The following is a 49,075-nucleotide window of genomic DNA, read 5'->3' on the forward strand; positions in this document are numbered from 1 at the left end:
GGGGGTCTTTCTCCACGCGCTTCCCGTTGTTGTTTGTGTCGGGCGTTGCCCCCACGTCGCGCCACCGGACGGGGGTGTGGGGTTGGGTGGCGCGGGCTTTTGAGAGTTCAGAGAGCCTTGAGTTCCTCGGTGACCGCACCGACGGACTTCTTGGCGTCGCCGAACAGCATGGAGGTGGTGTCGGCGTAGAACAGCGGGTTGTCGATGCCGGCGAAGCCGGAGTTCATCGACCGCTTCAGCACGATGACCGACTTGGCGCGGTCGACATCGAGGACGGGCATGCCGTAGATCGGAGAGCTCGTGTCCTCGCGGGCGGCGGGGTTGGTGACGTCGTTGGCGCCGATGACCAGAGCCACGTCCGTGCGGGCGAATTCGCCGTTGATGTCGTCCATTTCCTTCATGGCGTCGTAGGAGACCTCGGCCTCGGCCAGCAGCACGTTCATGTGGCCGGGCATGCGACCGGCGACCGGGTGGATGGCGTACTTGACCTCGACGCCCTTGGCCTCGAGCAGGGCCGCCATTTCCTTGACCGCGTGCTGGGCCTGGGCGACGGCCATGCCGTAGCCGGGGACCACGATGACCTGGTTGGCGTAGGCCATCTGGATGGCGGCGTCGGCGGCCGAGGTCGCCTTGGCCTGCTTCTGCTCACCGCTGCCCGAAGCGCCGGGAGCCGTTGAACCCCCGCCGAATCCGCCCGCGACGATGGCGGGGATGGAGCGGTTCATGGCCTTGGCCATGAGGTTGGTGAGGATGGTGCCGGACGCGCCGACGATCATGCCCGCCACGATCATGGCGGTGTTGTCCAGCGCCAAACCCGCTGCGGCAGCGGACAAACCGGTGAGGGCGTTGAGCAGCGAGATGACGACGGGCATGTCCGCGCCACCGATCGGCAGCACGACCATCAGGCCCAGAACGGCAGCAAGCAGCAGCAGCCCGACCATCCACCACTGAGATGCACCCGAGGTGGTCGCACCGATACCGATTACGACCGCAGCCGTGATGGCCCCTGCCAGGAGAACAATGTTCAGCGGCTGTTGAAGTTTGCCTACGCCGATCGGTTTGCCGGGCAGGATCTCCTGCAGCTTGCCGAAGGCTACGATCGAGCCCCAGAACGACACGGAGCCGATCAGAGCCGCGAACAACGACGCGATCACGATATGCACCGTTGGAGATTCACCGTGTTCGAACTGGGTGAAGCCCTTCGTTTCAATGAACTCGGCCCACGCGATGAGGGCAACCGTGCCTCCGCCGACGCCGTTGAACGCGGCGACCAGCTGCGGCATGGCAGTCATCTTGGTGAACCGCGCGGGCGGAACACCCAGGGCCACACCAACTATCAGCCCGCCGATAATCAACGGCCAGTTCGCTGTTTCTCGGATCGAGATCAGCGTTGCCACCACCGCAAGGGCCATGCCGGTCGCTGCGAGCCAGTTGCCGTGCACCGCGGTCTTGGGACCGGTCAGCCCCATCAGACCGTAGATGAACAGCGCGAACGCGACGACGTATAGAACGTTGACCAGGTTGTCCATCGGCTACTTGCCTGCTTCCACTGTGATCTTTTCTTGCGCAGGCTTCTTGGCCTTGAACATGCCCAGCATGCGGTCGGTCACCACGAAACCACCGATGACGTTCAGGGTTCCGAACACGACGGCGACGAACAGGATGATCTGCATCAGCACCGACGGGTGCGCGATCTTGCCGAACACCACCAGCGCGCCCAGCACCACGATGCCGTGAATGGCGTTGGTGCCCGACATCAGTGGCGTGTGCAGGGTGTTGGGGACCTTGGAGATGACGGCGAAGCCGACGAACCCGGACAGCACCAGGATCGCGATATTCGCCAGCAATTGGGTGTACATCAGGCTTCCACCTCACGCGTGACGCAGGAATCCGCCAGCACCTGATCACTGAAATCGGGTGCCAGCGCACCGTCTTTCAGCATGAGCTCGAGCAGTGCGGCAACGTTCTTGGAGTACAGCTCGCTGGCGTGCTCCGGCATGGTGGCCGGCAGGTTCAGCGGCGAGGCGATGGTGACGCCATGGCGCACAACGGTTTTCCCGGGTTCGGTCAACTCGCAGTTGCCGCCGGTCTCACCGGCCATATCCACGATCACGCTGCCGGGCTTCATGCCCTCGACAGCGGCGGCGGTGACCAGGCGCGGGGCCGGACGGCCGGGCACCAGCGCGGTGGTGATGACCACGTCGAAGCCCTTGATGGCGTTCTCCAGCGCGGTCTGCTGCTGGGCCCGCTCGTCGTCGGAAAGCTCACGGGCGTAGCCGCCTTCACCGGCGGCGTCGATGCCGAGGTCGAGCCACTGCGCGCCGACGGAACGCACCTGGTCGGCGACCTCCGGGCGGACGTCGTAACCGGTGGTGCGCCCACCGAGTCGCTTGGCGGTGGCCAGCGACTGCAGTCCCGCGACACCGACGCCGAGGACCAGCACGGTGGCCGGTTTCACGGTTCCGGCGGCGGTGGTGAGCATGGGGAAGAATCGGGTGGATTCGGAGGCGGCGAGCAGCACGGCCTTGTAACCGGCGACATTCGCCTGCGACGACAGCGCGTCCATCACCTGGGCGCGCGAGATACGCGGAATCGCTTCCACCGCAAAGGCTTGCACGCCCGCGGCCTTCAAAGCACCGATCTTGGTGTCGGCGTTGCGGGGTGCGAGGAACCCGATCAGTGTCTGACCGGAGTGCAGCTTGGCGATTTCGGCGTCATTCGGGGGAGCGACCTTGACGACCACATCGGCGGCGTACGGATCTCCCAGCGTGGCACCGGCTTCGGTGTACGCCTCGTCGGGAATCAATGCGCCCAGACCGGCACCGGCCTCGACGATCACTTCCACACCCTGCTTCAACAGGGCCGGAATGATCTTCGGCACCAAGGCAACTCGGCGTTCTTCCGCATCGGTCTCACGAACGACGCCGACTCTCGCCCGGCTCGGAGTGCCGTCTCCAGCACTCTTCACTGTCTCCACTCGTTCAGGTCCTCACTGGTAATCATTTGCCAGGCACCGCCCGGTCCGCCCAGATACTTCAGGACGCTGCGCGGCCTCGGATGTACCGAAATGAAACAGCCAGCACAACGGCCTGCTTACGCCTGGTGGAGCGGAGGTCAGCAAGTTATTGTATTGAATACTCACTCTATTAATTGAGAGACGACATCGCCACTCGAACCCCTAGGAGGAACTGATGCCGGAGCGGGTCACCGTCGACATCGCCGGCGGCGTCGCAGACGTGCGGTTGAACCGACCGGACAAGCGAAACGCCCTGGATCTGGGCATGTTCGACGGACTATTGCGCGTCGGCGACGACCTCAAGCAACAGCCTGGCCTACGTGCGGTCGTGCTCTCCGGCGAGGGGCCGGACTTCTGCGCCGGTTTGGACTTCCGAATCTTCGAGGCTATGCGTGACGACCATGGATGGGCGGGGGCGATCGCGCTTCCTCCCGGACAGGGGCCAGCTCAGGCGGCTGGCCAGCGAGCGGCCCACATCTGGACCGAGTTGGCGGTGCCTGTTATCGCTGCGATCAGCGGTCATGCGCTCGGCGGCGGATTGCAGATCGCCCTCGGTGCCGACATTCGCTTCGTGGCACCCGACGCGAAGCTATCGGTCAGAGAGATCAAGTGGGGACTCGTACCAGATATGACAGGCACGCAGATGTTGCCCGAATTGGTCGGTCGCGACGTGGCGAAGGAATTAACGTTTTCCGGGCGAGTACTCAGTGGCACCGAAGCCTTCGAGCTTGGCCTCGCCACGCGGGTGTGCACCGACCCTCGGACATCGGCGCTCGAGCTCGCGCGCTCGATCGCCAATCAAAATCCCGACGCGATCGCCGCCGCAAAACACCTTCTGGACCTGGCGGGCCGGGTTGATCTCGAAACCGGTTTCGCCGCGGAACAAGTTGCGATCGGCGCATTGGTCGGCAGCGTGAACCAGATCGAGGCAGTCAACGCCGCGTTCGAAGCACGCCGTCCCCGCTTTGCGGATCGGAAAGCGCACAACAGCAGGTAGGACCAAGCCGCGACGGATTCTCTGCAGCGGCTCGAGGCAATGAGAGGCAGTCGAAATGACCGCAGAACTTGTCGAATACGAGCGGTCACCGATGGGCTCCGGCGCGCTCGCTGGCCGCAACTTCAGAGCCCGCCGTGACTTCCGTCGACGATGCGCCCTTGCCGCGGCCACCGAGGTGTTCGTCGCGAGGGGATACCACTCGGCCACGATGTCGGAGATCGCCGAACGCGCAGGCTTCAGCAAACCCGTTCTGTACAAGCAGTTTTCGAGCAAGCTCGAGTTGTACTTGGCTGTATTGCAAGAGCATATCGACGCTCTCACCGAGAACGTGCGCCACGCTGTCCGATCCGCCGCGCCGAGCAGGGATCGCGTCCACACCGCAGTGCGGGCCTACTTCGACTTTTTCGACAGCGAGACACAAGGCTTCCGGCTGGTTTTCGACTCGGACGCTCTCGCGGAACCCTCGGTTCAGTGGCGGTTAGGACGGGCCGCCGACGCCTGCGTGGATGCGATCACCCTAGCCATCGCGCAGGATGCTGCAATGACCACCCACCAGGCGCGACTGCTGGCCGCGGGGCTGGTGGGTGCCAGCCAGTTCGCGGCTCGATACTGGCTCGACACCGGCCGCACCAATTCGAAGGACGATGCCATCGACGCTGTGGTCACACTATGTTGGGGTGGCCTGTCGCGAGTTCCGCTGAGCCGGACCGAAGCGACCAAAGTCCTCTCAGAAAGGGACTGACGCGTTGGTTACCGCTGGACGATTCGGCGCTATCGTTGATCGACGGGTCGGGTCGTGCATGCTGTTGCGGAGGTGATCGCATGGGCCCGGCAGCCGCGCCACGAGCCCGCGGAACCGATTCGTTCATTCCGGATCCGGTCGCGGACCCCGAGCTGATGGGGCCCTGGCATGGCCGAACTGGATGAATACTCGACACAGCGGGAAATGACGACCGGGATCGCCAGCGAGCTGGCGATCGCAGGGTTCGGCGAAGCTGCTGAGATCGGCCGCGGTGGGTTCGGTGTCGTCTACCGCTGCCATGAGTACGCGTTGAAGCGATCGGTCGCGATCAAGGTGCTCATGTCCGAGGTTCATGGCGATGAGCGCCGACGTTTCGTCGACGAACAGCAGGCCCTCGGCCGTCTGTCCGGGCACCCGCACATCGTCCAAATCCTGCAGGTGGATGTAACCGCAACCGGACGACCATATCTCGTGATGCCCTTCCACTCCCGCGGTTCATTGGAGCTGCTCCTGCACAACTCGGGTCCGTTGCGGTGGCCCAGAGTCCTATCAATCGGAGTCAGGGTGGCGGGGGCACTGGCAGCCTCGCATGCCGTGGGCATCGTGCATCGCGACGTCAAGCCCGGCAATATCCTGCTTACCGACTACGGCGAGCCGCAGCTGGCCGATTTCGGCATCGCGCACTTCGGAGAACCCACGACGAACTCTGCGCACATGATCCACGGCACGCCGGCCTTCACAGCCCCCGAGGTTTTGGGCGGTGCCGTCCCGGGAGTCGCCGCTGACGTTTACAGCCTCGGTGCAACCCTCTACAGCCTGCTCAGTGGGCACGCCGCTTTTGCTCGGCACACCGGCGAGCCACTCGAAGCGCAACTGGCCCGCATCGCCACCGCCCCGATCCCGAATCTGCGCGAGTACGGAATCCCAGATGCCGTCTGCACGGCTATCGAGAATGCGATGGCGACCAAGCCCGAAGACCGCCCCGAATCAGCGCAGAGCTTCGGTGAATTGTTGCAGGAAATTCAGCGCGCGCAAGGACATCCAGTGGACGCCATGGCGGTCCCGCTCGCCGACGACGAGACTTCCTCCCCAACAACGCCATCGGCTATGTTCCGTCGGCTCGAACGTTCGCGGACGCCAACACCGCCCCCGATCGCGGCCACAAAATTCCGGCCACCGTCCCCACCTCGATCACTGGTCGATCGCGAACGATTGCTGGACCTTCTCCGCCAGGGCGGAGAGAGGCGGCTGACCCTCATCCACGGCCCTGCGGGATTCGGCAAGACCACATTGGCCGCGCAGTGGGCGCATCACCTGGAAGACGAAGGACTGGCCGTCGCATGGATGACCGCCGACCCCGACGACAACAACGCTGTCTGGCTGCTTGCGCACCTGGTCGACGCGATCAGAAGAGTCCGGCCGGAGCTGGCAGGCGAGCTCGGAACACTTCTCGAAGAGCGATCGTCCGACACGGTCCGGTATGTCCTGTCCACGTTGATCGATGAGATCCACAGCAGCGCAAAGACCATGGTGCTTGTGGTCGACGATTGGCACCAGGTCACGAGCCGATCGGCGATCGCGGCGCTGGATTTCCTGCTCGAGCACGGATGTCATCACCTGCGCCTCGTGGTCGCTAGCCGGATGCGCACAGGCCTGCCGTTGGCCCGCTTGCTCGTCCAGGACGAACTGGTCGAAATCGATGTCACAGCACTGCGATTCGATCGCGAAGAGGCCAGTTCATTCCTCGTCGACACCAACGCACTAAGTTTGACCGACAGCGATGTCCGCCGACTCCAAGAATCCACCGAAGGCTGGCCGGCCGCGCTGCAGTTGGTCTCCCTGTCGCTGCGCGGACGCACCGATCCGGGCGACTTCATCGACAAACTCACCGGGCGCCACCACGCCATCGCGGAATATCTGGCCGAGAATGTCCTCGACGCTCTCGCGCCGGACCTGCTCGATTTCCTTTTGGCGACCTCGGTCACGGAGCGTACATGCGCCGACCTCGCAGTAGTGCTCACCGGTCGCTCCGACAGCCATGAGTTACTCGACCAGGTCGCCGACCGGAATCTGTTCCTGGAACGGATGGATGACGACTCCGAATGGTTTCGCTACCACCGATTGTTCGCCGACTATCTGCGGCGGCGGCTCATCCGCCAGGACCCGGCCCGGCTGACCGATCTGCATCGCTTGGCCAGCGACTGGTTCGCCGAGCACCAAATGCTCGGGGACGCCATCGATAGTGCGCTGGCCAGTGGCGATCCACAGCGTGCGGTGGACCTCTTGGAGGTCCGCGCCACGGACTTGATCGAGAATTCGCGCATGGCGACGTTCCTTGGCCTGGTCGCCAAACTCCCCGGCAACCTGACCGATGTCCGCCCTCGCCTGCAGCTCTGTGTGGCCTGGGCAAACATCGGACTCCAGCGCCGTTCGGCCACAAAAACCGCTGTGCAAAAAGCTGTTACCACGCTCGATGCCAATCACCTCGCGGAGTCTGAGGCGACGAGCCTTCGAGTGGAAACGGCTATTGTGACGTCCATCCAGGACTATCTCGACGACCGTTTCACTGGGCTTTCTGACCTTGTGACCGGCCATCTCGAAGACGCCACGGGCTCATTCGGAGCGATCAGCCGCGCGAACCTGGCAGCAATCGACGCCTCGCACCGGTTCGATTTCGACGCGGCGGACCTCTGGTTCTCGGCCGCGGTGCGGCACGGTCGTCACCATGGCCCGTTTACTCTGATGTTCAGTCATGCGCTGGCCGGGTTGGCTGCTTGGGAGCGGCTCGATATCGGTGCAGCCGAGGAGTACCTCGGTGCGGCAGTGACAGTGTCACTGCGGGCAGGGAAATCGACGTACTCATCAATACTGTCCGGCGCGCTCCTGGGCGGGCTTCGCTACGAACAAGGCCACTGGGCCGAGGCGCAAGAATTACTGGACGCCTCAGCACACCTCGAGCTTCAAGGTGGGCCGGTCGACTTCCTACTCGAAACCTACTGCACCGGAGCACGATTACTTGGACTGCGTGGCGACCTCGAGTCGGCAGAAGCTCGACTCACGGCCGGCGAGCGGTTGGCGATCGATCGATCACTCCCCCGGCTTTCGGCACGGATTTTCAACGAACGAATTCGACTGGGACTCCCCATCTCCGCCGCCGTCCGCGAGAGGCTGCTGTATCTGCCGCTGTATCACCAATGGGGCAATCGGATCGACGACCAGATCGCCGAGCTCGATCAGGACTCCGCCATTCGGCTACTGCTCGGTGAGAACACCCGTGGCGCGGCCGAGAAGGCATGCGCGCGCTCAGCCAGCCTGGTCCAGGGAATCACACCCCCGCAACGTCCGCACGCACTGATCCGACGGCAGTTGCTGCATGCCTGCTGTTTGTGGGCCACCAATCAACCAGATGAGGCCATAGCGTCAGCAGCGGGTCCGCTGACGCTGTGCAACGAAAACGGGCTCTCACAGCTTATTGCCGATGCCGGACCGCAGATGGCCATCGTCGTCCAGGCGGTCAGAAGCCGTTAGCTCGCAACGTAGTTTTCGATGTCGAATGACCGTAGGGCCCGAACCATTTGGCTGGGACGACCCGGCCAGGCTGCTACGTTCACGCCCTTGTCGTTGAGGTAGTAGGAGTTACACCCACCGACGTTGAAGATCCAACCAGCCAGCTCCGAATCCTTGCGGCGCACCCACGTTTCCTCCGCATCGTGTCGGGGCTCGACGGTCTCGAAGCCCCGCGCCCGCATCGTACGAACCGCGGAGGCCACGTACTCGGCCTGGGCCTCGACACCGATCGGTACGGAGGCGGTACCGGCATTGTGGCCGGCGATTGCAAACAGGTTGGGACACCCCACGACCGTTGTGCCGCGGTAGGTACGCGGCGTGCCCGCGAACCGCTCCGCCAGCGTGCGCCCGTCACGGCCACGGACCCGCTCGAAAACCCGCATACCGAAATCGAATCCTGTGCCCCAGATGATGGTGTCGACCTCGAATTCGCGTCCGTCCGTTGCCACCACCGTGTTCTCGCGGATCTCACGCAGCGCGGACGGTACATAGTCGACGTTGGAACTCACGATCGCGGGATAGTAGTCGCTGGAAAGGAGGAGACGCTTACATCCAGCCTTGTAGTCGGGTGTGAGGGCCTTCCGAAGTTCCGGATCCGATACCTGCTTGTTCAGGTGATTTTGCGCTGCCCACTGAGGCAATGCGGCCAACCGTGGATATTTGACCGTGTAGACCACCATCTCGAGGATCGAGTAGATGAACGCGCGCAGTATCCGCTGCCGCAGTTGCGCCCGGCGACGGCTCACCGGCTTGTTCTCGGGATTCGGCTTCGGGACGATCCACGGAGGTGTGCGTTGCAGCACGACGAGTCGCTCAACCTGGGGCTGAATCTGCGGAACAAACTGGATCGCGGACGCACCGGTTCCCACGACCGCGATTCTCCGACCAGCCGGATCGAAGTCCGTCGGCCAATCCATCGAGTGGAACGACTGACCGGTGAATTTTTCGGCACCAGGGATCTTCGGCACGGACTCTCGGCTGAATACTCCCGATGCCAGGATGAGGAACTGAGCCCGGAAATGTCCTTTGTTCGTCTGGCACAGCCACTTTTTCGCGCTGTCGTCCCATGCCGCGTCGATGAGCTCGGTTCCGAACCGCACGTGCCGGACGACGTCGTTCTCGATCGCGATACGTTCGAAGTAGTCTCGGATCTCTGCGCCCGGCGGGTAGAGGCGACTCCAGTCGTTGAGAGCGAATCCGAAGCAGTACGTCGGCGAAGGCACATCGCAGGCGACTCCTGGATAGCGATTGTGGTTCCAGACTCCGCCGAGATGCTCCCCCTTCTCCAGAAGCGCAATGCGATGGAGTCCCTGCTTCTTCAGGGCGATCGTGAGCCGGATCCCCGACATGCCGCCACCGACGACTACCGCGTCGACCTCGTGCGCCCCGACGGGGCCTTTCTGTTCGTGCTGCACTGATTTCCTTCCTTCGGCCAGGCGTGCCGACAGGTCACCCGAACAGCGATCGGCGGCCAGCACCCAACCAGCAAATATGACCTAGGTCACAGGGAAAGTGTACTGACATATAGACAGTTACTCAACGGTCGACACCCGGGGATCACACGCCCCTATGACCACAGGTTCCACCACGCCACAGCACGCCACCCCATCTCCAGGCATCAACGTCACCCCGCAACGACCACCATCCTCGGCGGCGAAACATTGATCCACCAAAGCCCTTCCCCTACAGCAGAGTTCGAGCACGCCGCAACGCAAGACCCAACTGCGCGTCGCCCCAGGATCCGACCACACTACTGACTTCTGGACAATAGTGCCGCCTCGATGCAGACCCGCCGCACCCTCTATTATATTGATTGCTCACTCTATTAATTGAATGAAGCGAGAGCTGAGGGCAGCCGTGAGTACGTCATCCACCCCAAATCAAGGCCCACTCCAGGGCATCCGGGTTGTTGAACTGGCCGGCATCGGGCCTGCGCCACACGCCGCGTTGCTGCTGGCCGATCTGGGCGCGGACGTGGTGCGGGTGCAGCGGCCGGGACAGTTCCCCGGATTCATGGAACGCCCGCAGTGGCGCGGCCGCACCATCGTCGAGGCCAATCTGAAGGATCCGGCCGATATCGAGAAGGTGCTCGGACTCATCGAGAAGGCCGACGTGCTCATCGAGGGCTTCCGGCCCGGCGTCACCGAGCGCATGGGACTGGGTCCCGACACGGCGCTGGAACGCAATCCGCGCCTGGTCTACGGCCGCATGACCGGCTGGGGCCAGTACGGCCCAATGGCCGACCGCGCCGGGCACGACATCAACTACATCTCGCTGACCGGCGTGCTGAATGCCATCGGCCGCAAGGGCGAACGCCCGGTGCCGCCGCTGAACATGGTCGGCGACTTCGGTGGCGGCTCCATGTTCCTGGTCTTCGGCATTCTCGCCGCGCTGGTGGAACGGCAGAACTCGGGCAAGGGGCAGGTGATCGACGCCGCGATGATCGATGGAGCACTCGCTCTCTCGCACATCATCTGGGGCATGAAGGGCATGGGCGGGTGGTCGGATGAGCGGGGCACCAACCTGCTCGACACCGGCATGGCCTTCTACGACACTTACGAGACCTCCGACGGCAAGTACATGGCGATCGGCGCGATCGAACCGCAGTTCTACGCAGAGTTGTTGCGGGGCCTGCAGATCGACGCCGATAGCCTGCCCCCACAGACCGAACCGGGGAGCCAGAACGAGCTGCGCAAGCAGTTCACCGAGACGTTCAAGACCAAGACCCGCGACGAATGGGCTGCGATCTTCGACGGCACCGACGCCTGCTGTACCCCGGTTCTCACGCTGACCGAAGCCGAGCAGAACGCCCACATCGTTGCCCGTGACGGCTTGATCGAGATAGACGGCGTCGTTCAGCACGCCCCAGCCCCCAGGTTCTCACGTACCCCTGGCGGGATCCCGACACCTCCGCCGACCACTGCAACAGCTATCGACTCCCTTTGGACCGAATAACCTGACGAGATCGGGGTTCAGGCCCGGGATGTTCTTCTGGACCCCGTACTCGAACTCGCCAGGCTCGGCGGGCACCAAGGATTATGGTGCGCAGGAACTTTGAACCTGAGCCCGAAGCTGGTTCTTGAGGACCTTGCCGCTGGCGTTGCGCGGCAGCGAACCGACCACCGATGTCCGTCTCGGAACCTTGTAGCCGGCCAGGCGGTCGCGGCACCACTGCTCGATCTCCGCAGCGGTGGGCGGCGCGTCCGGTTCACGCGCCACGACGACGGCGAGAGGGACCTCTCCCCACTTCTCGTCCGGCACGCCGATCACGGCGACTTCAGCGACCTTCGGATGTTCGGCGATCGCGTTCTCGACTTCGGCGGAATAGATGTTCTCCCCGCCCGAAATGATCATGTCCTTAAGCCTGTCGACCACGTAGATATAGCCGTCCGCATCCTGGCGCACCAGGTCTCCTGAGTGGAACCAGCCGCCTTCGAATGCCGCCAGTGTCGCCTCGGGATTGTTCCAGTACTCCTTCATCACGGTCGGTCCGCGGTAGACGATTTCCCCGACCTCGCCGACCGCTACATCCCGCATATCCGGATCAACAACACGCACTTCGACATTGAGCATGGGGGTCCCCACGGATCCGATCTTCACCACCGCGTCCTCCCCCATCAGCACCGTGGTCGTCCCTGTAGTCTCCGTCATCCCGAAAGCGCTGTACAGCAATGCATCCGGGAAGGCATCCATGATCCTTCGCAACAATGCCGGGGTGGCAGGACCGGCTCCCCACGCCATCACTCGAAGTGCTGACAGGTCCCGGTTCGCGATATCGGAGGCGTCGCAGATCTGCTGCCACTGGGCCGGAACGAAGAAGCACACGTTGATAGCTTCCCGTTCGAGCACCTCGACGGTGCCCACAGCATCGAACGCACTCATCGGTGCCAGGACGAGCCGATCACCACGCAGAATGGACGGCAGGATGCCGGCCACGGCCGCAATATGAAACAGGGGCAAGGCAACCAGCCACACGCGCGCGTCGGTCGGCACTCCCAGATGGATCAGCAAGCCGGTCGCGATGACGAATAAGCCTTGGTGCGTGAGTACAGCCCCCTTCGGCCGACCAGTAGTACCAGAGGTATAGATGATGAACGCTGGAGAATGTTCCTCCACATCGATCCGCACCTCGTTCGATGGCGCGGCATCAAGCACGTCCCCGTAAGCCTCCCAACCAGTTTCAGCACTCGGTGTGCCCACCACGAGACAATGGCGCAGTGACGGGATTCTGCCGTACACCTTGGCGACGACTGGCGCGAGCGATTCATCGACGACAACCACCGAGGCACCGCTGTCTTCGAGGATGTACGCCACCTCGTCAGCCACCAACCGGAAGTTGACTGTGACGATGACGGCCCCGACACGGGCGGACGCGAAGTACGCCTCGAGCGCCTCGATGTTGTTGAGTGTCAGGACCGCAACTCGATCGCCCGGCTGAACCCCACGCTCCAGCAATGCATTCGCCAGCCTGCCGACCCGCTCGTCAAGTTCGGCGTAGGTGCGATCACGCGTGCCGCCCGGAGCCAGAAACCGCACAGCCACCCGATCGGGGATCTTTCCCGCGTGACGCGCCAGTTGATCACTGATGGTCATTCGCTCTGTATGAACGACGTTCATGGTTCGACTTTCCTCTCGCCCAAGGGAATTCAGTACTTGCCGGCACCTGCGAAGCCGAACAGGTAGCCCGCGACCTTCCGCATCTGGATCTCCTCGGAGCCCTCGGTGATGCGATATCGACGATGGTGTCGGTAGATGTGCTCGAACGGCAGGTGGCGGCTGTAGCCGATGCCACCGTGCACCTGCATCGCCCGGTCGGCGGCCTCGCAGCAGAAGCGGTTGGCTCGGTAGTTGCACATCGCCACCCGGTCGCTGATCTCGAGGTGGTCACGAGTATCGAGTTCACCCGCGGTCTTTCGGATCAGCGCGCGCAGCATTTCCGCTTCGGTGGCCAGTTCGACCAGGGGCCACTGGACCGCCTGGCGGCGGGCCAGTGGTTCGCCGAAAGTCACACGTGCTCGCGCATATTCGACCGACAGGTCGATGCAGTGCTCGCCGGCACCGAGGCTCGAGGCAGCCTGGCGAATACGGTTTTCGTGGACGAACTGCTGCGCGATCACCAGCCCTTCGCCCTCCACACCAAGGATCGCCGAGTTACTGACGACGACGTTCTCGAAGGTCACATCGGCGTGATCGGTGGGCATGTTGAACGTCCAGCGGTAGCCGTCGATCCGGAACCCTGGAGTGTTCACCGGAACGATGAACGCGGTGATCCCCCGCGCGTTGCCATCCGCTCCCGAGGTGCGCGCGAACACCAGATCGTGTGAGGCGGCGTGCAGGCCGGAGTTCCAGCGCTTGCCCCCGTTGATGACCCAGTCGCCGCCGCGCTGCTCTGCTCGGGTTTCCATCCATGTCGCATCACTACCGTGTCCCGGCTCGGTCAGCCCGAATGCGAGACCTCCGTTACCGACGATGCCCGACTCGCAGAGTTCGTCCTTCTGCTCGTCAGTACCGAAAGTCCAGACCAGGCGCACCGTAGGGTGGTTGCCAACGATCGACGACTCGTCCTGTAGGTCGTTGTGAAGTCCTAGACCGCGCCGCGCCAAATGCTCGCGGATGATGGACATTTCGAGGCTCGTCGCGTCATTGCCCCCGAGTTCGATGGGCAGGTCATGGCGGTAGAACCCGGCCTTGTCTGCGCGGCGCTTCATCTCACGCAACAGGTCCTGCCAGTCCTGGCGCGGCAAACCGCCGTGGTCGAAGTCCGTGCGCGCCCATTCCCGGCGGTGATCGAAGAACCGAACGTTGTCGTCCTGCCGCTGCAGGGGCTCGATCTCGCCTTCGATGAACTCGTCGAGGCTGCGTAGCAGGGACTTCGTCGCTTCGCTGATCGAAGGATCGGTGTGGGTTGTGGACACAAGCTCTCCTTGCTCTGAACAATCGTTCAGAGCGAGAGAACCACCGCAGAGTCACGAAATCAAGAGGTAAGGGCAGTTGATTGCCCATTGCCGCGCTACTCCAACCTTGCTAGCGTGAACGAATGTTCAGAGCTTCGGTCGAGTATCAGCCTGTCCAGGTGGACGACGACCCCACCGCGGCACGAATCCTGGAAACTGCCATCGAGGTGATCGCGACACGCGGCTACCACGGCACGTCCGTTCGCGATATCGCGCAGGCGGCGAGCGTCAGCGCCGGTTCGATCTATAACCACTTCGAGTCCAAGCAGGGCTTGCTGGAGGTGATCATCAACCGCGGGATGGATGGCCTGCTCACCGTGAGCGAGCAGGCCCTCTACGACGCACCTGCCGACCCTGTCTCCCGGCTGGACGCGCTGGTTGCCGCGCATGTGCGAGCCCATACCGGGTATGGACCGTGGAGCTATATCGGCAACACCGAACTCCGCAGCCTGGAACCCGCGCGGTTGGCGGTCGTCGTCGCCAAGCGTGACACGCAACAGCGAATGTTCGAGCGCGTCATCGCCGATGGCCTGAAGAACGGCCTGTTCGTCACACCGGACCCAGCAGTGACGGCGAAGTACGTTGTCACAGCTTGCACTTCGGTCGCCAGCTGGTTCCGCGCCGGCGGTCGACTCGATGCCGATGAACTGATAGTCCAGTACCAGGTAATCTCCCGGAACGCGGTGGGATACCGAGGTGGACAGGTCGAGCAGCCATGAGCCACGAAGCCGACGAGTTGACGCTCAGCCTGCGGTCACGCCTTTCCACGATCTGGGGCAGGCCCAGTATCGTTCACGGGTTGAATCGATTGTCCGGCGGCGCCAGTCGACACACGTGGTCGCTGGATGCGACTCCGGCAGGAGAACAGTCCAGGCCCCTCGTGCTGCGCTGCGACTCGCCTGGACGGCCCGATCCCGAACAAATGGCACGCGAAGCTCGGGTGCTTGCCGCCGCGGCAGCCGCTGGCGTACCAGTCCCCCGTGTAATCGACCATGGAGACGGCCGAGGCAGCGATGCCGCTGTACCTCGGGCATACATCCTCATGGAACGCGTCGACGGCGAAACCCTTCCACGTCGCCTCCTCCGTGACGACCAGTACGCGGCAGTGCGTCCCGCCCTGCCCGCACAACTCGGACAAATACTGGGCCGAATCCATTCGATCCCACCAGATTCAGTTCCTGAGCTATCCACCGAGGATCCGCTCCGGCAACTGGTGACGATCTACCGCGGCTTCGACGAGCCACGCCCCGCTATCGAACTGGGCCTGCAATGGCTGGAACAGCACCGCCCTCCGGAGCGTGCCGCCGCCGTCGTGCACGGCGATTTCCGTAACGGCAACCTGATCGTCGGCCCGGAAGGCGTACGCGCAGTGCTCGATTGGGAACTTGTGCACCTCGGCAACCCGATCGAAGATCTGGGCTGGTTGTGTGTCAAGGCTTGGCGCTTCGGCAGCGCCCATCCCGTGGGCGGGTTCGGCTCACGACAGGACCTGCTCGCGGCATACGCCGAAGCATCAGGGATCCTGCCGGACGACGACGAGCTTCACTGGTGGGAGGTCTTCGGCACCGTCCGATGGGCGGTATTATGCCGACTCCAGGCTGAGCGATTCTTCTCCGGCGACGACCGGTCGATCGAATACGCGGTGCTCGGACGCCGGGTCTGTGAGCAGGAACACGACGTCCTGCTGGCTCTGCGTTTGACCGAGCCGGCCACCACGCTCGACATCCTGACGACCCCACGGGACGGCGAGTTCGATGTGGACGGTGACCGCCCGGATGCGGACGAACTGCTCGAGGCCGTCCACGACTTCCTCACCAATCAGGTCGCACCCAATAGCGAAGCCCGCCTGCGGTTTCTGGCGAAGGTCGCCGCGAACGCGGTCACCATCGTTCGTCGCGAAATTCGGGATATACCTACGAAAGCGCCGTGGCAGAAGCAGCTTTCATTGCTGGGCTGCGCGAACGACAGGGAACTCGCCGAGGCGCTCCGACAGGGTTCGATCGATAGCCACGACCCCGAGGTCGTCAACGCAATCCACCTGGGCGTGATCGCCCGGCTGGCGGTCGCCAATCCCGCCTATTTGCAGCAATCCGCAGGTTGATCAGCAAGCGACACGGATTTCCCGGTCGCGTTTCCCGACGGCCGGACAGTACGGAAAGAGAACCGCATGGCCAGACTCGGCTTAACCATTCCGCTTGACGCAATCCCTCTCGCTCAGCAACGAGACCATCTCGGCGAAATCGCAGCCAGTGGATTCACCGACCTATGGTCGTCCGAAGCATCCGGGGCCGACGCGTTCACACCCCTCGTCGGCGCCGCAGTCAGCCACCCCTCGTTCCGGCTCGGCACCGCGATCATCCCGGCCTACACCCGCAGTCCGGCACTAATGGCAATGTCCGCGGCGGCGCTGGCCGACATCGCACAGGGTGAGGTCGTACTCGGCATCGGCACCAGTTCCGACGTGATCGTCGAGAAATGGAACGGTGTGCGCTTCGAAGCACCCTTCCAACGCGTCCGGGATGTCGCGACCTTCGTACGCCGGGCACTGACCGGCGAGCGGATAGACATGTCGTGTGACAGCTTCAGCATCAGCGGATTTCGCTTGGATCGCCCGCCACTACGGCAGCCGAAGATCATGGTGGCAGCACTCCGGCCGGGCATGCTCCGCCTGGCAGCCACGGTCGGAGACGGGGCGATCGTCAATTGGCTCTCGCCCACTGACGTCCAGCGTGTAGCACCGCATGTGCATGCGGTGAACCCGGATGCGGAGATCGTCGCACGACTGTTCGTCATCCCGAGTGAAGACATCACCACTGTGCGTGCTGCCGCGCGCCGGGCCATCGCCGCCTATTTGAATGTGCCGGTCTATGCAGAATTTCACCGCTGGCTGGGGCGAGGCGAACAATTGGCACCGATGTGGCAAGCCTGGCAGACCGGCGACCGCACGGCCGCTCTGGCAGCCATCCCCGATGAACTTATCGATGAGCTGTTCCTCTACGGGAATGCAAACCAGATCGCTTCCCGCGTCAAGGATTACGTCGATGCAGGTGTCACGACACCAGTACTCGCCGCGATTCCGGCGGCCACCGCAAGCGATGGCTCCACCGTCTCCATCACCGCGATAGGGCGCGCATACGTCGAACGCAGCGAAGCCACCTCTACAGCAATTGACTCACTGTCAATATCGGCCTGAGAATTACCTAATTACGCCCCCGTTCATTATTGATTAACTGTCTTTTGGTCAGTAGACTCCTATGTGACTCAAGTCATTCTTGCCACGCAATGTGTGGGCCGACACAAAGCAACTGGCTTCCCACCGCCGTGGCATCCGCAAGGAGTTGATCGGATGAACCCGAATATCGAACCCGTAGCCACATCCGGCTCCGGCCCCAGCCTCTCGGAATTGCTTCGACCTTTGGTCGGATCGAACAGCACCGTCGAACGGCCGGACGGCACCACATTGCATGTCATCGAAGAAGGAACCGGACCGGATGTCCTACTCGTCCATGGATTCGGCGTTTCGGCCGACTCCTGGTCGCTGGTGCAGCCGGACTTGGTCGATCTGGGCAGAAGGGTCGTCGCCTACGACCAGCGCGCTCACGGCCAATCATCCTGCGGCAGTTCGGGAATCGGATCTCGCCAACTATTCGACGACCTACACGCGGTCGCCGCTGCCACCAACATCACCGATGGAACGCTCGTCTGCCATTCGATGGGGAATTTCGTTGGACTTGGAGCGCTGGCCGACGAAGGATTCAGTCGCCGGTTCAAACGGGCGGTTCTCGTCGCCCCGGTCACCGGCCATTCGAGCAAGGGCGCACCGGTCGCCCGATTCCAGGGTCCGCTGATCGAGTACGGCGTCGCCCAGGCCCTCGCGCGCAGGCCCCGAATCGGCCGTTCCCTCGCCGCAGCGAGCCTCGGACCCGGCGTGTCAGCCGATGTCCTCGAGGCGACACGGCAAGTGCTGACAGAGGTACCGATGTCGGCCAGCCCCTACTTGGGACTGCTGCGACGGGAATCGGTCGAGGACATCCTGGCGAAAATCACAGTGCCCCTCCATATCCTGACTGGAACCGCCGATCGAACGACCCCAGCCTGGCATGCCGAGCTCATCGCAGCCCGAGCTGCCCACGCACATATCGAGACGGTTCCCGACGCTGCACACATGCTCAACTGGGAAGCTCCCGAACGCGTCGTGCGTGCGATCATCGCCGACTGAAAAATCTTCGCGCACCGTCACGTACACGAACTCACAAGGCTGTCGAATTCACGCCTTGCCCTTCACAATTCACAACCCAGCTGTCGACGCACATCTGCGGCAGCCGGAATCGCTCAACCATGGAGTAGTCGCATGTCCACGCCCCTCACCACTGTTCCCGCCGATGGAGACGCGTTGCGTCACAAGTACGCCGAAGAACGTTCGAAGCGTTTGCGCGCCGACGGCAACGCCCAGTTCCATCACCTCGGCGACGAACGCCTCAAGGACCCCTTCACACCAGTGGTCGAACGAGAACCTATCACCGACCATGTCACCTTCACCTTCATCGGCGGCGGCTTCGCCGGCCTGCTCGCGGGTGCCCGCGTTCACGAGGCCGGCGTCACCGATGTTCGAATTATCGATACCGCAGGCGATTTCGGTGGAACGTGGTACTGGAACCGGTATCCCGGCGTGATGTGCGATACCCCTGCGCTGGTATACCTGCCGCTGCTCGAGGAGACCGGCTACATGCCCACCCAGAAATGGGTTCAAGGACCGGAGATCTTCGAGCATTGTCGTCGAATCGGGCGACAGTTCGGCCTCTACGACAACGCGTTGTTCCATACGAAGGTCGAGCAGGTCATCTGGGAAGAGGAACACTCCCGCTGGCTCGTGATCACCAATCGCGGAGACCGCTTCACCACCTCGTTCCTCGGTATGGGTCTGGGGCCGCTCTGTGTGCCGAAATTGCCCGGCGTTCCGGGTATCGAGGACTTCGCCGGGGCATCCTTCCACACCAGCAGGTGGAACTACGACTACACCGGCGGCGCCCCCGACGGAGCACCGCTGCACAATCTTGCCGACAAGCGTGTCGCCGTCATCGGAACCGGCGCGACCGGTGTCCAGGTCGTCCCGAAACTCGCCCGAGATGCGGGGGAGCTCTTCGTCTTTCAGCGCACACCCTCGGGTATCGGCGTACGAGACAACGCGCCCATCGATCCCGAGTGGTTCCAGTCGATCGCGACTCCAGGGTGGCAGCAGCGGCTTCAGGACAACTACGTCGCGAGCTGGGAGGGCATCTTCGGACGCCCGGGACCCGACATCGAGGTCGAAAATCTGGTGGGTGACACCGGTTTCTATCCCATCGCGCAGCGCATTCGGTCCGCGATCCATTCCGTGCCTCCGGAGGAATTCTCCTTGGAGCGCATGATGGACGCGGTCGGTTCGGTGGACGACGCGGCAATGGAAGAGATCCGGGCCCGGGTCGGCCGGATCGTCGAAGATGGCGAGACCGCTGCCCGACTGCAGCCGTGGTACCGCCAGCTGTGCAAGCGCCCCTGCTTCCATGACGAATACCTTCCCTCGTTCAACCGTCCGAATACCCACCTCATCGACACCAATGGCAAAGGCGTGGAACGGATCACCCCCCGAGGCGTCGTTGCCAACGGGATCGAATACGACGTCGACTGCATCATCTACGCGTCAGGATTCGAACACGCGTTGACAACCCTCCGGAGCCTGACCTTCGAGGTGATCGGGCGGGACAAGGTGTCACTGGCACACGAATGGGCCGACGGCACGAAAACGCTCCACGGCATGCATGTCCACAGCTTCCCGAATCTCTTCATCGTGCAGCTCGCCCAGGCAGCGTTCTTCGGCCTCAATGCCACGAGCGGCTGGAACGACACCGCGATCACCATCGGGACGATCGTCGATCATGCGGTGCGCAACGGCTACACCGAGGTCGAAAACACCCAGGAAGCTCAGGACGCGTGGGTCGAAATGCACCTGACCCAGGGTGCTTCGTGGGGCGCGGACGAATGCACGCCCGGCTACTACAACATGGAGGGACAGCAAGCTGATCCGTCCATCGTGGGGTATCCGGCGGGCACTGCGGCGTTCTTCGCCTACATCGATCAATGGCGCAGCTCGGGCGAGTTCGAGAACCTCAAGTTCAGCTGATCCGAGAACAGCGCGGACCATGCGAGGCGGCGCTCCGGCCACCTCGCATGGTCCCGGTTACGGCACAAGCACGGCTCTGCCGACAACGGAGCCGCGGGCCAAATCATCGAATGCTGTTTGCGCGTCGTCGAGATGGTAGGCCCGGGTCTCGATCCTGATCTTCTCCTGCCGAGCCAGTTCGATGACGTTCCGGAGATCGGCGCGTGTTCCGGCGTACGAGCGCTTGACGTTGACACCCCAGGGAACCGTCACACCGGCGGTCTCATACGAGACCGTGCCGCCGGCCAACCCGATCAGCCGGATCGCGCCCCCCGGCGCGACGACACGGCACGCCAGATCCACGGTCGCCTGCAGACCCACGAAATCGAAGACTGCGTCAGCGCCGTACCCATCGGTGAGTTCGAGAACGGCACGGGCAATATCACCCGAATTGTTCAGCGCCGCATCGGCTCCCAGCGCACGGGCCAGGTCCAACTGAGGCTCGGAGTTGTCCACAGCGATTATCCGCGCCTCGGTCACGGCTCGAAGAATCTGGAGCCCCACATGCCCCAATCCCCCGACCCCGATAACCACCACACTCGAACCCGAGGTGAGCAGAGGCCGGACATCGTCGATCGCGTGGTAGGAGGTGAGGCCGGCGTCTGCGAGGGGTGCCGCCAAGAGCGGCGATACGCCTCCGAGCCGTTCAAGGAAGCGAACATCAACCCTGATGTACTCGGCCATGCCACCGTCAGGTCCTAATCCCGGAGCGGGCGGCACAGCACCCCGCTTCTGGGCGGCACAGACATTCTCCCGGCCCGCCAGACAAGGTCGGCAGGTCCCGCACGACCAGACGAGGTATACCAGCACGTCCTCGCCTCGGACGAATTCACTGACATCTGGTCCAGTGGACTCGACGTAACCGGCGACCTCGTGCCCCAAGGTCATCGGTAGCGCGTACCGCGGATGCTGGAGTACATGCAGGTCAGAATGACAGAGACCAGCTCCGGCGACCCGGACAAGCACGTCCCGCGGTCCGAGATCCGGGATTGGAACCTGCTGGATAGCGATGCGACCGGGCGCTGTCAGCTGCACTGCGCGCATGAAACGGCTCCTCTGAGTATGGGGAATCCACGATGAGCTCCGCCGAACCCGGTGGCCGCTCATCAACACACATGTTACATATATTGACATTGAGTCAGTAACGGCTCACTCTCATCCTGAGATGAGAGGGCAAGCAGACACGGAGTTGTGCCATGGTCCTGAAAATCAAAGCCTCACCGGACACGATCGGCGGCGACGTCGACGAGGGCTACGGGAAGGTCGCCGACGTCTTCCGCCGCAACCTGACGGGCGGTCAAGAAGTCGGCGCGGCCATCGCCGTCTACCGCGACGGCAAGAAGATCGTCGACCTATGGGGTGGCTATCAGGACGGACGGAAAAAACTTCCGTGGAAGCGCGACACGGTCGTGCCCGTCTTCTCCACCACGAAGGGCATCTCCTCGCTAACGATCGCGGTCGCTGCTTCACGCGGTCTAATCGACTATGACGCGAAGGTCGCCGACTACTGGCCGGAATTCGCCCAAGCAGGGAAGGCATCGATCACCGTCCGGCAACTGCTTTCGCACCAGGCGGGGCTGGCCGCGATAGACCTTCCACTCACCCTCGACGATGTGGCGAACCCGGATGCGATGTCGGCGAAAATCGCCGCTCAGGTCCCAGCTTGGATTCCCGGAGACAACCACGGATATCACGCGGTCACTCTCGGTTGGTACGAGACGGAGCTACTCCGCCATGCGGATCCGGCTGGACGCACCCTCGGCCAATACTTTGCCCAGGAGATCGCCAAACCGCTCGGACTCGACTTCTACATCGGCTTGCCGGACTCGGTGGACCGCAGTCGGGTGGCGCAACTGCACTGCTGGTCTCGCGCCGAGATGCTGCTGAACATGAATGCGATGCCGCCACGACTGGTGGTGGCCCTGCTCAATCCGCGCAGCCTTTCGACGCGAGCGATCGCAGCGCCGGGGGTCAAGTTCCTCGAGGAGTACAACAGCGAGGAGCTCCGGGTGATGGAGATGCCCGCTGCCAACGGCATCGGCACGGCGCGAGCGATCGCCAAGCTGTACGGCAGTGCTGCTGCGACGGGCGATACCGATCTCGGCCTCAACTCGAAGGTCGTAGACGCGTTGTCGACACCCGCAGTGGCCCCCGCAAACGGCTTGCGCGACAAGGTGCTGCACGTCGACACCATGTTCTCGCTCGGATTCATGAAGCCGTTCCCCAAGTTCGTGTTCGGCTCGTCGCAGCGAGCGTTCGGAACTCCGGGCGCGGGTGGCTCCTTCGGTTTCGCCGACCCCGACACCGGTATCGGATTCGCGTACGTGATGAACCGCATGGGCTTCAACATCTGGAACGACCCGCGGGAGCTCGCGCTCCGAGACGCGCTATTCCACGACGTGCTCGGAGTCCGTACCCAGTCCTGACAGCAGAAGGAGTTCTTCAGATGAGCGTGAACCCCGAGCCCGTGCAGCATTCGGCAGGGAAGCGACCCGTGTCCGATCTGTTACGGACCTTGGACGGCGTCGCAGCGGTCATCAGACGGCCGGATGGCACCCGACTGCACGCCGTTGAGGCCGGCGAAGGTGACGACGTCCTACTGGTCCACGGATTTGGAGTCTCGTCGGATTGCTGGTCGCTTGTGCAACCCAGACTGGTGTCAGCGGGCAGGCGGGTCATCGCGTACGACCATCGGGGCCACGGCCGATCATCTTGCGGCAGAGATGGATTCGGTTCGGAGCAACTGCGCGCCGACCTCAACGCTGTCGCGACCGCATACGATATCGCCGACGCCACGCTGGTCTGCCACTCGATGGGGAACTTCATCGCTCTGGGCCTCCTGAATGACCCGAAATTCCGCAATCGATTTCGCCGGGCAGTCCTGGTGAGCCCGATTACCGGTATGTCTCGGAAGGGTGCGCGCGCGGCACGACTGCACACGCCGCTGATCCGCTTGGGCTTTACCCAGTACCTGGCGGCCAGGCCGCGAACCGGACGCTACCTCGCGACCAGAAGTCTCGGACCGTTCGCCTCCGCGGACCTCATCGAAGCCACCCGGCAATCGCTGGCGGCGATCCCACCGACCGTCGGGCCGTGCATCACGATGGTTCGTCAAGAGTCGATCGCCCGCCGTGTCGACCAGATCGACCTGCCCATGCAGATCCTCTCCGGCTCCCGGGATCGCACGACACCGAAATGGCACGCCGAACTCATCTACATGCGCGCGCCCCGTGCTCAGATCAAGTTCATCGCGGGCGCAGGCCACATGATGACCTGGGAGGCTCCGGAAGAGATCGTCCAGGCTGTTCTGGCGGACGGGGCCAGCGACTCATAGAGCGCGGTCCTCTGGCCGGCTAGTTCGACTCTTCGGGCCTTGCTGTCCACATCGGCCTAGCCGGCATGTTCGTTCGGCCTACTCGAAACCGCCCGGCACCACCAGTCTTTTGATTCCCCTTCTTCGCACCGGCGGCCGTTCTCAGTACATTGCGGTCTTCCAGCCTCGGCCTCTAGGAGATCTTGGAGTGCGCAGCAATCCAGCATCGAAAGGTGAACGCCAACTACAGCGCTGACGAAAGCCCTTCTGCCTCAAGGGGTACCGATCCCGCATGGAGATCGCGGATGCGAAAATGGTGACCTCCATGAAAGGCGTCGGTGAGGACGTCGGGAAGCTCTTCCGAGGGCCACAACACAGCCATTCCCCCGGGAATTTTCTCGCGGTACCACTCACGTGGGCCTGCATTCGCGTCGTACCCGAAGCAGTAGGCAACCCAGATACTGCCGCACCCCATACATCTCTCGACGCTCGCCTCACCGTAGCTCCAGATCGGGCAACAGCGTTCAAATGGTTCACACGACGCGTACGACTGGAACACGTCTGCCGTACAACAACATTCGGACATCAGAGACTCCGTAGCATGCCGCAGTGCACAGGCAGCCATGCGCCCTGCTGACCCCACAATCAGCAGGGGTGACCGCAGGATGCGGACATCTGGGAATTTGCCCGAGGTCCGCTGAAGATTCCTTAGCTAGCGCTGCAATGATAACGCTGAAACGATCACTAGGCCCTTGTCATTATCCGCCGGAGATACACCGCCAGGGCGTTGCAGGCGATCGTTGGACTCCGGTCACCGCTGTACGCGCTCCGCGTCGACTGGCAGCGGTATCCACAACTCGACGCGGGTTCCCGCGCCGACGCGCGACCTGAAAGAAACCGCCCCCGACAGCAATCCAGCCCGCTCTCGCATCGAACTCAGTCCGTTCTCCCGGCGCGGCAGCGACAGATCAAACCCAACCCCATTGTCAACGACACGTGCCCAGATCTCGTACGGTGCGATATCGACATCGACTGTCACCAATGTGGCCTGCGAATGGCTGAAGACATTGCGCATCGCCTCACGGAGGATGAGGAACGTCTCGTCCATCACTTCCACAGAGACCCACGATTGCGGTCCGTTGACACGGATCTCAGCACTCGTCGTCGATCGACCTACCGAACGCACGAACGCCGTGAGCGCATCCCGCAGCGAATTGCCTCCCGCATCGGTTCGCAGACCTGTCGTGATGGCCGCCAGCTCTGTAATCGCAACGGACAGAACGCCAACTGCGGCAGCAATACCATCGGCAGCCTTCGGATCTCCAGCCCCGACGATCTCTAGTTGCCGCATGCACATACTGAGCGTGCTCCCGAGCCTGTCGTGTATCTCTCGCGCGAGATGCCGTCGATCGGCGTCACTGACAATGCGGGTCTGTTCCAGCAGGAAGGCGTCGTACCCCCGGGCCCCGGCCTCCAGCCTGGTGAAGATACCTCGACTGAGAGTGGTTGCCAGCGCGACAATCCGATCAGGCTCGCTGAAGCTGGGACCGTACTCGTCCATCATCTCGGCGAAGACCAGATCGAACAGGATCCGAGCCGCACGCACGGAGCAGTCCGGGCGGATGCCTCGCAGGCCTCGCTGCTCGGCCATCTTCACGAACCTATCGAGCGGGAACTCAACACCGCTCCCGCGCCCGGACACAAGTGAGTCCGCACATTCACCAACGATGTCGCCGACCTGCGCAGCACATTCCCGCCATATCGCGCTATCTGAGACCAGCGCGCTCCCAACGCGTTCCAACTGTTGACGATATCGATCGATCAGGTCCTGTCTTGAAATGTTTGAACATTTAGTCACGCCCTCCGGCAGATTCGGCGTCATTCATCAGCCCCGGCCGCGCTTGCCAGCAGCAGCTTTACCCAAGCACCCGCCATCCTGGCGAAGAATCCAGCACCGACTCAATGCTTCTATCATGATCAACATCGCTGACTTCCCTCGGTTCCACACGATCCTTCACGCCGGTCCTAGGGCCGTCCGGGGCCGACCTGCGCCGCACGAAGGATCGCCTGGTTATCGACCAATCCGATACCCAGCAGAGGGCTACCGGGCAGTACGAGCTCCAAGCTCAGTCTCGGACGATCGATCCCTCGTACGCTCAGCGTTTACCCCACTATCGCAGTTCCATCAGTCACAACGAAGCCGGTTGAAACAGCTACACCGCTCGTCACGCTTTGCCTCCAGTCGCACCGGACTAAGGCCGTAAGGTGGATTGCTCGATCTTTCCTCGAATCCATCAACCGTCGCAAGCTCTCCAGCATTGCCGCAGCCTTATTCAAGGTCAACATCATCGCCCGAAGAAACGACTAGGGCATTGACTTCAACGGATGTTGCTGACAAAGATTCGATATGGAAACCGATGAGGATCAACAGATTGAAGCCGTTACCGCACGCTTGACTGAACACAATCCAGGGATATCACCTGAAATCGTAGCGACCACTGTGGACGAGGTCCGTCATCGCTTCGACGGCTGCCTGGTGCGCGTCTTCGTTCCGCTGCTCGTCGAACGCCTAGCCGATGACAAGCTCGCGAACTACACCCGATCGCATTCGAATCACACCAAGGGAAGCGCGCTCGCTTCTACCAACCGGGGCCCGGACCCGTCTGCATCGATTCGGGCGCAGGTTCCAGAACTGGCTCCTGAGCGATAGAAGACAGGTGACCTGACAGTGCCTAACACGGGCAGGCGTACGCAACCTGAGGGTGCCGCTATTCGGGTCAGCCGCTGAACAGTTGCTCACGAACGGCCGCGATCACCGCCAACTTTGTTCTGGAGTCGACCCGACCACTGGCGGCTGCGTACAGCGTCGCATTGGGGATTGCCGGTAGGCCGACAAGGGTTTTGAGGCCGTCGGGTGGTGATCCGAACACGGGTAGTGGCGTTATCCCGATCCCGTTTCGAGCCGCGGTGAGCACCGTGGTCAGATCCGAGCACTCCTTGACGATCCGGTGGTCTAGCCGACCGAGAACAGCCAGAGCTTGATGGCGGACCGCACACGGATTACTGAAGAGCACCAGGCGATCTCGTGGGGCATTCTCGGCACCGAACCACCGTACCGGTAACGTCCCCAACTGCAGGCTGCCGCGCGCGGGGCTGGTGAGCATCAACGCGATATCAGCGCGCTCGTCGTGAACGAGGTCACGCACTCGCGCACTGCGGGTAAGCCGTAGGCGGATCCGGTGGTCGGGAAGTAGCGTCGTGAGCGCCGAAATGACTGCGGGAACGACGAATTCGGCGGCATGTTCAGTGGCCGCAACCACAACTTCGTTATCTTGGGGCGGGGCCAAGGCGCGCACGGCTTCATCGTGAAACTGCAGGATGGCCCGCGCCCGCACAGCGAGCTCCTCACCATCGCTCGTCAGGCCGATTCCGCGCCCTTGCGCGGTGACCAGCCGGCATCCCAATTCCTTCTCGAGCTTGCGGATGTGGCCGCTGACCGCGGACTGGGACAGGTGCAATGCCTGAGCGGCGCGTCTGACACCTGAGAAGGCGACTACGGCGGTGAAGCTGCGAAGTGGTGCGATATCGAGCGTGGTCACAGACCCAGTCTGCCTCGTGATCGATCACGATTCACGATCGGTCTTGGTGCGGAGCGAACCCACGAGTGATCGTCTGGGTATGACAGATCGCGCTCTCTCCCCGAAAATGGCCATTCCGACCGTCGTGCTTTATGCCGCCGGCTATCCGATCGGCGCGATGACGGTAGCGGTGATGTCACCGTTTCTGGTTATCGTTCTCCGCTTCGCGGCCTCAGCGTTGTTGCTGTGGGTGATCGTCGCCGCACGACGTACACCGCTTCCCGATTTCCGGTCGACAGGGCACGCTATGGCGGCCGGTCTGCTGACCCAAGGGGTCCAGTTCATCGCGCTGTACTGGGGGCTGGCGCACGGCGTGCCGTCTGGTATCGCATCGCTAGTGATCGCACTCAATCCAGTGACTACCGCGGCACTTATGGCCTTGGCGCTCGGACACAGAGAGTCGAAGCAGGGGATCATCGCGCTTGTGTTCGCGACCGGCGCTGTCGTATTGGCCTGCGCCCCAAAAATTGCCGCCGATCACCGGATCGGCCTGGGCATCGCGACGGTGGTCATCGCGATGCTCGGCCTGTCTATGGGGGGCGTGTACCAAGGGCGGTACTGCCGCCAGCTGGATCCGTGGCTGGTCACCGCACTCGGTTTGACGGCCTCCATTCCTATGGCTGCGCTACTGGCTGTCTTCACACCCACGAATTGCACCGACTGGCCCCGGGCAGTCGCGCTGCTCGCCTTCATGGTGGTGCTCAGTTCGATCGGCGCAACGACTTTGTATTCGGCCTGCATCAAACGGTCCGGCCCTCGCGCCGCATCGATCTTGTTCGCTTTGATCCCTGCCGTCGCCAGCCTGATGGCCTGGGTAGCTCTCGGGGAGACATTGTCCGCGTTGTCGGTCGGCGGGTTGGCGCTCGGCGCTGCGGCCTGTGTCATGCAGGCCAAGGCGGCCAGACAGCGTGGGCAGAACGTACCGCCAGTCGAGGTGGAATCGGTTGGAGAAACTCAGCCAGTCGCATGATCACAGCAGAGAACCAGCGCCCCTCGTGTTGAATTCCATTGGACAAGGACGATTTTCGATCGACCCGCCAACCGCAGAACCAGATCAGAGGTTGGCCAGCTTCAGTGCGGTGCCGGTAGCCTCGGTCAGGTAGAGGGTCTGCCGGGCTCGGCCGCTGCCGTCCAGAGTTACCTCACCTCGTGGCCCCGCGAACCGACCGCGGCGGATTTCGTCGGCTACCGAATTCGGGTCGTCCGCCCCGAGTCGACGGACTGCCTGCCACCAGATGGTGACAGCCTCGAAAACCGATTCGCTCAATGTCGACAATGGTGGCGCCCACGGACCGAACGCCGACCGGTAGCGATTGACCAATGTCGTGTTGCCGTCGGTCGGCAGCTGTTCGAAATAGCCTGAGATCGTGTACAGCCCGGACGACGCCGCCCGTCCGACATGCTGAAGTGTCGATTCGTCCATCGCGGGAGCCAGGGTGAGAGCGTGGTTTCTGACTCCCATTGCGTGACACTGACGTTCGAAGGCCGCTGCGTCAGCTCCGACGTGTGTCGAGAGGACGACGTCCGCGCCCGAAGCCAGGATCGCCTCGATCGTCGGGGTGAAGTCCCGCGTGCCCAGCGTCGCGTACCGCTCCCCGACGATCTCTGCACCAAATTGCGGCAGAACCTGCCTGGCCACCACGTGGGTACTGCGCGGCCAGATGTAGTCGTTGCCCGCCAAGAACCACCGTCGCCCGCCCGCCATCTGCATCAAAGGCTTTGCCGCGGCGGATAACTGGTCGTCGTTACGTTCGCCGAGTTGCACGCGGAGACGCCCCTTGGCACCGCCTTCGTTCATCAAGGTCTGCACCAGTAGAACGTCACAGCCGGCTAGTGCTTCCGAAACCGCGACGAAGGTAGCCGAAGTGGTCGCAACCAGGATGGTCTTGCAACCAGCGCGCACCAACCGCCACGCCTCAGCGACACCGACCGAGGTGTTCGTGGCGTCATCTCCGATCAGCAGTTCCACCGGCCGCCCGCGAAGCCCGCCCTCAGCATTGATCTCCTCCACGGCAAGTACGGCCAGGTGGTCCGACGCTGCGGCGAACAGGCTCCCAGGACCCGATTTCGAGGTGAGCAACCCGAGCCGTGGATTGGGCGATGACAGGGATCCCACCGGATGGCCGCGGCGCCGCATCAGCCATTGCAGCCCCGGCTCATCGAGCTCAGCGAACAGCCGGACCCGTGTTCCACCCTGGTCGGGCTCGAATCGCAATCGGATTCGCCCTCGCCAGGGTTGCTCGTGCACGATCTCGATGTATGAAGGCGGCCGCACCGCAGCGATCCTGCCGATAATCTCGACGGTTTCGGCGACGGGCCCTGCGAACGGTGCCTGCAACCGTACTGCTGCGCCAACGGCGACATGGTCGCATGTGGCGTCGAAAACCCAACCCGCCCCGACTCCAGCGCCGAAGAGGCTGAAAACCACCATCGGCGGTGCGGCCATGCGCTCCTCGGAGTGCAGCGCGATTGCGACCATCGGACCATCCAGGATTATGCAGATTGCGCGGAGGGACTCCCATCGTGCGTCTGCAACTCCGCAGCACGCCCGGCGTCGGCGAGCGCACCCTGGAACAATGAGTGTAGTACTTCGAGGACCTCGCGCGCGGAGCCTGTTGGATCCACGGAATAGTATCGGAAGCGGCCGTCTTTTCGCTCGGTAACCAGCCCTGAAGCACGCAGCACCCGCAAATGGCTGGACACCCCGGTGCGGCCGATGATGCCGACACTTTCGACCAACTCCCCGACACTGCATTCGTCCCGGTCGGCCAGAATGCCGAGAATCTGACGGCGCACCGGGTCCGCGAGTGCGTCGAACGCCAACTCCGCGCCCACCGTCTTGTCCTCTCCATTAGTCAGCGATGATTGACATATCCCACCATAGCCCATGCTGACCGGCTCTAGACAGTCCTAACGGTGACCGACAAGCCACTGGACACGTTCCGTACACCGAACTGTTGGTGTCAACCGGCACTCAGGACAGCGTGCTGAAGAACTTCAAGACGTCGGCGACGAACAGTCCTGGTTGTTCCATCGCCGCAAAGTGCCCACCGCGATCGAGTTCGGACCAATGGACGATGGCCAACTCCTGCTCGGCAAGGGTTCTCACCGGCAGCATCAGATCGTGCGGAAAGACCGCTACCCCCACCGGCACCGGCGACGAGTTGTCGTGACGCCGCAGACCGGGCGATTCGAAGTACAGACGCGCCGCGGAGGCCGTCGTCCCGGTCAGCCAATAGATCATGACGTTGGTCAGCATCTGGTCGCGGTCGACCGCTTCCTCCGGCAGGTCCGTGCAGTCAGTCCAGTCTTTGAATCGCTCCACGATCCATGCCAGCTGCCCGACCGGGGAATCGGCCAGGGCATAGGAGAGTGTCTGCGGGCGCGTGGACTGGATCTTGAAATAGCCGCTGAGTTCTTTGCGATAGCGGCGGTATCGGTCCAGCCTGGTGCGGTCCTGTGTCGAGAGTCCGGCGAAGTCTCGCGGCGCAGGAGTCTGCAGCATGTTCAGATGTGCGCCGACCACATGGCGGGAATCGATGTGGATCAGCTCCCTGGTGATCATCGAGCCCCAGTCACCTCCCTGTGCGCCGTAGCGGCGGTATCCCAGGCGCGCCGCGAGCACCGCCCAGGCGCGGGCGATACGGGACACATCCCAGCCGGGTTCGGTTGTGGGCCCGGAGAAGCCGTACCCGGGCAACGACGGGACGATCAGATCGTGCTCGAGGGACAAGGGTTCGAGCACATCGAGGAACTCAACGAAAGAACCCGGCCACCCGTGGGTCATCAAGATCGGCAGCGCGCCCGGCTTCGGCGACCTGATGTGCACGAAATGTATTGGCTGCCCATCGATTACGGTCGCGAACTGCGGAAGCAGGTTGAGCCGGGACTCGTGGGCGCGCCAGTCGTAGTCGTGGCGCCAGTACCTCACCAACTCCCGCATGTAGCCCAGCGGAACACCCTGGCTCCACCCGACCTCGGGTAGTTCGTCAGGCCACCGCACATGGTCGAGCCGAGCGTGCAGATCGTCGAGTTGGGATTGCGGTATGGCTATCCGAAACGGTCGCACCCGCTCGTCGGTCGACACGGTGCCGAAATCAGAGGTCAACCGAATCGCCCCATCCGAGAAACATCGCCACCTCGGACAGCGGGGTCCGTTCGGTGCGCAGCGTGTTCACCGGATGCGCCGTATCCTCGTATCCAATTGCCATGCCGCAGAACAGCATAAGTTCCTCCGGCCGTGCGACCACTTCATCAACCGCACTGTAATGCAACGACCAAGATTCCTGCGGACAGCTGGCCAGGCCTTCGGCGTGCAGAAGAAGCATCACCGTCTGGAGGTACATTCCGAGATCCGACCACTGTGCCGAACCCATCTGGCGGTGGACGTAACAGAACAACCCGACAGGCGCGCCGAACAGCTCGAAGTTCATGCCGAACTGCCGACGGCGGGCGCTCTTGTCCTCTCGCGGGATACCAAGTGCGGCATACAGTTGTTCCCCATTGCGGAAACGGCGATCGCGGTAGGGCGAGGTCAGCCCGACCGGGTACATCGGATACTCCGGTTCGTCCTGAACCTCGCCGTTCGAGATACGTTCCGCCACTGTCTTCTTCAGTCGATCCAACGGTTCGCCGGTGAGAGCGAAAAGGTGCCACGGCTGCAGATTCCCACCGGACGGGGACCGGCAGGCCGCATCGAGGATCCGCTGCAGCTGCCGACGATCGACGGGGCGATCCAAGAATCTCCGGACCGACCGACGATTCGTTACGGCGTCGTAGACCTCCACCACGCACTCCCCTTTCTCTGCGATATCGCTTGGCCTCGACTACGTTCCCGGTATCGGCTGGATTCGTTCCAGTTCGGCGCGGCGGCGCTCGCGCAGCACTGCCCGTTGGATCTTGCCGCTCGGGGTCTTGGGTAGCTCGCTCATGAAGTGCACCGTCCGCGGATACGCGTGGGCCGCGTATTCCGTCTTGACCCACTGCTTCAGCTCGGCTGCCAGTTCAGGGGTTTCAGTCCATCCCTCCTGCAGAACGACGCAGGCCTCCACGACCTCGCCACGCAGTTGATCGGGTGCGGCGATGACCGCGACCTCGGCGACCGCGGAGTGGGTCGCAAGCACGGACTCGACATCGAAGGGTCCGATTCGGTACCCGGCCATGATGATCACATCGTCGTCTCTGGCCAGGAAGTGCACGTATCCGTCGTCATCGACGCGGCCAACATCACCGGTCAGATACCAACGGCCGCCGCCGGCGAATTTGGCCGCTGTCTTCTCTTCTTCGCGCAGATATCCAGAAAACCAGGCCAATGGACTCGCCGGGAGATCGAAGGCGATTCTGCCGACCGTGCCGAGCGGGGCCGGCTCGTCAGCGTCGTCACGGAGAACCACCATGGTCCAGCCTGGCATCGGATGGCCCATCGAGCCCGCCCGGACCGATCGTCGCAGCTGCGGATGGTGATGGTTGTTGATCACCATCCCAGCTTCGGTTTGCCCATAGTGGTCGTGCACTTCAACCCCGAGAGCGTGGCGGGCCCATTCGTTGATCTCCGGTGTCAGCGGCTCCCCCGCGGCGGACGCGCATCGAAGTCGACGTCCCACACCCGCACTCGCATCGTCAGCGCGCAGGGAGCGGTACACGGTCGGCGCTGCCGCGAAGTTGGTAACACCGAGCTGATCGAGCACGGCTATGGTTCGCTGAGCCGAAAAGCCGCCCGTCAGTAGAACACTGGGGACGCCGAGTGCCAGCGACCCGATTACGCCGAAATACAGTCCGTAGGCCCACCCTGGATCGGCCGCGTTCCAGAAGACATCGTCGCGGCGCAGGTCGAGCCCGAACTCCATGTATGCATGGAAGCTGGCGAGCGCGAGAATCGGAACGACAACACCCTTCGGACGGCCTGTCGTGCCCGACGTGTAGATCTGGATGAACGGTGCGTCGCCACCGAGCGCAGCGGCCGCGAAACCGGGCTCATGCCGCTGCAGCAGCTCGGCGAACGCGAGGTCCTCGAGCTTCTCGGGATCACCGACCACGACGATGCGACGATCCGGGTCCTCGGGAAAACCGGAGTGCGGAGCGAGTTTCGAGCGCTGGCCGCGGTCGCACACCACGACCTTTGCTGCGCTTTCTTGTAGCCGCATGCCGATCGCTGGTGGCGCGAACGCCGTGAAGAGTGGGACATGGACGGCACCGACACGCCATATCCCCAGCAACGTGACCAACAATTCGGCGCTCTTACCGAGCAATGTGGCCACCCGGTCGCCGGGACCGACACCCAGAGCCGACAGTGCCGCGGCGAACCGCTCCGAGGCCTGTCGAAGGTCTCCGTACGTCAGAACCTGCTGCCGCATATGCTCGTCGACGATCGTGTACGCGGTGGCCTGCGCCGGGTGCCGGTCGCATAGCAAGTCGGCGACTCCGGCATCCTTGCCGCCGTACAGGTTCCGCAATTCCTGCACACGCGGGTCAAGGTTGCCGGCATCCGCCCGACCTCGAACAGTATTCCCATTCACCTTGGAACTCCTCGTTGAACTCTTCGGTAAAACCGGTCACCTCGGCATACGCCGTTGTATGCCTCGGCGACCCGGATCGGGACCTAAGCAGCGGGCGGAGTGGGGAAACCGCCGACGGCCTGTTCGAAGGCCCGTGCCACCCGCAATACGGTGGCGTCTTGGAAGGAGCGGCCGACGATCATCATGCCGACGGGCAGTCCCTCCGCCAGCCCGGCGGGTACGGTGCACGCCGGGTGTCCGGTGATGTCGAACGGCGCGGTGTTGCCCAGCATCTCCAGTGCATCCGACAGCACGGCCGCGGTGCTGGCCGTGGAGTCAGCGATCAGCTTCGGTCGCATCGGCAGCGTCGGCATCACCAGCACGTCGACTTCGGCGAATGCCGCGTCGTAGGCGGCGGTGAGTTTGGGCGCGAGGTTGCGCGCCATCGCGTAGTAACGCCCGTGTGTGGTGGACAGGGCGTACTTCCCGGCAAGGAGCGCGTTTCGAACGGTCGGTGCGAACTTCGAACCGTCCGCGTGCCACAGGTCACCGTAGTAGGCCATCACCTCGGGGTCGTAAAGCCCTTTCCAGTTGAAGCCGTACCCGTACGTGTCGATCATTTGCGAAGTCGCGCCCTCGACGGCGATGATATTCCACATCGGCATGCCCGCCAGATGCCACGGCACCGAGACCTCGCTGATCTTCAGGCCGGCGCCATCGAGCAGACCGATCGCGTCACGCACCGTATCGTCGACGATCAGCTCGGATTCGGGTCGTCCGAAGCCCTCGCGGAGGATGCCGACACGCAGACCGTCAGCACCGAGCTCCAGCGCCCCGACATAGTCCTCGGGCGTCAGGTCGTTCGGCTGGCGGGGATCGAATCCGTCACGCCCGGAGATCGCCTGGAGCATCAGTGCGACATCAGCGACGGTGCGGCCCATCGGACCGAGGTGATCGAGGGTCGCCTCGATCGGGAATCCTCCGGTATACGGCACCAGGCCCCATGTCGGCTTGTGGCCGACAATGCCACAGCTGGACGACGGGATCCGGATCGATCCGCCTTGATCGCCGCCGAGCGCCAGGTCGACGGCCCCGGACGCGACGAGTGCGGCACTGCCGCTGGAGGATCCGCCGGCGCTGCGGGTCAAGTCCCACGGGTTGGACACCGGTCCAGTCGAAGCGGTGATGGACGCGCCGGAGAAGCACAGGTCTTCGCAGACCGCCTTGCCCGCTATGGTGGCGCCGGCATCGAGCAGACGTCGGACCACGGTGGCGTCACTAGCGGGTACGTAACCTTCGAGCAATGCGGAACCGTTGGTCATCGGCACACCCGCCACCGCGGTGTTGTCCTTGATCGCCACCGTGCGACCGGTCAACGGCCCATCCGGCTGCTCTGTGATCTCGGTGTGCACGTACCAGGCGTTGAGCGGATTCTCCCCAACCGCGGGGAACGACCAATCCCGCTGGGGCGGGACCGGTTTCTCGGCGGCGTAAACCTTTTCGATGTCCCGCCAGGACGCGAGCAGACCTGTCACGAATGGGACGTACTCATCGATCTCCTCGGCCGACATGCCGAAGCCGTAATCAGCGGAAACGGCCGACAGGGCCGCATGGTCGGGAGTTGGGAGGGACACGGCGAACTCCTCAAGTTCTGCCGATTCCGGTGCGTCGGGTTGATCGCGCGTCTCGGAATCGGGATTTTGAATCAATCGTAGGCTGTCTCGTCTATATGTCAACACATAGCGACATATCTATTTATCAGGGTCCGGTCCACCCCTGTTGATCGTGAGCGCGGACCGGACCCGGACCGGCGAAGCGTCCGAATGAACGACCCGTCAGCGAGTCAAGGCTGGCGAGATCGCCACCGGATCTCGGTGTGCCTCATGATGATTGGCATTACGCGGGGTCGCGAGAACGACCTTCGTCTGCCGGTCGAGCTGTTCGTCCGACAGCATCCCCTTGGCGGCGAGCACCGTCTCCAAGGCGTCGAGCCAATGTGCGTAGTAGCTCCATGGATCATCGCCTTCGCCGCGTTCCCACCGCTGGATCGATTCGATCAGCGAGAGCTGGAACTCGCTCCATTGATAGTGCCCGCCGTGGTAGGCGGCCACCGCCATGGCGAAGGCACGCAGCTCCCAAGGCTGATCGAAAGGGTGATCATCGGTGCCGGGCATATTGCAGACCAGTTCCTCGATGCGCCGACGGGCGTCACCGAGTTCAGTGGCGTCCGGCCGCGGCCCGGCGCTCATGACACCGGGGCGGCGGCAGGGCCGACGCCGATCATCGAATCCCTGGTCACCAACGCCTCGAGTTCTTCGACGCTGAGCCCCTCGGTGCCAACGGGACGCTGTGGCAGCACCCAGTACCGCAGTTCGGAACTGGAGTCCCAGACCCGGATTTCGATCGAGTCCGGGACCGGGAACCCGAAGTCCTCGGCCAGCATCTTGCGAGGCTCACGCACGATCCTCGAACGGAACGGCGGCGCCTTGTACCAGTTGGGCGGCAGGCCGAGAACCGGCCACGGGTAGCAGGAACACAGCGTGCAGACGAGCACGTTGTGGACGGTGTCGGTGTTCTCGACGACGATCATGTCCTCACCCTGCAGACCGCCGATGCCCAGTTCAGCGCAGGCGGTGGTGGCGTTGTCGAGCAGGCGGGCCTTGAATTCCGGGTCGGTCCACGCTCGCGCGACCACTTTCGCACCGAGCTGGGGTCCAACTTCGTTCTCGTAGACCTCCGCGAGCCGGTCCACGGCCGCGGTGGTCAGCACACCCCGTTCGATCAGTAGCGCCTCGAGCGCCTTGACCCGGGCGGTGATCTCCTCCTGCGTACGCAGGACGGTGTCGGTGGATGCCATTGTCACTCCTCAGTTTTCGGTCTTGGTGTGGTTGATGTATGGCTCCCAGACGTCGTAGTAGACGACGCCGTTCGGGTCGCCGACCTCGTCGCCCCACAGCTCTCGCGCGTCGAATTTCACGGTGTAGACGTGCTCCGGCGCGTCCCCACCACCGTTGCCCGCACTGTCGGGGTAGATGTAGCTGCCGCGCAGTCCGGTGATCACGCCGGTCCGACCGCGGACGTAACGCGCTCGGCGGGTGTGGCCGGTGGGGCTGTCATCGGTGACAGTGACGACGTCGCCGATCTTGAACTGCGCCGCCTTGTCGGTCTCACGGGCGGCGTGCGCACCATGTTTCACGGCCGCATCGACGAACTCCAACAGGGCCGGGTCGTCGCGCTCCGGAAGCGGCGCATCGGGATTATCCAGGTAAAACTTGGTCCGTTCATCCAGTTCCGCCGCGCTGAACACGCCCTTCAGCTCGGCGTGGTACTCAGCCGTGTGCACCCAGTGCTCGTAGTAATTGGACAGCAAGTACTCGGCCGGATCCATCTTCTCGATCCCGTGCCGGAATCCGTCGAGATTGAAGATGCCCGCCCGAAAACAGCTGGCGAACAAGGCAAAAGCCGCCTTCTCCCACTCGGCACGGAAGATCGGCTCCTTCTCCTCGACGAGGACGGGCCCGAGCCCGTCCGTCCCGCCGAGGTCGAAAACTCCATTCATGGGAACTCCCAGTGATCATGGCGACCGGAGATGGAACGTCCGCGATTCGCCTATTCGTGAATGCGCCAATGGGTGAGTTCAACGCTCGAGACTCACCATCCCGGCAACCTCAAGGTAGGCACACAGCAACAACATGTCAATAAGTGCTGACCTATTTACTGATACGAAACAGGCCCGTAACCAGCACAGACGCTCCGGCAGGCACTCTCAACCGGGCGATGTTCGCGTCAAGGGCAATCAACCCGAGCCTCAACATGTCAATGAGTCGAGACTTATTGACTGGATGCAGATTCGCTCCTACCGTAGACCGCCAACCAGTCCCGCAACAGCCGAAGGGAGTCCCAAGATGAGCATCGTCAGCGGAGGAGGTCGCGCGGGTCGCAGAGACTGGTCCGTTCGCAGCCAGACCGCCGGCTTGGTCGCCGTGGTTGGCAGCCTCCACCTCGCAGCGTGGGGTCTGTTGATATTCGCCGTGTTGCCACACCACTACGTCGTTGGTACCCAGATATTCGGCGTCGGGCTAGGCCTGACCGCCTACACGCTGGGCCTGCGGCATGCCTTCGACGCGGACCATATCGCCGCGATCGACAACACCACACGTAAGCTCATGACCGACGGCAAAAGACCTGTCTCCGTTGGACTCTGGTTTGCGCTCGGCCACTCAACGGTGGTCGCGGTGCTCGCAGCCCTTCTCTCACTCGGAGTGCACGTCACCAATACCCTGCTCGACGACAATTCCTCCACCAGAGCAACTTTGGGCACGATCGGCACGCTGCTCGCCGGAACCTTTCTGTATGCCATCGCAATCCTGAATCTCGTTGCACTCAGGAGCATCACCAAAACCTGGCGTCAGCTGCGCCGGGGCCAGTTCGACGCCGTCGAACTGGACAAGATCCTCGCCAGCCGCGGCTTCGTCAACCGATTGCTGAGCGGACTGACCCGCTCGATCAGCCGCCCTGGTCAAATGTTCGCCGTCGGCTTGCTTTTCGGCATTGGATTCGACACCGCGACAGAGGTCGCGCTACTCGTGCTCGCCGGCAACGGTGCAGCGGGCGGGCTGCCCTGGTACGCCATCCTTGTCGTTCCGCTACTCTTCGCGGCCGGCATGGCTCTGCTGGATACCCTCGACGGCGCATTCATGGCAGTGGCCTACCGCTGGGCCTTCGCCAACCCCGCACGAAAGATCTTCTACAACGCGACCATCACCGGTCTCTCGGTCGCTGTAGCGCTGCTGATCGGCACCATCGAACTCGTCGGAGTGCTCCACGACGACCTCGAATTGGGCGACCCGATCACAACTGCCATCTCAGGCCTGAACCTCAACAACGTCGGATTCGCCATCGTGGGGCTATTTGTAGTGATCTGGGCGGTCGCAATCGGCTATTGGCGGCTGACCGATGCCGAGGGCCGCATCGATACGCGCCTCGGCGCAAGCGAGAGCGCCGACGTCACCAACCAAGCCGCAGCCTCACCATTTCCCGGGCATCCGGCCGTCAAGATCTGAAGTAATTCATCCCCTGCGTTAGCGGACAAGTTGCTGAGCTCGAAAACATGTCGGCGCGTCGCGAATCGACACGCCGACGAAGTCCCCGACTGCCGCAGCACGCAGCAAATCTGGACCAGGGGGTCGCTCCGCAGGCGTCCCGTAACGCAGAAGCCCCCCGATGATCTCGCAGCCGAGTCTCCGGTGCCGTGAACACCCGGGAACTCGGCTCCATGATTCAGTGTCAATTTTCGCTCGAGGTTCCGGGAAAGCCCAGGGAGACCGGGGACGTTCCGGAAACTCGCTGAGCATCCGAATCCACGGGGCCGCAAGGTATTACAGCCCGTGACGCGCTTCATCGGAAGATCATTTGATACCTCATGATTCCACCTCACTCCGAGACCGTCGATAAATCCGCATCCAGACAGCAAATCCGGCGCCAACTTATCGACCATCCGGCCCCAACCCACCCTTGACACGCCGTCGACGGCGCAGAAGCCCATTATGGCGCCGTCACCAAGGTCACCAGGGGCCGAACCCAACGTCACCGCATGACGCCAGGATCAGATGCGCGACCCCGGATGTGAAGCAAAACGGTGACGTCAGATTTCCGATCCGGCATCGCAATTATCCTGCGTGCCAACCGAATTCACCGAGCAGCGGCCTAGCGGTTCACCGGCGGAGCCCAGACACCACTACCCCACTGCTCAGCGCCTGACCTGTTCGACTGGGACCAGCGAGCAACTCATTTCGAGGAGTAGATGGACTCGATGAGGTCGGCGTAGTTCTTCGCGACGACAGCACGTTTGATCTTGAGGCTGGGGGTGAGTTCGCCGGCCTCGATGCTCAGTTCTCGGGGCAGGATGCGGTGCTGTTTGATTGTTTCCCAACGGTTCAGGCCGGAGTTGACCTTGTCGATCGCTCGCCGCACGAGGTCGCTGACCTCGGTCTCGGTGATGCCTGCCGTGGTGTCCGGGTCGATGGTGAGCAGGATGCTGGCGAAGTTGCGGCCATCGGCGATGACGATGGCGTGGGAGACGATCGGGCAGGCAGCCTTGACCGCCGATTCGATCGCCGTGGGTGCGATGTACTTGCCGCCGCTGGTCTTTACCAAGTCCTTCTTGCGGTCGGTGATCCTGAGGAATCCGTCGGTGTCGAGCTCGCCGATGTCGCCGGTGGCGAACCACTCCCCCGAGTCCAGTACTTCGGCGGTCTGCTGCGGAAGCCCGTGGTAGCCGCGCATGATCCCGGGGCTTCGCAGCAGGATCTCACCGTCGTCGGCGATCTTGATCTCGGTGCCGGGGAACGCTCGCCCGACGGTGCCGATCCTGATGTCGCTCGGCCGGTTTACGAAGGACGCGCCTGTCGTTTCGGTGAGCCCGTAGCCCTCCAGGATCGGAAGGCCCGCGGCGGCAAACCATTCCGCGATCTGCGGCGAGAGCGCCGCACTGCCCGACACGAGATATTCGATGTTGCCGCCCAGCCGCGCACGGATCCGCGCGAACACCAAACGATCGGCGACCGCGAGTTGTGCTGCACGCCAAAGAGGTACGGGTTGCCCGGCCGCCTTGGTACGGACCGCGTCGATGCCGATCTCGAACGCCCAGGAGAAGAGGGTCTTCTTGATGCCACCGTCAGCCGTCGCGGTGGTGACGACACGGCTGTAGATCTTTTCGAAGATGCGGGGTGCGGCGGCCATGAAGCTGGGCTGCACGATCGCGAGGTTGTCGACGATGCGGTCGATGCGTCCGTCGATGGCGGTGATGAAACCGATTTCATACTGGGCCGCGAGCAGCAGTTTGCCGAATACGTGTGACAGGGGCAGCCAGAGGAACTGCAGGTGGTCTGGGCGGATGACGCCTTCGGATGCGACTGCTGCGCCGAGGTAGAGCCAGTTGCGGTGAGTGAGTTCGACGCCTTTGGGGCGCCCGGTCGTGCCCGAGGTGTAGACGATGGTCGCCAGATGATCTTGTGTCAGTGCGGCGAGTGCATCATCAACAGCGCCTGGCGTATTGCGCAGGTACGAGCGACCGATATCGCTGAGCTTCTGCATCGACAGCACACCGATATCGGCTCGATCGCCGTCGAACATCACGACGTGGCGCACGGTGCCGATCAATCTGCCACCCGATCGCAGCTTGCTCAGCTGTTCGTCGTTCTCTACGAAGACAACGGTGGCACCGCAGTCGGTCAGGATGTACTCGACGTCGTCGGCGTTGGTGCTGGGATAGACGGTTGTGGTGGCAGCCCCGGCAAGGGTGATCGCCAGATCGGCCAGCACCCATTCCACGCGGGTGGAGCTGGCGATCGCGATGCGTTGTTCCGCGGTGATACCCAACGCAAGCAGGCCGGCTGCCAGCTCGCGGGCGCGCCGCGCGGTGTCCGACCAGGTGAGCGTCTCCCACTGGCCGTCGGCGGTCGGTGTGCGGAATGCCGGGGCCGCGGGTGCTTGAGCACATTGCGCGAGAAATCGGGCGCCGACGGACGGGTGGGCGATTTGCGGGGCGGTCATCGTGTCATCTTTCGTTGCGGTCGAGGCGGTCAACCTCGGGTCCTGGGCATGTTTCGAGTCGAATCCCGTTGCGGCGGCTGCGGTGCCGGGCAGGGATGCCCGCCACTACTGGTTCGCGGCGTTCGTGCCGACGATCTGGTTCCAGACGACGGGTTTTCCGCCGCGCAGGGTTCGGTCCGCGAGCGATTCGAAATAGTGAAAGCCTGCTTCGCCTCCCCACCCCCACGACGAGGTGATCTGCCATCGCTGGATGCGCCAGACGCCGTCGACGTCGAGCCGAAACGTGCCTTCGTACAGCCCGCCCTGAACGCCGCACGGGAAGGCGGTCAGGAAGTAGCTCGACAGCTCGGCGTGGTCCGCGGCAGCCGAGACATCGATGGTCGTGTTGGTCGTGTGGTGGCGAAACCAACCGAATGGCAGTGCGCGGTAATGGCCGTCGATTTCGGCGCGGCCGTGATAGGAGACGGATCCTCCGCTGCCCGGCGGCTCGTTCTCGGCCAGCATGTCTGCATCGGCCATGAACACGTCGAGCAGCTCGTCGACGAATCCACCATCCATCAGCTGGACGTAACGAGCGAGCGCGCCGCGTACTGCTTCAAGGGCTTCGAGTCGTGCCAGTCTTGCCCCGAGGTCAGTCATTCGAGTGGTCCTTCGGAATGTGGGAGGGCTGTGCGGATGAGCGCCCCGGGTTGGCTCGGCCACCGAACACCGACGGCGGTCACGCTCACCGTCGGCGTCGGTTGTTCTTCCTCGTCTCGGGTGTGATCACGGAAACCGGTGCGGCTGAACCCTTTCCGCCGAAGGCGCGCTCGTTGTAGTCGCGGCGAGCCGTCTGATCCATGTCGTCGACGATGCGGCCGATCCCGGTAGCCATCAGCACACGTTCACGAACGGCACGGCCCACGAGGTGGCCGAGCTTGATGCTGACCCATTGACCGGCTGGCGACCACACCTCGAACCGGTTGTGCCGCACGGCATCGACGACTGCACGCGCGCAATCGTCCGGGGTCGCGGCAGGAATCAGCCGCGACGGCCTGTGCGTCCCCTGCGTCATCCCGGTCGGGATGTATCCGGGGTGAAGCACGGAGAAGCGCACGCCGCTGTCGCGGTATTCGAGCCGTAGACATTCGGTCAGCCCGACAACCCCGTGTTTGGTAGCCGTGTAGACGGCGCTGCCAGGCTGCGGGATCCGTCCCGCAGCCGAGGCGACATTGACCAGATGGCCGGTGCGCCGGGGCAGCATCCGCTCCAACGCGAGTCGTGAACCGACGATTGGGCCGATCAGATTGACCGCTACCTGCCGACGGCTGACCTCGTTGGTTTCGGTATGGAACGGGCCCATCCAGTCGATGCCGGCGTTGTTGACCAGGACCGCCAGCGGTCCGTTCGCCTTCTCCGCGGCGTCGAGGAACGCGGTGAACGATGCCTCGTCGCTGACGTCGAGCGCGATACCGACGGCACCGTTGCCGAGTTCGTCGGCCAAGGCCCGCGCGGCGTCAACATCGATGTCGCCGATGGCGACCCGTGCGCCTGCTCTCGCGAAGTGTGTGCTGATGGCGCGGCCAATGCCGTTGGCACCACCGGTAACCGCGACCGACGCGCCGTCGAGCGAGAACGCGGCAGATCGTGAACCACGCCGAAATACTGTCGTCATTGTGCTGTCCTTGGGTTGGCGGGGAACTCGGTTGCCGAGCGCGGCGTGGGATCGACCATCAACATCAGGTCTTTCCGAACACGGATTTCCTCGACGTAGCAGTCGATGGGCTTGCCGCCGTGACGGGCGATGCAGCCGTTGCAGTATCCGCAGACCGGGGCGTTGGTCACGGGCGTGCGCACATGGTCGAACAGGTACGGGTCGGCGATGAACGCACGTGCCGCCGACACGGCATCGCAGCGGCCGCTCGCAATGGCTGCGGCCATTCCTGACGTGGTGTGGAATCCGCCGACGCAAATGACCGGGATGTCGAGTCGCGCACAGAACTTCTCGGCCTGCGGGAGGTTGAATCCCTCACCGCCGGGTGCCAAGTGTTCGGCCGCCCGCTCGATCATCGGCGCGGCGGCGAGCATTGCCATCCGCTGGTAGCGGGGCTGATCCCGCCCGGCCCCTTCGGTGACGTGCGTTCTGATGAACCCCTTGTAGTGACCCAGGATCGTCGAGGGCCAGGATTCATAGATGCCGCGCGACACCTCGACGGCGTCGAGCCCCTCGTCCTGCAGGACCGCGGCGACGCGAACGAGATCGGCAGTGGCAGCACCTCGGCGAAACGGTGGCAGCATGTCAGTGCCGTTGATCTTCAACATGATCGGATAGTCGTCACCGACTCGGCGGCGGATCGCGCGGTACACCTCGCGCAACAGTCGCATCCTGTTGTCGAGGCTGCCGCCGTATTCGTCGGTGCGACGGTTGGTGTGCGGGGTCAGGAACTGCCCGAGCAGATATCCGTGGGCGGCGTGAATCTGCACACCGTCGAAGCCGACATCGCGAGCCCGTTCAGCCGCGGCCGCGAATGTCTCGACCAGGGCAGGGATTTCGTCTCTTCGCAGCGATCGTGGGGTGGTGCCGAGCATTGGTTCGCGAACCGAAGACGCGGACACAGGAGCCTGACCCGCGACGGCGGATTTACCGATTTGGCGGCCACCGTGATTGAGCTGCGCGACGAGCAGGCTGCCCCCGCCGTGCGCCAGCTGCACCCAGTCCCGCAAGCCCGGCTTCTTGTCGTCGGCGTCGATGCCGGCCTGGCGACCAGCCGACTTGCCCTGCAGCGAGACGTACAGGTTGCCGGTCACGATCAACGGAGTGCCGACGCGGGCCATCGGTTCGTAGAACTCGAGCAACTCGTCGGTGACGAAACCGTCTTCGGTGCAACGGGTTTCGCTGGTCGCCGACTTGTACAGACGACCCGGGACGATGAGCGAACCGATCTGCAATGGCCGCAGCAGCTCGCTGGTGGACGGGGTGATCATGAGCGGCGCCCGGGGCGGACGACCGGCACGGAGCGTTCGACGGAGTAGGCATGGACTGCGGTCAGGACGGTGTGCTGATCCTCGACTACGGCCGATACCGGATCGGATTTGATCAGTTCATCGACGGCGGATCTGCTGTCGATTCCGAATAGGACTGCGGCGTGATAGCGGCGCTGCGGCGGATTGTCGTGCGCGACTCCGGGTGAAGCGCCGATCAGCGGCGTGTAGGGCAGGAACGTGTAGGTGCGCAGGTCGCGTACGCCACCGGCTCGCAGCGCCGCTGCGATTCGGTTATGCACGAAACTGGAGAACGCGCCGTCCTTCACTCCGCTCCGACGGCGTAGTAGCAGCGCGACGTGATGACCGGCGGTGTCGTCGAATCCATCGGTCCACCAGCGGCCACCACCGGGTGCCGTCGGCTGCCCGAGCACCCGAGCGAAAAGGTTCTGTTCGTCGAGGTAGACCTCACGCGCATGCAGGGCCGTGGCCAAGGCGGCGACCATGCTCCGGAAACGGATCTCGGAGCACCCGTCGATGCGCCATGTGTCGTCCACCGTCGTCCCGACTCCCGTTGTCGCAGGCCAGAACCCGTGATCGGTGGGCGAGAAGTGACGCTGGTTGTATTCGACCAAGTTGGGGAGCTTCTTGACCTTGTCAGCGTGCGCGGTGGCCCAGTACGCGGTGGCGGTCTCACGCCCGAGGTCGTCGCGCAACATCAAGGGCGACACCATCGAGGTGGTGCGATGGGGGTGGCTCATTGGTAACTCCCTGTGTTGAAGCGCGGACCTGCGTGAGTCATCGAAATGGCAGGCAGCGGGCACTGCGCCCGAGTACGCCACAGACGCTCGGGTGGGCTTGGACGTGCCGCGGGACTCGTCGCTGCCCTCATGCGTCGTACCCATCACTGCGCCCCTTTTGATGCGACCCAGGACACATTGAACAACAGTGTTCGTTTTTGAGCAAGCATGTGTTGTGACGATCGAGGCGGGTCAGTTTCGAACATCTGTGCGCCATGGATGAACTGTCAGATCCACCCGCAACCAGCGGGCAGCCACCAGCGACGCCGCGAGTACCAGCCCGGCAGGGCCCAGGCGCGAGCGCGAATCATCCTGCGAATCAACAACTTCAGCACCGGCCGCAACTGCATCCAGCGATGCGTCGCGCAGCGCTTACACCAGCGTCGGCACGGGTGGCCTGTCCGCCGCCTAGCGAGGAGTGGCATTGAACAGTAGTGTTCAGAAGAGATCAGTATCGCTATCGACATGTCAGATGTCCCCGATATGGAACATTGACGTAACATCGGCTGGATCAATCGCACAAGACCTAAGGGCGGGGCTCGTGAGTACACCTACCGATCAGCGGATCAGTGATGCGGCCGTCCGGCTGTTCGTGGAGAAGGGAACCACACAGCTGACGATCAGCGAGCTCGCCCAGGAGGCGAACGTGGCCCGCGGCACGCTGTATCGCAACGTCGGATCGATAGAAGACCTCTTCGACCGCATCGTCCGTGACCTCAGCGCCGACCTGCATCGACGAGTGGCGGCGAGCTTCATCGGCATCGATGACCCCGCGGCCCGTCTCGCCACCGGCGTCCGACTCTGGGTTCGCCACGCTCACGAGAATCCGATGCAGGCGCGCTTTGCGGTCCGCTTCGGGTTGTCGGAGGAAGCGCTCCGCACCTGGATGATCGGGCCACCTCTGGCCGACATCAACGCCGGAGTCAAGTCCGGCCGCTACGACATCGGCCAGGCCAGTATCGACAGCATCGCGTCGCTCACCCTCGGTGCCACGATCAGCGCCATGTGGATGGTCCTGGAAGGCCATCAGACCTGGCGCGAGGCAGGATCCTCCACTGCGGAACTTCTGTTGCGCGCCATGGGCATCGGGCATGAAGAGGCCCGCGAAATCTCGACCTCCGAACTGCCGCAGCTCGCCGCCGTGTAGTCCCTCCACATTCCACCCATCAGCGCGCTGAGCCGCCATCAACCTGGCGCGCTTCCTCGCGGGACGACCGCATCCTCCTGCAGGCGATGCTCTAGGGGCCAACGTTGCGGTGAAGCCTTCCACACACACCGCACACCCCCGCTGCCCCAATTCCCCGATGGTCGCATCGGCCCCTTCACGAAGGACCGCAAGCGCGGTGCCTGGCAGTTCATTGTTTCGTCGCGTTCATCGCGAACCCGACCACGCCTTCAACAGGGCTACACATGCGTCCATATTGAGCCCCTGTAGATCATCATAGAACACTGTTGACATACATTGAACAGCCTTGTTCAATTGCTCTATCCTCCGAAAGGAAACGGAATGAGCAGGTCACTGCCGGGGCGCAACGAGGTCCCCGAGACGACGTCGGTCCTGGTGATCGGTGCAGGCCCGGTCGGTCTGACACTCGGCCTCGAGCTGGACCGCAACGGCGTCGACGCCCTGGTCGTGGAGCGCAATGCCACCAGCACACAGCACCCGAAGATGGACATCACCAACGGCCGCAGCATGGAGCTGTATCGCCGCCTCGGCGTCGCCGACGAGCTGCGGAAGGTCGCTATCCCTACCGATCACCGAATGAAGGTGACCTGGGCGACCAACGCCGTCGGCTGGGAGCTGGCCTCGTTCGACTACCCCAGCGTCGACGAGACCCACGGTGAAATCCGCCAGCGCAATGACGGCACCCTGCCGCTCGAACCCTGGATGCGCGTCTCCCAGGTGATCCTCGAGCCTGCACTGCGCGATGTACTCGAAGCCCGATCCCAGCACGTACGGGTCGAATTTGGTTGGGCACTGGACACTTTCACCGAGGACGCGGACGGTGTGACCGCCGAGCTGGTGGCACGAGAGACAGGGCAGCGCCGCACGATCCGCGCGCAGTACCTCGTCGGCTGCGACGGTGCCGGCAGCAGCACTCGACGACAGCTCGGGATCGAGATCGACGAGATCGACCTCCGGGGGCTGGTCCTCAAGGAGCTGGGCGTGACCCGGACCGTCGGGACGCTGGCCCGCACGTTCCTCGCCAACGGGCAGCGGCCCGTAGACGGGCGGTTCTACCTGGTGCATTTCACTACGCCGGACAAGGACATCCTGACGCGCTTCGGCACGGTGTGGCACCTGCAGTCCCCCGAGGGATGGTCGATGATCTCCCAGAACGACGGCGACACGTGGACCATGCACGCACCACTCGGCATCGGTGAGGATGCCGACAAGATCGATCCGCGCGAGTTCGTCTGCAAACGTGTCGGCCGAGAATTCGAAATGGACGTACTGGTCGCCAACGCCTGGACCCCGCGGCTCACGGTCGCGGACTCGTTCGGCCGCGGCCGGGTCTGGCTCGCCGGCGATGCGGTCCACCAGGTGCCTCCGACCGGCGGATACGGCATGAACACCGGTGTTGGGGACGCGATCGGCCTCGGCTGGGTCTTGGCTGCGCAAATCCAGGGTTGGGGAACACCGAGACTGCTCGAAGCCTACGAACAGGAGCGGCGTTCGGTCGCGCTGCGTAACCGTGCAGCGGCCGGGCGGCACAGCGTCATCCGCGGTGAGGTGATGGCGTTGTTCCGCAGTGCGATGCACAGCGAACGATGGTTCGGCGACCGCACCCGACGCGAGATCGGTCGTGAGATCAGCGACCTCGGCAACCTCGAAAACGAAGCGTTGGGAATCGAACTCGGCTACCGCTACGACACTTCTCCGGTCATCTGCCGCGAACCCGGGGCACAAGCCCCGCAGCAACGGATGGACGAGTACACGCCCAGCACCTGGCCCGGCGCCCGGCCACCCAGTGTGCATCTCGCCGACGGTCGAGCGATCTTCGACCTCTTCGGACGGGGATTCACCTTGCTGCGCTTCGCCGATCACGATGTCGATGCGTTCGTCGATGCCGCGGCGCTGCGCGGCGTACCGCTCGACGTTGTCGACATCCGCGACGAGCACGCCCGCAGCCTTTACGAACGCGACCTCGTCCTCGTCCGTCCCGACCAGCATGTCGCCTGGCGCGGCGACGCCGCGCCCGCGCAGCCAATGCGTGTCATCGACCGCATCCGCGGCATTCACACCCGAATCCACTGAGAATCGACGCGACAAGGCATATGAACCTCACACTCTGGCTCCTGCAAGCCCTGCTCGCCGCGATCTTCTCCGCGGCCGGCATCTTCAAGCTCACCCAACCCATCGACGTACTCGCCGCGAAACTCGGCGGTTGGGTACACGACTTCTCCCCCAGGGTTGTTCGTCTGATCGGAGCCCTCGAAGTCACCGCCGCGGTTGGCCTGATCGCACCGGCAGCGGTCAAGATCGTCCCGATCCTGACGGCCTTCGCCGCCGTCGGCCTCGTTGCCACCATGGTCGGCGCCGCAGTCGTTCATCTGCGGCACAAAGACTTCGGCAACATCGCGGGGAACCTACTCCTCATGCTGATCGCCGCTGTCGTGGCTTGGGGCCGCCTCGTTCCTTACGCCTACTGAACAACATGCGGCGCTCCCTGCCAGGCTCGCCAAGGCACTGAATGGCAGGCCGAGGCGGGACCGAGGCCCTAAAGAAGAACGATAAGGAGGGGTGTGGCGGTAATTGCGGCAGACCCCACCAGCCCCGATAGAGCCGGTGTCTTATAAAAAAATGACGCTGCCGACGACTAAAGCCGTGTAGATATA

General features: G+C 63.3%; 40 protein-coding genes. 17 read left to right on the forward strand and 23 right to left on the reverse strand.

Annotation, left to right across the window (positions count from 1 at the left end; genetic code table 11):
* Positions 1 to 107: 107 nt before the first annotated feature.
* From ACFXHA_RS05795 to ACFXHA_RS05805, 3 genes are read right to left on the reverse strand one after another with little or no spacing between them, the layout of a single operon-like run.
* Positions 108 to 1,529, reverse strand: a complete 1,422-nt coding sequence (locus tag ACFXHA_RS05795; RefSeq protein WP_379353307.1) for an NAD(P)(+) transhydrogenase (Re/Si-specific) subunit beta — start codon at positions 1,527 to 1,529, stop codon at positions 108 to 110.
* Positions 1,530 to 1,532: 3 nt separating this feature from the next.
* Positions 1,533 to 1,859: an NAD(P) transhydrogenase subunit alpha gene (locus ACFXHA_RS05800; protein WP_379353309.1), complete on the reverse strand. Its 327-nt coding sequence runs from the start codon at positions 1,857 to 1,859 to the stop codon at positions 1,533 to 1,535.
* Positions 1,859 to 2,977: a Re/Si-specific NAD(P)(+) transhydrogenase subunit alpha gene (locus ACFXHA_RS05805; protein ID WP_379353311.1), complete on the reverse strand. Its 1,119-nt coding sequence runs from the start codon at positions 2,975 to 2,977 to the stop codon at positions 1,859 to 1,861. Before ACFXHA_RS05805 ends, ACFXHA_RS05800 begins: the two co-directional genes overlap by 1 nt.
* A 214-nt stretch (positions 2,978 to 3,191) precedes the next feature.
* Between ACFXHA_RS05805 and ACFXHA_RS05810 the strand changes: the two genes are divergently transcribed.
* From ACFXHA_RS05810 to ACFXHA_RS05820, 3 genes are all read left to right on the forward strand, one after another.
* On the forward strand, positions 3,192 to 4,013 hold the full coding sequence (locus ACFXHA_RS05810) for a crotonase/enoyl-CoA hydratase family protein (protein WP_379353313.1): 822 nt from the start codon (positions 3,192 to 3,194) through the stop codon (positions 4,011 to 4,013).
* 55 nt (positions 4,014 to 4,068) lie between these two features.
* Positions 4,069 to 4,755, forward strand: coding sequence for a TetR/AcrR family transcriptional regulator (locus ACFXHA_RS05815; protein WP_379353315.1), 687 nt, complete (start codon positions 4,069 to 4,071; stop codon positions 4,753 to 4,755).
* A 168-nt stretch (positions 4,756 to 4,923) separates the two neighbouring features.
* Complete coding sequence (locus tag ACFXHA_RS05820; RefSeq protein ID WP_379353317.1) at positions 4,924 to 8,283, forward strand: protein kinase; 3,360 nt, start codon at positions 4,924 to 4,926, stop codon at positions 8,281 to 8,283.
* Here the strand turns inward: ACFXHA_RS05820 and ACFXHA_RS05825 are convergent.
* On the reverse strand, positions 8,280 to 9,800 hold the full coding sequence (locus ACFXHA_RS05825; RefSeq protein WP_379353319.1) for a flavin-containing monooxygenase: 1,521 nt from the start codon (positions 9,798 to 9,800) through the stop codon (positions 8,280 to 8,282). The two genes, ACFXHA_RS05820 and ACFXHA_RS05825, sit on opposite strands and share 4 nt — an antisense overlap.
* Positions 9,801 to 10,179: 379 nt before the next feature.
* Here ACFXHA_RS05825 and ACFXHA_RS05830 point away from each other — a divergent pair, with 379 nt between their 5' ends.
* The gene (locus ACFXHA_RS05830; protein ID WP_379353321.1) at positions 10,180 to 11,277 is read left to right on the forward strand and encodes a CaiB/BaiF CoA transferase family protein; all 1,098 of its coding nucleotides are present in this window, start codon (positions 10,180 to 10,182) and stop codon (positions 11,275 to 11,277) included.
* Positions 11,278 to 11,358: 81 nt separating this feature from the next.
* On the opposite strand, the gene ACFXHA_RS05835 is transcribed toward ACFXHA_RS05830, so the two are convergent.
* Together ACFXHA_RS05835 and ACFXHA_RS05840 are read right to left on the reverse strand one after the other, a co-directional pair.
* A complete protein-coding gene (locus ACFXHA_RS05835; RefSeq protein ID WP_379353323.1) occupies positions 11,359 to 12,915 on the reverse strand; it encodes a long-chain-fatty-acid--CoA ligase in 1,557 nt (518 codons plus the stop codon).
* A gap of 53 nt (positions 12,916 to 12,968) precedes the next feature.
* Positions 12,969 to 14,237, reverse strand: a complete 1,269-nt coding sequence (locus ACFXHA_RS05840; RefSeq protein ID WP_379353325.1) for an acyl-CoA dehydrogenase family protein — start codon at positions 14,235 to 14,237, stop codon at positions 12,969 to 12,971.
* A 158-nt stretch (positions 14,238 to 14,395) separates the two neighbouring features.
* On the opposite strand from ACFXHA_RS05840, the gene ACFXHA_RS05845 reads away from it, so the two are divergent.
* From ACFXHA_RS05845 to ACFXHA_RS05865, 5 genes are all read left to right on the forward strand, one after another.
* The gene (locus ACFXHA_RS05845) at positions 14,396 to 14,995 is read left to right on the forward strand and encodes a TetR family transcriptional regulator (RefSeq protein ID WP_379353326.1); all 600 of its coding nucleotides are present in this window, start codon (positions 14,396 to 14,398) and stop codon (positions 14,993 to 14,995) included.
* Positions 14,992 to 16,377 carry a phosphotransferase family protein gene (locus tag ACFXHA_RS05850; protein ID WP_379353328.1) on the forward strand — a complete coding sequence of 462 codons (1,386 nt, stop codon included), beginning with the start codon at positions 14,992 to 14,994 and terminating at the stop codon, positions 16,375 to 16,377. Before ACFXHA_RS05845 ends, ACFXHA_RS05850 begins: the two co-directional genes overlap by 4 nt.
* Before the next feature lie 66 nt (positions 16,378 to 16,443).
* Entirely contained in the window at positions 16,444 to 17,469 is a 1,026-nt protein-coding gene (locus tag ACFXHA_RS05855; protein WP_379353330.1) for an LLM class F420-dependent oxidoreductase, read from the forward strand.
* 63 nt (positions 17,470 to 17,532) lie between these two features.
* A complete protein-coding gene (locus tag ACFXHA_RS05860) occupies positions 17,533 to 18,495 on the forward strand; it encodes an alpha/beta fold hydrolase (RefSeq protein WP_379353332.1) in 963 nt (320 codons plus the stop codon).
* Positions 18,496 to 18,627: 132 nt separating this feature from the next.
* On the forward strand, positions 18,628 to 20,436 hold the full coding sequence (locus ACFXHA_RS05865) for a flavin-containing monooxygenase (protein ID WP_379353334.1): 1,809 nt from the start codon (positions 18,628 to 18,630) through the stop codon (positions 20,434 to 20,436).
* A gap of 57 nt (positions 20,437 to 20,493) precedes the next feature.
* Here the strand turns inward: ACFXHA_RS05865 and ACFXHA_RS05870 are convergent, their stop codons facing one another.
* On the reverse strand, positions 20,494 to 21,609 hold the full coding sequence (locus ACFXHA_RS05870; RefSeq protein ID WP_379353336.1) for an alcohol dehydrogenase catalytic domain-containing protein: 1,116 nt from the start codon (positions 21,607 to 21,609) through the stop codon (positions 20,494 to 20,496).
* Positions 21,610 to 21,671: 62 nt separating this feature from the next.
* Between ACFXHA_RS05870 and ACFXHA_RS05875 the strand changes: the two genes are divergently transcribed.
* Positions 21,672 to 22,901: a serine hydrolase domain-containing protein gene (locus ACFXHA_RS05875; RefSeq protein ID WP_379353338.1), complete on the forward strand. Its 1,230-nt coding sequence runs from the start codon at positions 21,672 to 21,674 to the stop codon at positions 22,899 to 22,901.
* A gap of 20 nt (positions 22,902 to 22,921) precedes the next feature.
* The gene (locus ACFXHA_RS05880) at positions 22,922 to 23,809 is read left to right on the forward strand and encodes an alpha/beta fold hydrolase (protein WP_379353340.1); all 888 of its coding nucleotides are present in this window, start codon (positions 22,922 to 22,924) and stop codon (positions 23,807 to 23,809) included.
* Positions 23,810 to 24,599: 790 nt separating this feature from the next.
* On the opposite strand, the gene ACFXHA_RS05885 is transcribed toward ACFXHA_RS05880, so the two are convergent.
* Positions 24,600 to 25,439 (reverse strand): sensor histidine kinase, encoded by an 840-nt coding sequence (locus ACFXHA_RS05885; RefSeq protein WP_379353342.1) that lies wholly within the window; start codon positions 25,437 to 25,439, stop codon positions 24,600 to 24,602.
* A 756-nt stretch (positions 25,440 to 26,195) separates the two neighbouring features.
* Here ACFXHA_RS05885 and ACFXHA_RS05890 point away from each other — a divergent pair.
* Positions 26,196 to 26,498, forward strand: coding sequence for a three-helix bundle dimerization domain-containing protein (locus ACFXHA_RS05890; RefSeq protein WP_379353344.1), 303 nt, complete (start codon positions 26,196 to 26,198; stop codon positions 26,496 to 26,498).
* 67 nt (positions 26,499 to 26,565) lie between these two features.
* Here the strand turns inward: ACFXHA_RS05890 and ACFXHA_RS05895 are convergent, their stop codons facing one another.
* Entirely contained in the window at positions 26,566 to 27,387 is an 822-nt protein-coding gene (locus ACFXHA_RS05895) for a LysR family transcriptional regulator (protein ID WP_379353346.1), read from the reverse strand.
* 79 nt (positions 27,388 to 27,466) lie between these two features.
* Here ACFXHA_RS05895 and ACFXHA_RS05900 point away from each other — a divergent pair, with 79 nt between their 5' ends.
* Positions 27,467 to 28,396 carry a DMT family transporter gene (locus ACFXHA_RS05900; RefSeq protein ID WP_379353348.1) on the forward strand — a complete coding sequence of 310 codons (930 nt, stop codon included), beginning with the start codon at positions 27,467 to 27,469 and terminating at the stop codon, positions 28,394 to 28,396.
* Positions 28,397 to 28,480: 84 nt separating this feature from the next.
* Here ACFXHA_RS05900 and ACFXHA_RS05905 read toward each other — a convergent pair whose 3' ends face one another.
* The 9 genes from ACFXHA_RS05905 to nthB form a co-directional block, all read right to left on the reverse strand.
* Positions 28,481 to 29,905 carry an ABC transporter substrate-binding protein gene (locus ACFXHA_RS05905; protein ID WP_379353350.1) on the reverse strand — a complete coding sequence of 475 codons (1,425 nt, stop codon included), beginning with the start codon at positions 29,903 to 29,905 and terminating at the stop codon, positions 28,481 to 28,483.
* A gap of 14 nt (positions 29,906 to 29,919) precedes the next feature.
* Complete coding sequence (locus tag ACFXHA_RS05910) at positions 29,920 to 30,261, reverse strand: ArsR/SmtB family transcription factor (protein ID WP_379353352.1); 342 nt, start codon at positions 30,259 to 30,261, stop codon at positions 29,920 to 29,922.
* Between the two features lie 139 nt (positions 30,262 to 30,400).
* On the reverse strand, positions 30,401 to 31,495 hold the full coding sequence (locus ACFXHA_RS05915) for an epoxide hydrolase family protein (RefSeq protein ID WP_379353483.1): 1,095 nt from the start codon (positions 31,493 to 31,495) through the stop codon (positions 30,401 to 30,403).
* Between the two features lie 28 nt (positions 31,496 to 31,523).
* Positions 31,524 to 32,213 carry a nitroreductase gene (locus ACFXHA_RS05920; protein WP_379353354.1) on the reverse strand — a complete coding sequence of 230 codons (690 nt, stop codon included), beginning with the start codon at positions 32,211 to 32,213 and terminating at the stop codon, positions 31,524 to 31,526.
* Between the two features lie 39 nt (positions 32,214 to 32,252).
* Positions 32,253 to 33,941: an AMP-binding protein gene (locus ACFXHA_RS05925; protein ID WP_379353356.1), complete on the reverse strand. Its 1,689-nt coding sequence runs from the start codon at positions 33,939 to 33,941 to the stop codon at positions 32,253 to 32,255.
* 83 nt (positions 33,942 to 34,024) lie between these two features.
* Positions 34,025 to 35,554 (reverse strand): amidase, encoded by a 1,530-nt coding sequence (locus tag ACFXHA_RS05930; protein WP_379353358.1) that lies wholly within the window; start codon positions 35,552 to 35,554, stop codon positions 34,025 to 34,027.
* Between the two features lie 201 nt (positions 35,555 to 35,755).
* On the reverse strand, positions 35,756 to 36,169 hold the full coding sequence (locus ACFXHA_RS05935; protein ID WP_379353360.1) for a nitrile hydratase accessory protein: 414 nt from the start codon (positions 36,167 to 36,169) through the stop codon (positions 35,756 to 35,758).
* Positions 36,166 to 36,777, reverse strand: coding sequence for a nitrile hydratase subunit alpha (gene nthA, locus ACFXHA_RS05940; protein WP_379353362.1), 612 nt, complete (start codon positions 36,775 to 36,777; stop codon positions 36,166 to 36,168). Before nthA ends, ACFXHA_RS05935 begins: the two co-directional genes overlap by 4 nt.
* A gap of 9 nt (positions 36,778 to 36,786) precedes the next feature.
* Positions 36,787 to 37,479, reverse strand: coding sequence for a nitrile hydratase subunit beta (nthB, locus tag ACFXHA_RS05945; RefSeq protein WP_379353364.1), 693 nt, complete (start codon positions 37,477 to 37,479; stop codon positions 36,787 to 36,789).
* 346 nt (positions 37,480 to 37,825) lie between these two features.
* Between nthB and ACFXHA_RS05950 the strand changes: the two genes are divergently transcribed.
* The gene (locus tag ACFXHA_RS05950; protein ID WP_379353366.1) at positions 37,826 to 38,983 is read left to right on the forward strand and encodes a HoxN/HupN/NixA family nickel/cobalt transporter; all 1,158 of its coding nucleotides are present in this window, start codon (positions 37,826 to 37,828) and stop codon (positions 38,981 to 38,983) included.
* A 724-nt stretch (positions 38,984 to 39,707) separates the two neighbouring features.
* Here the strand turns inward: ACFXHA_RS05950 and ACFXHA_RS05955 are convergent.
* The 5 genes from ACFXHA_RS05955 to ACFXHA_RS05975 form a co-directional block, all read right to left on the reverse strand.
* Positions 39,708 to 41,474, reverse strand: a complete 1,767-nt coding sequence (locus ACFXHA_RS05955; protein ID WP_379353368.1) for an AMP-dependent synthetase/ligase — start codon at positions 41,472 to 41,474, stop codon at positions 39,708 to 39,710.
* Positions 41,475 to 41,579: 105 nt separating this feature from the next.
* Entirely contained in the window at positions 41,580 to 42,113 is a 534-nt protein-coding gene (locus ACFXHA_RS05960; protein WP_379353370.1) for a nuclear transport factor 2 family protein, read from the reverse strand.
* A gap of 85 nt (positions 42,114 to 42,198) precedes the next feature.
* Positions 42,199 to 43,128 (reverse strand): SDR family oxidoreductase, encoded by a 930-nt coding sequence (locus ACFXHA_RS05965; protein WP_379353372.1) that lies wholly within the window; start codon positions 43,126 to 43,128, stop codon positions 42,199 to 42,201.
* On the reverse strand, positions 43,125 to 44,438 hold the full coding sequence (locus tag ACFXHA_RS05970; RefSeq protein WP_379353374.1) for an NADH:flavin oxidoreductase: 1,314 nt from the start codon (positions 44,436 to 44,438) through the stop codon (positions 43,125 to 43,127). Before ACFXHA_RS05970 ends, ACFXHA_RS05965 begins: the two co-directional genes overlap by 4 nt.
* Positions 44,435 to 45,196: an EthD domain-containing protein gene (locus ACFXHA_RS05975; RefSeq protein WP_379353376.1), complete on the reverse strand. Its 762-nt coding sequence runs from the start codon at positions 45,194 to 45,196 to the stop codon at positions 44,435 to 44,437. The genes ACFXHA_RS05970 and ACFXHA_RS05975 overlap by 4 nt, the downstream gene beginning before the upstream one ends.
* A 580-nt stretch (positions 45,197 to 45,776) precedes the next feature.
* On the opposite strand from ACFXHA_RS05975, the gene ACFXHA_RS05980 reads away from it, so the two are divergent.
* The 3 genes from ACFXHA_RS05980 to ACFXHA_RS05990 all read left to right on the forward strand — a co-directional run bounded on the left by ACFXHA_RS05980 (position 45,777) and on the right by ACFXHA_RS05990 (position 48,889).
* A complete protein-coding gene (locus ACFXHA_RS05980) occupies positions 45,777 to 46,382 on the forward strand; it encodes a TetR/AcrR family transcriptional regulator (RefSeq protein ID WP_379353378.1) in 606 nt (201 codons plus the stop codon).
* Positions 46,383 to 46,742: 360 nt separating this feature from the next.
* Positions 46,743 to 48,494 (forward strand): FAD-dependent monooxygenase, encoded by a 1,752-nt coding sequence (locus tag ACFXHA_RS05985; protein WP_379353380.1) that lies wholly within the window; start codon positions 46,743 to 46,745, stop codon positions 48,492 to 48,494.
* Positions 48,495 to 48,514: 20 nt separating this feature from the next.
* Positions 48,515 to 48,889, forward strand: coding sequence for a DoxX family protein (locus ACFXHA_RS05990; protein ID WP_379353382.1), 375 nt, complete (start codon positions 48,515 to 48,517; stop codon positions 48,887 to 48,889).
* Positions 48,890 to 49,075 lie beyond the last annotated feature (186 nt).

The organism is Nocardia sp. NPDC059240, assembly GCF_042753865.1.
In the GTDB taxonomy this organism is placed as follows: Bacteria; Actinomycetota; Actinomycetes; order Mycobacteriales; family Mycobacteriaceae; genus Nocardia.

Excerpts from the sequence above, each read along its gene's own strand:
- ACFXHA_RS05795 (WP_379353307.1), bottom strand. The coding sequence starts at position 1,529 with ATGGACAACCTGGTCAACGTTCTATACGTCGTCGCGTTCGCGCTGTTC.
- ACFXHA_RS05800 (WP_379353309.1), bottom strand. The coding sequence starts at position 1,859 with ATGTACACCCAATTGCTGGCGAATATCGCGATCCTGGTGCTGTCCGGG.
- ACFXHA_RS05810 (WP_379353313.1), top strand. The coding sequence starts at position 3,192 with ATGCCGGAGCGGGTCACCGTCGACATCGCCGGCGGCGTCGCAGACGTG.
- ACFXHA_RS05815 (WP_379353315.1), top strand. The coding sequence starts at position 4,069 with ATGACCGCAGAACTTGTCGAATACGAGCGGTCACCGATGGGCTCCGGC.
- ACFXHA_RS05820 (WP_379353317.1), top strand. The coding sequence starts at position 4,924 with ATGGCCGAACTGGATGAATACTCGACACAGCGGGAAATGACGACCGGG.
- ACFXHA_RS05835 (WP_379353323.1), bottom strand. The coding sequence starts at position 12,915 with ATGACCATCAGTGATCAACTGGCGCGTCACGCGGGAAAGATCCCCGAT.
- ACFXHA_RS05850 (WP_379353328.1), top strand. The coding sequence starts at position 14,992 with ATGAGCCACGAAGCCGACGAGTTGACGCTCAGCCTGCGGTCACGCCTT.
- ACFXHA_RS05855 (WP_379353330.1), top strand. The coding sequence starts at position 16,444 with ATGGCCAGACTCGGCTTAACCATTCCGCTTGACGCAATCCCTCTCGCT.
- ACFXHA_RS05865 (WP_379353334.1), top strand. The coding sequence starts at position 18,628 with ATGTCCACGCCCCTCACCACTGTTCCCGCCGATGGAGACGCGTTGCGT.
- ACFXHA_RS05870 (WP_379353336.1), bottom strand. The coding sequence starts at position 21,609 with ATGTCAATATATGTAACATGTGTGTTGATGAGCGGCCACCGGGTTCGG.
- ACFXHA_RS05875 (WP_379353338.1), top strand. The coding sequence starts at position 21,672 with ATGGTCCTGAAAATCAAAGCCTCACCGGACACGATCGGCGGCGACGTC.
- ACFXHA_RS05880 (WP_379353340.1), top strand. The coding sequence starts at position 22,922 with ATGAGCGTGAACCCCGAGCCCGTGCAGCATTCGGCAGGGAAGCGACCC.
- ACFXHA_RS05885 (WP_379353342.1), bottom strand. The coding sequence starts at position 25,439 with ATGGCCGAGCAGCGAGGCCTGCGAGGCATCCGCCCGGACTGCTCCGTG.
- ACFXHA_RS05890 (WP_379353344.1), top strand. The coding sequence starts at position 26,196 with ATGGAAACCGATGAGGATCAACAGATTGAAGCCGTTACCGCACGCTTG.
- ACFXHA_RS05900 (WP_379353348.1), top strand. The coding sequence starts at position 27,467 with ATGACAGATCGCGCTCTCTCCCCGAAAATGGCCATTCCGACCGTCGTG.
- ACFXHA_RS05905 (WP_379353350.1), bottom strand. The coding sequence starts at position 29,905 with ATGGTCGCAATCGCGCTGCACTCCGAGGAGCGCATGGCCGCACCGCCG.
- ACFXHA_RS05935 (WP_379353360.1), bottom strand. The coding sequence starts at position 36,169 with ATGAGCGCCGGGCCGCGGCCGGACGCCACTGAACTCGGTGACGCCCGT.
- nthA (WP_379353362.1), bottom strand. The coding sequence starts at position 36,777 with ATGGCATCCACCGACACCGTCCTGCGTACGCAGGAGGAGATCACCGCC.
- nthB (WP_379353364.1), bottom strand. The coding sequence starts at position 37,479 with ATGAATGGAGTTTTCGACCTCGGCGGGACGGACGGGCTCGGGCCCGTC.
- ACFXHA_RS05950 (WP_379353366.1), top strand. The coding sequence starts at position 37,826 with ATGAGCATCGTCAGCGGAGGAGGTCGCGCGGGTCGCAGAGACTGGTCC.
- ACFXHA_RS05955 (WP_379353368.1), bottom strand. The coding sequence starts at position 41,474 with ATGACCGCCCCGCAAATCGCCCACCCGTCCGTCGGCGCCCGATTTCTC.
- ACFXHA_RS05960 (WP_379353370.1), bottom strand. The coding sequence starts at position 42,113 with ATGACTGACCTCGGGGCAAGACTGGCACGACTCGAAGCCCTTGAAGCA.
- ACFXHA_RS05965 (WP_379353372.1), bottom strand. The coding sequence starts at position 43,128 with ATGACGACAGTATTTCGGCGTGGTTCACGATCTGCCGCGTTCTCGCTC.
- ACFXHA_RS05970 (WP_379353374.1), bottom strand. The coding sequence starts at position 44,438 with ATGATCACCCCGTCCACCAGCGAGCTGCTGCGGCCATTGCAGATCGGT.
- ACFXHA_RS05975 (WP_379353376.1), bottom strand. The coding sequence starts at position 45,196 with ATGAGCCACCCCCATCGCACCACCTCGATGGTGTCGCCCTTGATGTTG.
- ACFXHA_RS05985 (WP_379353380.1), top strand. The coding sequence starts at position 46,743 with ATGAGCAGGTCACTGCCGGGGCGCAACGAGGTCCCCGAGACGACGTCG.
- ACFXHA_RS05990 (WP_379353382.1), top strand. The coding sequence starts at position 48,515 with ATGAACCTCACACTCTGGCTCCTGCAAGCCCTGCTCGCCGCGATCTTC.